General features: G+C 48.1%; 38 protein-coding genes. 26 read left to right on the top strand and 12 right to left on the bottom strand.

The window, feature by feature from the left end; all coding sequences use genetic code 11:
• Window positions 1–149: 149 nt before the first annotated feature.
• Genes XMD564_RS11065 through puuE form a run of 5 tightly spaced genes read right to left on the bottom strand, consistent with a single transcriptional unit; the run spans window position 150 to window position 4,294 of the window.
• Entirely contained in the window at window positions 150–1,328 is a 1,179-nt protein-coding gene (locus XMD564_RS11065) for a urate hydroxylase PuuD (protein WP_173508341.1), read from the bottom strand.
• Between the two features lie 8 nt (window positions 1,329–1,336).
• Window positions 1,337–1,855: an ureidoglycolate lyase gene (locus XMD564_RS11060; RefSeq protein ID WP_173483639.1), complete on the bottom strand. Its 519-nt coding sequence runs from the start codon at window positions 1,853–1,855 to the stop codon at window positions 1,337–1,339.
• Between the two features lie 12 nt (window positions 1,856–1,867).
• Window positions 1,868–2,854 carry an allantoicase gene (alc, locus tag XMD564_RS11055; RefSeq protein WP_173483640.1) on the bottom strand — a complete coding sequence of 329 codons (987 nt, stop codon included), beginning with the start codon at window positions 2,852–2,854 and terminating at the stop codon, window positions 1,868–1,870.
• A gap of 10 nt (window positions 2,855–2,864) precedes the next feature.
• Window positions 2,865–3,386 (bottom strand): 2-oxo-4-hydroxy-4-carboxy-5-ureidoimidazoline decarboxylase, encoded by a 522-nt coding sequence (gene uraD, locus XMD564_RS11050; protein WP_217363908.1) that lies wholly within the window; start codon window positions 3,384–3,386, stop codon window positions 2,865–2,867.
• Complete coding sequence (puuE, locus tag XMD564_RS11045) at window positions 3,386–4,294, bottom strand: allantoinase PuuE (protein WP_173508340.1); 909 nt, start codon at window positions 4,292–4,294, stop codon at window positions 3,386–3,388. Before puuE ends, uraD begins: the two co-directional genes overlap by 1 nt.
• Window positions 4,295–4,488: 194 nt before the next feature.
• Between puuE and uraH the strand changes: the two genes are divergently transcribed.
• The 3 genes from uraH (at window position 4,489) to XMD564_RS11030 (ending at window position 7,103) form a co-directional block, all read left to right on the top strand.
• Window positions 4,489–4,845, top strand: a complete 357-nt coding sequence (gene uraH, locus XMD564_RS11040; RefSeq protein WP_173481079.1) for a hydroxyisourate hydrolase — start codon at window positions 4,489–4,491, stop codon at window positions 4,843–4,845.
• A 15-nt stretch (window positions 4,846–4,860) separates the two neighbouring features.
• A complete protein-coding gene (locus XMD564_RS11445; protein WP_173495520.1) occupies window positions 4,861–5,583 on the top strand; it encodes a GntR family transcriptional regulator in 723 nt (240 codons plus the stop codon).
• 164 nt (window positions 5,584–5,747) lie between these two features.
• Window positions 5,748–7,103: a uracil-xanthine permease family protein gene (locus XMD564_RS11030; RefSeq protein WP_173495519.1), complete on the top strand. Its 1,356-nt coding sequence runs from the start codon at window positions 5,748–5,750 to the stop codon at window positions 7,101–7,103.
• Window positions 7,104–7,139: 36 nt separating this feature from the next.
• Here the strand turns inward: XMD564_RS11030 and XMD564_RS11025 are convergent, their stop codons facing one another.
• Window positions 7,140–7,490, bottom strand: coding sequence for a hypothetical protein (locus XMD564_RS11025; RefSeq protein WP_173489183.1), 351 nt, complete (start codon window positions 7,488–7,490; stop codon window positions 7,140–7,142).
• Window positions 7,491–7,795: 305 nt separating this feature from the next.
• Here XMD564_RS11025 and urtA point away from each other — a divergent pair, with 305 nt between their 5' ends.
• The 13 genes from urtA (at window position 7,796) to ureG (ending at window position 18,799) form a co-directional block, all read left to right on the top strand.
• On the top strand, window positions 7,796–9,079 hold the full coding sequence (gene urtA, locus XMD564_RS11020) for an urea ABC transporter substrate-binding protein (protein WP_173483644.1): 1,284 nt from the start codon (window positions 7,796–7,798) through the stop codon (window positions 9,077–9,079).
• A 69-nt stretch (window positions 9,080–9,148) separates the two neighbouring features.
• Window positions 9,149–10,762, top strand: coding sequence for an urea ABC transporter permease subunit UrtB (gene urtB, locus XMD564_RS11015; RefSeq protein ID WP_254445629.1), 1,614 nt, complete (start codon window positions 9,149–9,151; stop codon window positions 10,760–10,762).
• A 4-nt stretch (window positions 10,763–10,766) separates the two neighbouring features.
• Complete coding sequence (gene urtC, locus XMD564_RS11010; RefSeq protein ID WP_173484045.1) at window positions 10,767–11,849, top strand: urea ABC transporter permease subunit UrtC; 1,083 nt, start codon at window positions 10,767–10,769, stop codon at window positions 11,847–11,849.
• On the top strand, window positions 11,849–12,685 hold the full coding sequence (gene urtD, locus XMD564_RS11005) for an urea ABC transporter ATP-binding protein UrtD (protein WP_173483646.1): 837 nt from the start codon (window positions 11,849–11,851) through the stop codon (window positions 12,683–12,685). Before urtC ends, urtD begins: the two co-directional genes overlap by 1 nt.
• A 4-nt stretch (window positions 12,686–12,689) precedes the next feature.
• Window positions 12,690–13,385, top strand: coding sequence for an urea ABC transporter ATP-binding subunit UrtE (gene urtE / locus XMD564_RS11000; RefSeq protein ID WP_173508339.1), 696 nt, complete (start codon window positions 12,690–12,692; stop codon window positions 13,383–13,385).
• An 8-nt stretch (window positions 13,386–13,393) separates the two neighbouring features.
• Entirely contained in the window at window positions 13,394–14,218 is an 825-nt protein-coding gene (locus XMD564_RS10995) for an urease accessory protein UreD (protein ID WP_173508338.1), read from the top strand.
• A gap of 214 nt (window positions 14,219–14,432) precedes the next feature.
• Window positions 14,433–14,735 (top strand): urease subunit gamma, encoded by a 303-nt coding sequence (ureA, locus tag XMD564_RS10990; protein WP_173483649.1) that lies wholly within the window; start codon window positions 14,433–14,435, stop codon window positions 14,733–14,735.
• An 11-nt stretch (window positions 14,736–14,746) separates the two neighbouring features.
• Window positions 14,747–15,055, top strand: a complete 309-nt coding sequence (locus XMD564_RS10985; RefSeq protein WP_173484040.1) for an urease subunit beta — start codon at window positions 14,747–14,749, stop codon at window positions 15,053–15,055.
• Window positions 15,056–15,064: 9 nt separating this feature from the next.
• Window positions 15,065–16,768 carry an urease subunit alpha gene (gene ureC / locus XMD564_RS10980; RefSeq protein ID WP_173508337.1) on the top strand — a complete coding sequence of 568 codons (1,704 nt, stop codon included), beginning with the start codon at window positions 15,065–15,067 and terminating at the stop codon, window positions 16,766–16,768.
• A gap of 16 nt (window positions 16,769–16,784) precedes the next feature.
• Window positions 16,785–17,273, top strand: coding sequence for an urease accessory protein UreE (gene ureE / locus XMD564_RS10975; protein ID WP_173508336.1), 489 nt, complete (start codon window positions 16,785–16,787; stop codon window positions 17,271–17,273).
• 38 nt (window positions 17,274–17,311) lie between these two features.
• Window positions 17,312–17,524: a hypothetical protein gene (locus XMD564_RS10970; protein WP_173484038.1), complete on the top strand. Its 213-nt coding sequence runs from the start codon at window positions 17,312–17,314 to the stop codon at window positions 17,522–17,524.
• Window positions 17,514–18,173, top strand: a complete 660-nt coding sequence (locus XMD564_RS10965) for an urease accessory UreF family protein (protein WP_173508335.1) — start codon at window positions 17,514–17,516, stop codon at window positions 18,171–18,173. The genes XMD564_RS10970 and XMD564_RS10965 overlap by 11 nt, the downstream gene beginning before the upstream one ends.
• Before the next feature lie 8 nt (window positions 18,174–18,181).
• Complete coding sequence (gene ureG, locus XMD564_RS10960) at window positions 18,182–18,799, top strand: urease accessory protein UreG (RefSeq protein ID WP_173495512.1); 618 nt, start codon at window positions 18,182–18,184, stop codon at window positions 18,797–18,799.
• Between the two features lie 104 nt (window positions 18,800–18,903).
• Here ureG and XMD564_RS10955 read toward each other — a convergent pair whose 3' ends face one another.
• A complete protein-coding gene (locus XMD564_RS10955; protein ID WP_173508334.1) occupies window positions 18,904–21,141 on the bottom strand; it encodes an ATP-dependent DNA helicase in 2,238 nt (745 codons plus the stop codon).
• Complete coding sequence (locus XMD564_RS10950) at window positions 21,138–22,799, bottom strand: VRR-NUC domain-containing protein (protein ID WP_173508333.1); 1,662 nt, start codon at window positions 22,797–22,799, stop codon at window positions 21,138–21,140. Before XMD564_RS10950 ends, XMD564_RS10955 begins: the two co-directional genes overlap by 4 nt.
• A gap of 130 nt (window positions 22,800–22,929) precedes the next feature.
• Between XMD564_RS10950 and XMD564_RS10945 the strand changes: the two genes are divergently transcribed.
• From XMD564_RS10945 to XMD564_RS10925, 5 genes are all read left to right on the top strand, one after another.
• Window positions 22,930–26,457, top strand: coding sequence for a response regulator (locus XMD564_RS10945; protein WP_173508332.1), 3,528 nt, complete (start codon window positions 22,930–22,932; stop codon window positions 26,455–26,457).
• 84 nt (window positions 26,458–26,541) lie between these two features.
• On the top strand, window positions 26,542–27,156 hold the full coding sequence (locus XMD564_RS10940; RefSeq protein ID WP_254445628.1) for a YitT family protein: 615 nt from the start codon (window positions 26,542–26,544) through the stop codon (window positions 27,154–27,156).
• Window positions 27,157–27,164: 8 nt separating this feature from the next.
• Entirely contained in the window at window positions 27,165–27,455 is a 291-nt protein-coding gene (locus XMD564_RS10935; RefSeq protein ID WP_173508331.1) for a hypothetical protein, read from the top strand.
• 147 nt (window positions 27,456–27,602) lie between these two features.
• Window positions 27,603–29,426 (top strand): phosphogluconate dehydratase, encoded by a 1,824-nt coding sequence (gene edd / locus XMD564_RS10930; RefSeq protein WP_173508330.1) that lies wholly within the window; start codon window positions 27,603–27,605, stop codon window positions 29,424–29,426.
• A 14-nt stretch (window positions 29,427–29,440) separates the two neighbouring features.
• Window positions 29,441–30,076, top strand: a complete 636-nt coding sequence (locus tag XMD564_RS10925) for a bifunctional 4-hydroxy-2-oxoglutarate aldolase/2-dehydro-3-deoxy-phosphogluconate aldolase (protein ID WP_173481071.1) — start codon at window positions 29,441–29,443, stop codon at window positions 30,074–30,076.
• 816 nt (window positions 30,077–30,892) lie between these two features.
• Here XMD564_RS10925 and XMD564_RS10920 read toward each other — a convergent pair.
• Window positions 30,893–31,738 (bottom strand): D-hexose-6-phosphate mutarotase, encoded by an 846-nt coding sequence (locus XMD564_RS10920; RefSeq protein ID WP_173508329.1) that lies wholly within the window; start codon window positions 31,736–31,738, stop codon window positions 30,893–30,895.
• A gap of 224 nt (window positions 31,739–31,962) precedes the next feature.
• Between XMD564_RS10920 and zwf the strand changes: the two genes are divergently transcribed.
• Window positions 31,963–33,432 (top strand): glucose-6-phosphate dehydrogenase, encoded by a 1,470-nt coding sequence (gene zwf / locus XMD564_RS10915; RefSeq protein ID WP_173489200.1) that lies wholly within the window; start codon window positions 31,963–31,965, stop codon window positions 33,430–33,432.
• An 18-nt stretch (window positions 33,433–33,450) separates the two neighbouring features.
• A complete protein-coding gene (gene pgl, locus XMD564_RS10910) occupies window positions 33,451–34,137 on the top strand; it encodes a 6-phosphogluconolactonase (RefSeq protein WP_217364303.1) in 687 nt (228 codons plus the stop codon).
• A gap of 164 nt (window positions 34,138–34,301) precedes the next feature.
• On the opposite strand, the gene XMD564_RS10905 is transcribed toward pgl, so the two are convergent.
• Window positions 34,302–35,282, bottom strand: a complete 981-nt coding sequence (locus XMD564_RS10905; RefSeq protein WP_173508327.1) for a glutathione S-transferase family protein — start codon at window positions 35,280–35,282, stop codon at window positions 34,302–34,304.
• A gap of 198 nt (window positions 35,283–35,480) precedes the next feature.
• On the opposite strand from XMD564_RS10905, the gene tpiA reads away from it, so the two are divergent.
• Window positions 35,481–36,236 carry a triose-phosphate isomerase gene (gene tpiA, locus XMD564_RS10900; protein WP_173481066.1) on the top strand — a complete coding sequence of 252 codons (756 nt, stop codon included), beginning with the start codon at window positions 35,481–35,483 and terminating at the stop codon, window positions 36,234–36,236.
• Window positions 36,237–36,342: 106 nt separating this feature from the next.
• Window positions 36,343–37,254 (top strand): MBL fold metallo-hydrolase, encoded by a 912-nt coding sequence (locus XMD564_RS10895; RefSeq protein WP_173508326.1) that lies wholly within the window; start codon window positions 36,343–36,345, stop codon window positions 37,252–37,254.
• 4 nt (window positions 37,255–37,258) lie between these two features.
• On the opposite strand, the gene XMD564_RS10890 is transcribed toward XMD564_RS10895, so the two are convergent.
• Window positions 37,259–38,953 carry a ShlB/FhaC/HecB family hemolysin secretion/activation protein gene (locus XMD564_RS10890; protein ID WP_173508325.1) on the bottom strand — a complete coding sequence of 565 codons (1,695 nt, stop codon included), beginning with the start codon at window positions 38,951–38,953 and terminating at the stop codon, window positions 37,259–37,261.
• A complete protein-coding gene (locus XMD564_RS10885) occupies window positions 38,934–39,719 on the bottom strand; it encodes an amidohydrolase family protein (protein ID WP_173484029.1) in 786 nt (261 codons plus the stop codon). The genes XMD564_RS10890 and XMD564_RS10885 overlap by 20 nt, the downstream gene beginning before the upstream one ends.
• A 229-nt stretch (window positions 39,720–39,948) precedes the next feature.
• Here XMD564_RS10885 and XMD564_RS10880 point away from each other — a divergent pair, with 229 nt between their 5' ends.
• Window positions 39,949–40,557, top strand: coding sequence for a biliverdin-producing heme oxygenase (locus tag XMD564_RS10880; protein ID WP_173506087.1), 609 nt, complete (start codon window positions 39,949–39,951; stop codon window positions 40,555–40,557).
• The last annotated feature ends 172 nt before the right edge of the window (window positions 40,558–40,729 follow it).

The raw sequence follows: 40,729 nt of genomic DNA, 5'->3' as shown, positions 1-40,729 counted from the left end.
GAAGTATGCAGAATCCATTGGGGCTAGAAGAAAGAGATCTTCATCAAAAGCCGGATATATGACTGCAGCTCACCTTAACCATTGGTACTTTTATCTTGCATAACGCGGGACGGACCATATATGACCTTCGGTCTGACCCCATTGTTCGACTATTTATCTAAAGCGTTAAACCACTGCCCGAGCATGACGCGCTCTTCCGGTAGCATGCCCGTTAGGTTGCCTAAAGGCATCGCCTGAGTCGCGACAGACTGTGCATGAATGCGTGCAGCGCTCATTAGAACATCCTCTTCTGTCTCCAGAATGACACCGGCAGGGGGAGCAGTGAACATCTCACTGGTTGGGTTCTTAGCGTGACAGCTAGTGCAGCGCTCATAGACGATCTGAGTCGCTTGCGCCAGGGTGACGTTGTTACTGCTTAGGGTAGCTTCCATACCTCGATTAGGGTGCGTCACATAAGCAAGGCAGATCATACCCAGAGCCGCGAAGGGGAGTGTCCATGCAAATTTTTGACTCTCGTGGCGGGTATTGAAGTAGTGGCGAACACCGACACTCAACAACGCAATCGCAAATAGGATGGCCCAGTTCCACTCATGTCCATAAGTGCTTGGGTAGTGGTTGCTGATCATAATGAACAGCACTGGCAGCGTCAGGTAGTTGTTGTGGCGAGAGCGAAGTAGGGCACGAGCGGGCTGTGTTGGATCAGGTTCGCGACCCTCTTTAATTGCTGCAACCAGATCACGCTGTCCCGGCATGATGACGCGGAATACGTTACCCACCATCATGGTGCCGGTAATGGCGCCGATGTGAATGTAGGCAGCGCGACCACTGAACACCTGCGTAAAGGCCCAGGCCGCAATAATCAGCAGCATCAGTAGAACCAATCCAAGCAGTGCCGGTTGTTTACCTAAGGGTGATTCACACAAGAAATCATAAATAAACCAACCTGCGATCAGTGACGCGATACTGATCGCAATGCCTTCCCATGCAGTTAGGCCTGAGCCAGGGGCGAGTAGGTAGAGTTCGGCATTTAGGTAGTAGACAACTGCCAACAAGGTAAAACCAGAGAGGAAGGTGGTGTACGCTTCCCATTTAAACCAGTGTAGGTTTTCCGGCATCTGTGGCGGGGCAAGTTTGTACTTCTCTAGATGGTAGATACCACCACCGTGGATGGCCCATAGATCGCCCGATAGACCCTCTCTAGGACTCTTACGGTTTAGGTTGTTCTCCAACCAGACAAAGTAGAAAGAGGCACCAATCCACGCGATACCAACGATCATGTGTATCCAGCGGACCAGTAGGTTGAGCCATTCTGTGTAGTGCGGATCCATATCGACCTCTAAGCGTTTAAATGATTGATATCTGCATCAAGAAGAGTGATCTCTCCGTCAGCAAAAAAGTGTTCGTCGCAGTTATTACCTTCGCCTTTGCGGTCAACGATCAGAAAATCACTGCCGTTCTCTAGCGCTAGGATAGGGTGATGCCACACCCCTTTACCGTAGTTCAGACCCTGACGCCCGTTGCTAATAAAAGCGCGAATATCGTTTGGGTTAGGCTGATCTGCAGGTGGCGCGACGACGATCAGAAAGCGTTGGCGCTCCATCGGGATGAAGGCTTGACTCCCCTGAGGGTGGCGCTCAAGCATCTTGATTTCGAGCGGGTAACTTAAGGTATCTGCCTTGAAGATACTGATAATGGCTTGGTCCTCTTGGCGATTCAGTTCAACCGTTGCCAATTGATGAAACCGCTGAGTTGAGCCATTGTTAATAGGAAAGTGATCAGAGCCTTCCGTCTCGATTACTTGGCCAAAAGGTTCAAAAGCCTCTTTTGTTAACGGTTCAATGGTCAGAGATCTCATCATTCACTCCTATTAAAGGGTTGGTTTACCAAAGACTCTTAAGCGCGACACACCACCATCTGGGTGGATGTTGAGCTTAACGTGAGTAATCGGTCCAAACTCAGGATCTACAGAAAATTTGTGAATCGAGTCGGCGCTTAGCTTCTGGTTAGGTAAGAGTGTTTTCCAAAATAGGCTCTGAGTGGCGATCTGTTCAGGTGAACCGCCACGAACATAGGCCGCTTGAATGTCACAGCTGTCAGGGAAGTTGCCTTTAAAGTGAGCAGTATCGATCTCGATCTCCTCTGCAACCCCTGGACTACCTAATGCCAGAATGACCCAGTCATAGCCTGGTGAGCGGCGGCGTGCTGTCTCCCAGCCATCACCCATATTAACGCCACGGCCAGGATTGGTTAGGTTGCCCATTTTCCCGAAATGCTCATCACTACAGGATAGGGCACAACCGCCATTCAGTGCCGAGACTAGATCGATGCTTTGTGAGTTGTCGACCGAATCCCAGTCGATAAACGGACGTCCATAGACTCGGAAACGCGCAATGCCACCGTCTGGGTAGATGTTTAGGCGAACGTGAGACCAAGGCTGATCGTTGTTCACTTCAAATAGGTGTTCGCTATCGCCCTGAAGATCGACCGATGGAAGCAGTGTGTACCACTTAGTTTTATCATCTGGATCCTGATCTGGCGAGTAACAGACATCGACAGAAGCTGACGGAGGAAAGTTTCCGGTAAAGAAGTTTGTGTTGATCTCTAGGGCTTGAATCATGCCCGGTGCACCAAGACGAATAACGGCGTAGTCATAGCCTTCAAAACGCTTGCGGCGTGATTCCCAGCCATCCATCCACTTACCAGCATCATCGTAAACACCCTCTTTCCAGACAGGGGGTTCAGGATTTAGCATGCGATTCACTTCAGCAAACCAGTCGTCAGTAACAAAGGTCGCTTTGGCTCCTAAGCGAGCATCTGCAAGGTTAACTAGGCGTTTCAGTTTCTGTTCGTTCATCTATACAACCTCACAAATCAGCCAGACGGAATGCGGCAATTTTATTAATTTCAGCTAAAGCTCGAGCAAACTCTTGCTCTGGCGTGTTATTGATACGCTCCTCAAAGCCAGAGAGGATTGCGTGTTTGTTGCTCCCTTTAACGGCCATGATAAATGGAAATTGGAATTTGGCTTTGTAGGCATCATTGAGCTCGGTAAATCGAGCAAACTCCTCGTCGGTCAGCGTATCGATACCCGCGCTGGCCTGTTCTGACGTCGATTCAGCCGTTAGTTTGCCTGCTCGTGCCGCTTTGCCGGCTAAGTCAGGGTGGGCAACAATGACACCGAGCTGCTCCTCATGGCTAGCACTTAAGAAACAGTCGGCCATTAAGTGGTGAAGCGCATCAATGAGATCGTGCTCTGCTGTGATCCCTTGATCAAATGCTTGTTCAGCAATCCAAGCGGAGTGCTCATAGATGCCACCAAATTTGGTGACGAATTCCTGTTTTGTTAGCTCGCTAGGTGAGCCAAATGCAAAGGTGACACTCATCATTAAGCCTCAGGTTTGTGGTGTTGATGCCAGTGGCGGGCAATATCGATGCGACGTGCGTACCAGACCTTGTCATGACTTTGTACGTAATCCAAGAAACGTTGCAGTGCAGCAATGCGTCCAGGGCGACCCAGTAGACGACAGTGCATGCCGATCGATAGCATTTTAGGGGATGTCTCACCCTCTGCGTAGAGGACATCAAAGGCGTCTTTTAAGTATTGGAAAAAGTGTTCTCCGGTATTAAAGCCTTGCACCTGCGCAAAACGCATATCGTTGGTATCCAGTGTGTAGGGGACAACGAGATGTTTCCCTTTCGGTCCATCGACCCAGTAGGGCAGGTCATCAGCGTAGGAGTCGGAGTCGTAAAGGAATCCACCTTCCTCCATGACTAACTGACGAGTGTTGGGGCTATCTCGACCGGTGTACCAACCCAGTGGGCGTTGTCCGGTTACTCGCTCGATGATCTCAATGGCTTCCTGCATCTCTTGACGCTCTTGCTCCATCGGCATCTCTTGGTAGGTAATCCATTTTAGAGCGTGTGAACAGATCTCATATCCAGCATCAACGAACGCTTTGGTGACATCAGGGTGGCGTTCCAATGCAGTCGCAACACCAAAAATGGTCAGAGGGATATCCCGTTTTTGGAAGGTATCTAATAAGCGCCATACACCGGCGCGACTTCCGTACTCATAGATCGACTCCATACTCATATGGCGTTGACCTGGGAAGGGGACAGCGGAAGGCATTTCCGAAAGAAAGGCTTCAGACTCTGAGTCGCCATGAAGAATGCAGCGCTCGCCTCCCTCTTCGTAGTTGAGTACAAATGAGAGAGCAATGCGCGATTCATTCGGCCAAGCTGCGTGTGGTGGATTCTTTCCGTAACCGACCAGATCGCGAGGGTAGTTGTTCATACCTAAAACTCCAATATTGATGAGCAGATTGTATACAATTTGTCAGTCAGGTAAATAGCGTAAAAGCATTAAACAGGCTCTAATCATGCAGATAATGCCAATTATCCGATAGACTTTAGTCGAATATTGCTCTATTTGTTAGATTTTATGTATACAAATCGGTATACATAATTAATCAATATTGAGGATTTCATATGAACGGTTATCTAACAACTCATGTTTTAGACACTGCCAACGGTTGTCCTGGTGAAGGGATTGAGCTAACCCTTTTTAAGGTTGAAGAGGGGCAATTAATCGAAGTGGTTTCTGCAGTGACGAATGACGACGGTCGTGTTGATTCTCCAATTCTTCCTAAGGGGGAGTGTGTCAAAGGGGTCTATGAGTTGCACTTCATGGCGGGTGATTACTTTAGACGTCGCGGCACTGAGCTCGCTGAGCCTGCTTTTTTGGATCAGGTTGTTATCCGTTTCGGTATTGCTGACGAAGAAGCGCACTACCATGTACCACTTCTGATTTCGCCCTACAGTTACTCAACTTACCGCGGTAGCTAAGTAAGAGTTTTCACAGTGGTTGAGCCTAAATCCACACGTCAAAAATCTAAGACTCAAGATCAGCATATCTACGAGGAGATTTTTGACGCTATTTTAGAGCAACGGCTCTGGCCAGGTACTCGCCTGAAAGAGGAGTCCTTGGGTGAAATCTTTGGTGTATCTAGAACCATTATACGACGCACGCTCAGTCGATTAGCGCACGAGCGTGTTGCGGTTTTTGAACCCAACCGCGGTGCCTTTGTTGCTGAACCCGATGTCTCGGATGCTCGTCAGATTCTTGATGCTCGTCGTCTTATGGAGTTAGCCATTGTTGAGAGGGTGGCAGAACGTGCCTCTTCGATCAAAGGCGAGTTTAAGAAACTCTATGATCTGATCGAGCAGGAGCATAAAAGCAGTGCGGCAGCCGACAAGGGCACGGCCATTCGTTTGTCGGGTGAATTCCATTTAGAGTTAGCACGCCTCTCTGGCAATAAACCCCTGGAGGGGTTTCTTCACTCCCTGGTACCGCAAACCTCATTAATCATCGCCCTCTATCAGGCCAAAGAGGGGAGTCGTTGTGCCATTGATGAGCACAGTCGTCTACTGGATGCGCTGAAGCTAGGTGATGCCGAGGAGGCGAAGCGTTTAATGGGTGAGCATCTAGATCATATTGAAGAGCGTTTGGCTCTGGATGAGTCACCGGGTAACCGAAATTTGGCTAAGGTGTTTGGGCGCCGAGCTGAAAAAGCTGGCGCATAACGGTGCGTCAAGTTAAATTGGATGCACATAAAAGGTGCAACAGCTTAAGTTTCTGACCTATTGGTTAATGATTTATTCATTTATATCAATGGGTTAGTGAAGTTGGCATTTGATGTACTAACAAAAATAAGAAGGCTGCATTGAGCAGTTGTTTGGAGGCAATAATGAGCAATGAAAAGATTTCGGCAGCGCAGATGCGCGACCCGAATTACACCCCACCGATGCATCTAGCAATTCCGCTAGGCATTCAACACGTACTGGCGATGTTTATCGCAAACGTAACCCCAGCGATCATCGTTGCGGGTGCAGCGGGATTTGGCTTTGGTTCAAATTCACCTGACTTCCCTAACATGATCTACATGATGCAGATGTGTATGCTCCTTGCGGGTGTTACAACACTGCTTCAGACAATTGGTGCAGGCCCTGTGGGTGCACGTCTTCCGATTGTGCAAGGTACCAGTTTCGCATTCATTCCTATTCTTATCCCATTGGTAGCGGGTAAGGGTGTAGAAGCGATGGCTATGGTGACCGGTGGTGTCCTAGTCGGTGGTCTATTCCAAGCAGCGCTAGCGCCATTTATTGGTCGCCTTCGTTTTGCTTTGCCTCCATTGGTAACTGGTCTGATCGTGCTGATGATCGGTTTGTCACTTCTTAAAGTGGGTATTCAGTACGCGGCAGGTGGCGTTCCGGCGATTGGTAAGCCTGAGTTTGGTTCGTTAGAGAACTGGACTGTTGCTGGTACCGTTATTGTGGTGACCCTAGGTCTGAAATTCTACGGTAAAGGCATGATCAGCTCAGCGGCTATATTGATCGGTCTGATTGCAGGTTACGTTCTGGCCTACTTTATGGGTATGGTTAACTTCGGTAACGTCGGCCGTGCTGCAAGCTTTGCGCTGCCACAGCTCTTCCCATTCGGAATCGAGTTCGGCGCAGGTGCCATCATAGGTATTGCACTTATGTCATTCATCTCTGCGATTGAGACAGTGGGTGACGTATCGGGTATCACCAAAGGTGGTGCGGATCGTGAAGCAACTGATACTGAGATCAAAGGCGCAACTTATGCAGACGGTCTAGGTACAGCGCTATCTGCTCTAGCTGGTGCACTGCCAAATACATCTTTCTCGCAAAACGTTGGTCTGATCGCAATGACGCGTATGATGAGTCGTCACGTGGCAACCATTGGTGCGATCTTCCTGATCGTTTGTGGTCTGATCCCTAAAGTGGGTGCTCTCATCTCTACTGTGCCAATCGAAGTATTGGGTGGTGGTGTTATCGTGATGTTCGGCATGGTTGCCTCTTCAGGTATGAAGATGCTGGCTGATGTGGATTGGAACAGCCGTAACATGGTGATCTTTGCAGTATCACTATCACTTGGCCTGGGTCTAATGCAGGTTCCAGAAGCGCTTCAGCACCTAGACGGTACAGTTAAGGCGCTTTTAACAACAGGTCTACTACCAGCAGCAGTCTGCGCCATCGTACTCAACCTGTTTATGCCTCATCCTAAGAAGGAAGAGGAGTAAGTTTTTAACTTACCTTTCTAATCGATCAAAGGCCCCTTATGGGGCCTTTTCAGTTGGAGCCTTATCACAGATGAGGCGATTTTTATCAGCACGCATCGCGGCCTTTTCAAGACCGCTCCAACGGTTCGCACGCTGAATTGATGTTGGAGCCTCATCGAAGATGAGGCGATTTATATCGGTAAAAATCGCGGCCTTTTCAAGACCGCTCCAACGGTTCGCACGCTGAATTGATGTTGGAGCCTTATCGAAGATGAGGCGATTTATATCGCTAAAAATCGCGGCCTTTTTAAGACCGCTCCAACGGTTCGCGTGCCGAGTTGATGTTGGAGCCTTATCGTAGATGAGGCGATCGTTTCTGACTGCGGATGACAGGCTGAAGCCAGTCACGGCAGCTCCGTAGTTGAGTTCTCGCCTGTCAGCCGCTATATGGCTAATCTCACAACCCTAAACAAGTGCACCAAAATACCCTTAAAAAATTTACTTTTGCGATCTTTTGGTGCGCAATTCTGTCATAAATGTCACTTAATGGTGCGCTGTAAAATCTCTTCATATGCGTCAAATAGAATAATATTAATTGTTTATATTATTGTTTTTAAACATAAATAAAATTAATTTACGGACTATTTCAAAAACTGGCACGCACTCTGCAATAAGAAAAACATCTAGGTTACTAATCAAAGGAGAAGACCCTGATGTCTAAATCAACTATGTTTAAATCTGCTGCGCTAGCCTTAGCTGTTTCTGCAACGAATCTTGCAATGGCGGCTGATACGATCAAAGTGGGCGTGCTTCACTCACTGTCGGGCACAATGGCGATCAGTGAGACAACACTGAAAGACACCATGCTGATGCTGATCGAAGAGCAGAACAAGAAGGGCGGTTTGCTAGGTAAACAACTTGAGCCTGTGGTTGTCGACCCAGCGTCTAACTGGCCACTGTTTGCTGAGAAAGCACGTGAGCTAGTTGAGAAAGAGAAGGTGGACGCGATCTTCGGTTGTTGGACATCAGTGTCGCGTAAATCGGTTCTTCCGGTTATTGAAGAGCTAGACAGCCTCATGTTCTACCCAGTTCAGTATGAAGGTGAAGAGTCGTCTAAAAACGTCTTCTACACAGGTGCTGCGCCAAACCAGCAGGCGATTCCAGCGGTTGATTACCTAATGAACGAGTTGGGTGTTGAGCGTTGGGTGCTAGCCGGTACTGACTATGTCTACCCACGTACAACTAACAAAATCTTGGATGCTTACCTAAAAGCGGCGGGTGTTGCTGAAGAGGACATCATGGTGAACTACACGCCATTCGGTCACTCTGATTGGCAGTCGATTGTATCGGACATTAAAAAGTTCGGTTCAGCGGGTAAGAAGACTGCGGTTGTCTCTACCATTAACGGCGATGCCAACGTACCTTTCTACAAAGAGCTAGGTTCACAGGGCATCAGCTCTGAAGATATTCCAGTGGTTGCTTTCTCTGTCGGTGAAGAGGAGCTATCTGGTATGGATACTGGACCGCTTGTAGGTCACCTAGCTGCTTGGAACTACTTCATGAGCGTTGATAGTGAAGTGAACGATGAATTTATCGAGAACTGGCACTCATTCATTGGTAACGAAGATCGTGTAACCAATGACCCAATGGAAGCGCACTACATCGGCTTCAACATGTGGGCTAAAGCGGTTGAAAAAGCTGGTACAACGGATCCATCGGCTGTCCAAGATGCTCTCATCGGTGTCTCTGTACCAAACCTTACAGGTGGCCTATCCACTATGATGCCAAACCACCACATCTCTAAACCGGTTCTGATCGGTGAGATCCAAGATGATGGTCAATTTGAAGTGGTCTCTTCAACTTCAGGTTTGGTGGTTGGTGATGCATGGTCTGATTTCCTAGAGGGTTCTAAAGACCTTATCTCAGACTGGCGCCAGCCACTCTCTTGCGGGAACTACAACGTGAAAACCGCAACCTGTTCTGGTCAGAACTTCTAATCTTTCTTAACAAGAAAAGACCAGGCGGCAGATACTGCCGCCTTTTTTCCACCTGTAAGGAATCTCATTATGATGCGATCTGTTAGAAAATCGCTTCTAAGCTCTCTGATGCTGATCATCTCGCTGCTTGCTCTGCCAGTTCTAGCAGGCGAGGCTGAGTTTAATCAGTACGAAGAGAAGCTGACAAAAGCTAAGTTTACTGAAAAATCACGCATTATTAGCGACTGGATGGCTACCGATTCAGGCGAGGCCCTATCCTTAGTTCAACTGATGCTCGACAGCCAACTCTACTACCACAAAAAAGAGAAGCAGCTCTATCGAGTTGAGAAGGCTGAAAAGGGGGCTGAGGCAATCAGGCTGCGTGATGGCAGTTTGGTTGTGATCGACAATAAGCGTCACTTTAAACGTGTCAGTATCAATAACACTTTGCGCTCTGAATTTGGTGCGCTGCTTTCAACCGCGGCTCTGCTTGCAGAGAGTCCAGCGGATCGACGCAGTGCTGCCCTGGATTTGATTGGAACCGCAACTCCAGAGGTGGTGGGTCAATTGCGTGAGCTCATCAAGTCTGAATCCGATCCCTCTGTTCTAGAGGCCTTTAATATCGTGCTAGCTGTGGCTGACCTAAACGGTGATAACACAACACGAGCAGCGAAAGCCATTACAACACTTGCGGATACCCTTGAGCCCGCGGCTCTGGCGGCACTGACACAGTTTGTTGAGCGCTCCAGTGATGAGGTGCTTGTTGCGGCTGCTAATAAGGCTATACAGACTCACCAAGATCAGGCCTCTTTCTACTCGGGTGTTGAGACTGTCTACTTTGGACTCAGTTTGGGGTCGGTATTGGTACTTGCTGGAATTGGCTTGGCCATCACCTTTGGTGTGATGGGGGTTATTAATATGGCCCATGGTGAGCTGATCATGATCGGCGCCTACACGACCTATGTCGTGCAACTATTGATGCCTAACTCGATTGAGTACTCCCTATTTGTCGCCATTCCAGCAGCGTTTGTTGTCTCTGGTCTGGTAGGTATTGCGATTGAACGAGGTGTGATTCGCTTCTTATACGGTCGACCGCTGGAAACGCTGTTGGCGACCTTCGGTATCTCACTGGTATTACAACAAGCTGTGCGCTCGATCTTCTCACCACTGAACCGTAGTGTTGAAACACCCTCATGGATGGCCGGTTCTATTGAGATCAATCCACTTCTCTCGCTGACTGAGAGTCGTCTTTACATCATCTTCTTCTGTCTGTTTGTCTTTGTTGCTCTGTCGCTAGTCATGAAGCGAACCCGCTTGGGTCTTCAGGTGCGAGCGGTATCACAGAATCGTGCGATGGCTCGTGCTATGGGCGTTCGCTCTGAGTGGGTTGATGCGATGACCTTTGGTTTGGGGTCGGGTGTTGCCGGTGTGGCCGGTGTAGCGCTTTCACAGCTGACCAATGTGGGGCCCAATTTAGGCCAGGCCTACATCATCGACTCCTTTATGGTGGTGGTCTTTGGTGGTGTAGGGAACCTCTGGGGAACGCTAGTGGCAGGCTTGAGCTTAGGACTGGCAAACAAGGTCATGGAGCCTTGGGCGGGTGCAGTGTTAGCGAAAATTCTAGTGCTTGTGTTCATCATCCTCTTTATCCAAAAACGTCCACGTGGCTTGTTCCCACAACGCGGTCGAGCAGCGGAGGGTTAATTCGATGTTTCTATTACAGATTCTTAAAAATGATAAGGGTGGACGTTGGCTTATTGGCCTCTTGATCGCTCTGATTGTTGCGGTTCCGGTGCTGAACAGTCTGCCAGCGGATTCGGCTCTTCATGTGCCGACCTATACCATTTCTTTACTGGGTAAATACCTGACGCTGGCGCTTCTAGCGGTGGCTGTCGATCTGGTTTGGGGCTATTTGGGCATCCTTACTCTAGGGCATGCGGCATTCTTTGCGCTGGGCGGCTACGCAATGGGTATGTACCTAATGCGTCAAATTGGTGATCGAGGTGTCTATGGGAATCCCGATCTGCCGGACTTTATGGTCTTCCTAAACTGGCAGGAGCTTCCCTGGTTCTGGAGCGGTTTTGATCAGTTCTGGTTCGCAGCCTTAATGGTCCTATTGGTACCAGGGTTGCTGGCTTATGTCTTTGGCGCTCTGGCTTTTCGTTCACGCGTTTCAGGGGTCTACCTGTCGATCATCACTCAAGCGTTAACCTACGCATTAATGTTGGCGTTTTATCGTAACGAGATGGGGTTTGGTGGTAACAACGGCCTGACCGACTTTAAAGACATTATCGGATTCAGTCTGTCTGATGATGCAACCAAGATCGGGCTCTTTATTGCCAGTGCTGTGGCTTTAATGGTCGGATACTTGATCAGTCGTGCGTTAACTGAAAGCCGCGCGGGCAGAGCCTGTGTCGCAGTGCGAGATTCTGAATCGCGTGCTCGCTTTATGGGTTACCGAGTGGAGAACATAAAACTCTGGGTATTTACGATCTCGGCCATGATTGCCGGCGTCGCTGGTGCACTCTACGTGCCTCAAGTGGGCATCATCAACCCGAATGAATTTTCGCCTCTGAACTCCATTGAGGTCGTGGTCTGGGTTGCGGTGGGTGGTCGTGCCTCGCTCTATGGCGCGGTGATCGGTGCGCTATTGATTAACTATGCAAAATCTTACTTTACCGTCGAGCTACCCGATGTTTGGCTGTTCGCTCTGGGTGGTCTGTTTGTACTAGTCACGCTCTTTTTACCCAAAGGGGTGGTGGGACTGATTCGTAAAAAGGAGAGCGTCTAATGTCTGGATTCTCACTGCAAGAGTTTATGCGTCGTGATCAGGTGTTCGATATTGTGAATGCCGCACAGAGTGAGCGACTCAATGTCGATAAACAGATTCTTCTCTATCTGGAAGGGTTATCGGTTAGCTTTGATGGCTTTAAGGCGATTAATGATCTCAATCTCTACATACGAGATGGGGAGTTACGCTGCATCATCGGGCCAAATGGTGCTGGCAAAACGACGATGATGGATATTATTACCGGTAAAACAAAACCCGATACAGGTACCGCCTATTTTGGTCAAACGATTGACCTGCTCAACATGGATGAACCGGCCATTGCTGAGGCAGGAATAGGGCGCAAGTTCCAGAAACCGACGGTGTTTGAGAACCTATCGGTGTTTGCCAACCTGGAGTTGGCGATGGCACAAAATCGAGATTTCATCTCGCTTTACACTGCCAAGCTAAGCTCAGAACAGTCTGACCGAATAGCCGATGTGCAGCAGCTTATCGGTTTGGCGGAACAGAGTTTTAAACTGGCAGGCGCTCTGTCCCACGGACAGAAGCAGTGGTTAGAGATCGGCATGCTGTTAATGCAGCGGCCACGACTTCTTCTGGTGGACGAGCCCGTCGCCGGTATGACTCACCAAGAGATGGACAAGACCGCAGAGCTGCTGATCTCGTTGGCCGGTAAACACTCAGTGGTGGTGGTTGAACACGATATGGAGTTCGTTCGAAACCTAGCCGAGGGTGGTCGCACCGTGAGCGTACTGCATCAGGGTTCGGTGTTAGCCGAAGGTACCATGGATCAAGTTCAGAATGATGACCGCGTGAAGCAGGTCTACCTTGGAGAGTAGTGGGATGCTTGAACTTAACAAAGTGAATCAGTTTTACGGTGAAAGCCACACCCTTTGGGATCTTGATCTTGCTGTTCAAGAGGGTGAGTGCAGTGTCTTAATGGGGCGCAATGGTGTTGGCAAAACGACTCTGTTGGACTGTGTAATGGGGCACAACAAGATCAAACAGGGTGAGATTCGTTTCATGGGCGAGGATATCTCCAAGCTTAGCGTTGAAAAGCGCCCCAACATTGGTATTGGTTATGTACCACAGGGTCGTCAAATTTTTCCGTTGATGACCGTTGAAGAGAATCTTCAGATCGGATTGTCTGTATTGCCACGCGGCGCACGCAAAATACCGGACTATATTTTTGATCTATTCCCCGTTTTAAAAGAGATGTTGGCTCGTCGTGGTGGGGATTTGAGTGGTGGACAACAGCAACAGTTAGCCATTGCTCGAGCACTCGTGGTCAATCCTAAATTGTTGATCCTGGATGAGCCTACTGAGGGTATTCAGCCCAATATTGTCCAGCAGATCGGGGATATTATTCGACAATTGAACCAAGAGCTTGGGCTGACCGTTCTGCTCGTTGAGCAGAAGCTCCCTTTTGCTCGCAAAGTCGGAGATGTCTTCACACTGCTAGATCGTGGGCGCAATGTTGCTGCTGGCTCAATGGATCAACTTGATGATACATTGGTTTCAAAGTATCTAACGGTTTAAGGGATATTGTGAACGCACTGACTGGCCGCCAAGGGTGGCATGCTGAACTGACGCTTGGTTATCAACTGCGCGGTGATAAGACGCGCTTGGTGGACTCCAAACGGGAGGGACCATTGGCGGTACAGCGCGCCTTTTATCCTGAAGGCGAGGTATGCCACACCTACCTGCTACATCCCCCCGGAGGTGTGGTGGCCGGTGATGACCTGAATATCGATTTGCAGGTCTCCAAGGATGCTAAGGTTCTACTGACAACACCAGGGGCGACTAAGTTTTATCGCTCTATCGGTCCAGTTGCAGAGGTCTCTCAGCGCTTAACGGTCGCTCATGGCGGCTCTTTAGAGTGGATGCCACTGGAGAATATATTCTTCCCAGGCACCCTTTCCCATATTGTCACCGAAGTGCATTTAGAGACGGGCGCTCATTTTATCGGCTGGGAGATCAACTGCTTTGGTCGTCCCTCTAATGAAGAGCGTTTTGAAACCGGGCAGTTAAGTTCAGAGATGCGAATCTATCGTGACGGCGAACCTGTGCTGTTCGATCGATTTGCAACCGATGGGACTTCCCTTATCGACAGTTCGATCGGTTTAAAAGGGGTGTCAGGTTATGCGTCGATGGTCGCGACCGTTGATGATCAGGATCTGCTAGAGCAGGTTCAACAGCTGCTGTCAGATGATCCGCTTTCAGGCGCGACCTTGATGGATGGTCTACTGGTCGTTCGCACCATTTCAGAGCAGAGCCAAGAGGTTATTTCCCTCTTTTCTAGCGTTTGGCGTCTCATTCGGCCTCTATCTCTTGGAAAAGTGGCTGAAGTGCCTCGTATTTGGGCAACCTGAGCCAAGTTAATTCTAAAACGCACTCAAAGAGTGCGTTTTTTTTGCCAAAAATTCAGCTGGGTTATTCTGTTTGTTGTCGATTTTTTGAATTTTTCAAGATGATGTCTGCTATTTGTTCGATTTTATTCGATTTTTAGGCTTTTTATAAAAACTGGTCTCTATTTTGCTAAGTCTAGTTTATTAACTCTCATGAACACCGCTTAAGGGAACTATCATGGAACTGACACCCAGAGAGAAAGACAAACTACTGATATTCACCGCAGCGCTGCTCGCTGAACGTCGTAAAGATCGTGGTTTGAAATTGAACTATCCCGAAGCGGTTGCGCTCATCAGTGCAGCAGTGATGGAAGGGGCACGCGATGGTCGCACGGTTGCTGAATTGATGGACTATGGCCGCACCTTGCTGACTCGTGAAGAGGTTATGGAGGGGGTGCCTGAGATGATCCATGACGTTCAGGTTGAAGCGACCTTCCCTGACGGAACCAAATTGGTCACCGTCCATGAACCGATTGTTTAAGAGGTGGCTTAATGATTCCAGGTGAATACAAAGTTGATGCGGGCAGTATCAATCTTAATGAGGGTCGAGAGACCATCAAAGTCAGCGTCGCGAACACCGGTGATCGTCCGGTTCAGATTGGCTCTCACTACCACTTCTATGAGGTCAATGAAGCCCTCATTTTTGACCGTGAAAAAGCACGGGGTTTTAGACTAAACATCGCCGCGGGAACAGCGGTCCGTTTTGAACCAGGTCAATCGCGCGAGGTCGAGTTGGTGGCACTGACTGGTGACCGCGTTGTTTATGGATTTCAAGCCAAAGTCAGTGGCCAATTGGATTAGGAGATCAGAATGTCTGTTATTGATCGCACCGCGTATGCAGAAATGTTTGGTCCAACCACAGGCGACCGTGTTCGCTTAGCGGATACCGAGCTCTGGTTAGAGGTCGAGAAGGATTACACGACCTACGGTGAGGAGGTTAAGTTTGGTGGCGGCAAGGTTATCCGTGATGGTATGGGCCAGAGCCAAGCCTGCCGTGTTGATACACCGGATCTGGTCATTACCAATGCATTGATTCTTGATCACTGGGGGATAGTAAAAGCCGATGTTGCTGTTCGCGATGGTCGTATCTTTGCGATTGGTAAAGCCGGTAATCCTGATATCCAACCTAATGTTGATATTGTCGTTGGTCCCAGCACAGAAGTGATTGCCGGTGAAGGCAGTATTCTAACGGCTGGCGGGATTGATGCTCACATTCACTTTATCTGTCCGCAGCAGGTCGATGAAGCGCTCTGCTCAGGTGTCACCACGATGATCGGTGGGGGTACAGGTCCAGCCACCGGTACTAATGCAACCACCTGTACACCGGGTGCATGGAACATTGCTCGAATGCTGGAAGCAGTAGACTCTTTACCAATGAACTTCGGGTTCTTAGGTAAGGGTAACGCCAGTCTTCCCGAGCCGTTAATCGAGCAGGTTGAAGCGGGTGCTATCGGGCTTAAATTGCATGAAGATTGGGGCACTACGCCCGCTTCAATCGATAACTGCCTGAGCGTTGCAGAGAAATACGATGTTCAGGTTGCGATTCATACTGACACATTAAATGAATCAGGCTTTGTCGAAGCGACACTGGATGCGATCGGTGACCGAGTCATTCACACCTACCACACAGAGGGAGCGGGTGGTGGTCACGCACCAGATATCATCAAGGCTGCAGGGCTTAAAAATGTGCTGCCTTCGTCGACCAATCCAACACGTCCATACACCATTAATACGGTGGATGAGCACCTCGACATGCTAATGGTTTGTCACCATCTAGATCCAAGTATTGCTGAGGATGTCGCCTTTGCAGAGTCACGTATTCGTCGTGAAACCATCGCCGCAGAGGATATCCTTCACGATCTTGGCGCTTTTTCGATGATCTCATCAGATTCACAAGCGATGGGTCGAGTTGGGGAAGTTGTCATTCGTACCTGGCAGACTGCGCATAAGATGAAAGTACAGAGAGGCCCTTTAGAGGCGGACTCTGAGCGCAACGATAACCATCGTTTGAAACGCTACATTGCTAAATACACTATTAACCCGGCCATCGCCCACGGGATTTCACACGAAGTGGGGTCAATTGAGGTCGGTAAACTGGCCGATCTGGTGTTGTGGAAACCAGCCTTCTTTGGCACTAAACCGAGTCTGGTGTTGAAGGCGGGTATGATCGCGACGGCCCCTATGGGCGATCCTAATGCATCCATTCCAACGCCTCAGCCTGTTCACTATCGTCCAATGTTTGCCAGCATTGGTAAAGCGGTTCAAAGCACGTCAATGACCTTCCTATCTCAAGCAGCTGTTGCTGCTGGAGTGGCTGAAGAGCTTGGTCTGCAGTCTATGATCGGCGTGGTGAAAGGGTGTAGAACCGCCACCAAAGATCAGATGGTTCATAACGATTGGCAGCCCGATATTCAGGTGGATCCTCAAACCTATGAGGTCACTGCAGATGGCATGACGTTGACCTGTGAGCCGGCTGAAATATTGCCGATGGCGCAGCGCTATTTCCTATTTTAAGTAAGACAGTAACGAGATGATTAAACTGAATAAAAAGTTGGAGTCCCATTCAGCTGAAACCGATCTGACCCTTGAGTTGACCATTGATCAGCGCATACGCAGCCGTCTGAGAGTAACGCTCTCTAATGGTACAGAGGCCGGTTTGGATCTACCACGCGGGGAGATACTTCGTGGGGGCGAACAGTTAACGAATGATGACGGGGTGGTTGTGACAGTGCAGGCCGCGGCTGAACCTCTGTCAGTGGTTAGAACCAGTGACCCACTTCTAAGATCACGTATCTGTTATCACCTGGGTAACCGGCACGTGCCGCTTGAGATCAATGATGAGTATGTCAGCTACCAACATGACCATGTGTTGGACGACATGGTGGTTGGATTGGGTGGTGCAGTGACCTGTGAGTCACTGCCGTTTGAACCTGAGGCTGGCGCTTATGGTGGTTCTAGTCATGGACACTCGCACAGTCATTCACACAGTCATTCAGATGATCATCAACATTCACATTAATTCTTTATAGATTAAGTATTTAACAGGAACCTAATACAATGAACATTAAATTATTGTCGCTTCTTATGATCGCCCCAACTGCTGCCTTTGCTCATACGGGTGATCACTCTAATTTGGCTTCAGCTTTGGGGCATGCCTTCTCCTCAGTTGAGCATGCAGCACTCTCTTTGGCCGTTGTTGGCTCCATCGCAGCAACACTGGCCCTAGCGACCCGTATTAAAACCAAAGCACAGGCGCAACGTGCTAAGTGATCTTCGTCTTTTTCAGCTGATCAGTCCGTCACTGCCGGTCGGTGCATTCACCTACTCGCAAGGGTTGGAGTTGGCGGTTGAAGCGGGCTGGGTAGACTCTCAAGAGCGATTTGAAGCCTGGTTAACAGGACAGTTAAATCACTCCCTAACGACACTTGAGCTACCGATGCTGGATCGTATGCTTAACGCATTAGATGAAGCCGATGCACAGGCATTTAACCAACTGACAAAAGAGTTGATCGCTTGGCGCGAAACCAAAGAGCTTCGTCTTGAAGAGAAGCAGCGTGGGGCCGCGTTAGCGCGCCTGCTTCCCCAGTTGGATGTAAACCTAGAAGGTCTCTTGTTGGAGGCCTGTCAGCGAACGCAGTTAGCAGGGATCGCGATTGCCGCGCATCAATGGCAAATCCCTCGGGATAAACTGTTTGCCGGTTATCTGTGGAGCTGGCTAGAGAATGCCGTTATGGCTGGCGTTAAGCTGATTCCACTCGGTCAGACGCAAGGCCAGCAGACGCTACAACGAATGGCCTCTTCATTAGAGCAGTCAGTTGAACAATCGAAAAGGGTATTAAACCCCAGTAGCGTGACGCCAGCATTAGCGATTGCAAGCAGTCGACACGAAACACAATACACACGATTATTTAGATCTTAGGAGCAGTCATGAGTGACTATAAATCCCCACTTCGAATTGGCGTAGGTGGTCCAGTAGGTTCCGGTAAAACAGCACTACTCGAGGCGTTGTGTAAAGCGATGCGAGATCACTACAACCTTGCCGTTGTGACCAACGATATCTACACCCAAGAGGATGCAAAGATTTTGACTCGCGCTGAAGCGTTAGAGCCTGATCGCATCATTGGTGTAGAAACGGGTGGTTGCCCGCATACTGCCATTCGTGAAGATGCCTCAATGAATCTAGCGGCAGTTGAAGAGCTGGCGCAACGACATAAAACACTGGACCTTGTCTTTGTTGAGTCTGGCGGTGATAACCTCAGTGCGACCTTCAGCCCAGAGTTGGCGGATCTTACGATCTACGTCATCGATGTGGCAGAGGGCGAAAAGATCCCTCGTAAAGGTGGACCGGGTATCACTAAATCGGATCTGTTGGTGATCAACAAGATCGATTTGGCCCCTTACGTCGGTGCAGATCTCTCGGTGATGGAGTCGGATACCAATCGAATGCGCCCCGAGAAACCTTGGGTCTTTACCAATCTAAAAGAGGGTAAAGGGCTGCAAGATATCATCGACTTCATCGTGCATCAGGGGATGTTGGATAGTTAATTGAAGCGGCGGATGACAGGCTGAAGGCCAGTCACCCTAACCAGTGCATCGCGGCCTTTTTAAGACCGCTCCAACGGTTTGTTCGCTGAGTTGATGTTGGAGCCTTATCGTAGATGAGGCGATGGCCACCAGCTCGGTAGCATTGCCTGTATCTCAGGCGATGCAAACCGAGGATCAATCAGCGTCAGCGTTCCTCGATCCTCAGCCGTGCGTATCAAACGCCCACAGGCTTGAATTACCTTTTGCAAACCTGGGTAAAGGTAGGTGTACTCATACCCCTTGCCGAATCGTTCATCAAAACTGTTTCGCATCAGATCATGGAACTCATTAAAGGGTGGTAGGCCCAAGGTGGCAACCGTTACGCCAATCAGTCGATCTCCTGGAAGATCGACCCCTTCCGAAAAAAGACCACCCAGTACTGCCAAACCTAGCTTTCGACTGTTCGGCGTGAAAGCATCTAAAAAGTCCTGTCGCTCGGCATTGGACATAGCTTGGCTTTGCGGGTGCAGATCAATGTCTGGATCCATCTCAGCAATAGCCTTTTCAATTTCGTTTAGATAACTAAAGCTAGAGGCGAAGAAGAGGTGGTTGCCCGGATTTTGGTGATACAGCTCCATTAGTAACTCTGCGATAGGTTGTATCGAACGCTCTCTAAATTGATAACGAGTATCGATATCTCTGCGAAGGGTTAATCGGATCTGGTCAGGTTCAAAGGGTGAGGGCAGCGACCCTGATACGGGTTCATTTAGGCCAAGCAGTTGTTGGTAGTAGTCAAACGGTTTTAGCGTGGCAGAGAAGAGCGTCAAGCTGTGAAGAGATTGCCAGCGCTCAACCAGGAATAGTGATGGATCCATATTGAGTATGGCCAACTCGCCTCTACCTCTAAGGCGTTTCTCTACTCGGGCAATGGAGTGTTCACCAAATTGTTCAGCCAACTTTAAATAGGCCGAAGAGGCAAAGAGTAAATTTTGCAGTTCCAGGCTTGATGGATCGGTGGCCAGCTCTTCACCGATGACTGAGCAGAGATTCTGCAGTGCATTCTCTAGTTTGTCTGGTAGGTAGTTAATAAACTCTTGTTCACCTGTTCGATCACTAAACAGCTGTTGCCAGGCGCGTTGCACAGAATCCAAGGCGCGTTGTAAATCCTGATTGTTAGTGTCAAAACGATAATCACTCTGGCGAAGTTCCAGCGAGTAGAAGTCGCGACAGCGGCTGATCAAATTGTGAGACTCATCCACCAGTGCTGAGACCTTTCGCTCATCTTGAACAAGGTAGCCATACAAAATAGCACTAGGTGCTAGAAATTGATTGATATCAGCCACCACAATATCGGCCCAGCGCGCCAATTCTTGCCCTAAAAAGTAGGGGCAGAGGGAGTGCTGCTTAGCAAGCCTTTGCAGTGCTGTCTGATCAAAGGTCTGTTGTTGTTTTGTAAACGCTTCATGACGAGCAGCCGGTAGGCGATCAAAAAAGCCTTTTGCCAGTGGGCAGCTATCGCCTTGACAGAGCTTGTCTGGCTCGATGCAGCCCGCCTCTTTGGAGGTCATCTCAATGAGCGTGAGTGGAATGGGTGAGTCGCTTTGAATTAACTCAAAGGCATCCAGTGCCACTCTACGGGCTGTATTTCGGGTTGTCAGATAGTAGAGGCTGTCCAACGACTCGGTCTGAAGCGCCTTAATCGCTGGAAACAGGGTGCCCAAGGTTTTTCCTGATCCAGTGGGCGCCTCTATAAGCAGTTGTTTGGCTCTGTTGTTCGCTTTGTAGACGGCTTCAGCCAGCTCCCGTTGCCCCTTTCTGAAATTTGGAAAAGGGAAAGCGAGCGACGCAATATGGCTTTGCCGAGCCGCTCGGTGTTGATCGAGAGTGCTCTGCCAGGTTTGATAGTGAGTCACTCGTTGTTTGAGCTCTTCGATCAGCTCCGCAGCATCCACAGTAAAGTCGAAGTGTGTAACTTCGTCGGAAGCGATCTCCAGGTAGCTCAATCTCAAGTGAATCTCTTGCAATGATTCACTCATGCATAGCATGGCACCATAGCTGCGAAGTTGTGCCAGATGAAGCTGTCGCTGTCCCGTTGACTGGCGTTCAAGATCCCCGCGGTGTGTCTTTATCTCTTCAACACGATTCTGGCTAGGGTCCCAACCATCGGCTCTGCCTTTTAGGTGGAAATCTTCGATATCCACAGCCACAGGGAACTCTGGGATATAGCTCTTAGGACGACGCATTTGCAGTCGTTTATGCCCCTGTATCCCCTCCAGCGCTGTGGGAGCCGGCGTATATCTTAGATCGATATCACCAGATCGATCGCAAAACTCACACAAGGTGCGAACCGAGAGGGCTCTCATTCGGGGTGACTCCAATCGATCCAGTAGACGGAGCAGGGGATATCATGACGGACAAAAAAATCCAGCCAGAGTTTTTGGTTGTCCTGAAGGCGATCGCCAGGCCCCTTCACTTCGATCAGTTCATAACTCTCGTCGTCACTATTAAATTGAATCAGATCAGGGAAACCACTGCGATGCGTTCTAATGTCCATCAAAAGTCGTTCAAAAATCCTTTTTAAATGATCTGCAGGGATAAAATTTAATGCCCGCTCAACAAGTTCCTCTGTCAGTACAGACCAATGGATGAAGCTGTTTGTTATACCCTGCTTCTCTCTGAATCGTTGCCGAATGGTTTCACGATACTGGCCCGTTTCGATTTGAGTCATCGCCTCGGCAATGAGAGGGGTGCGTCTCTCTTTGAAGTGACTTCGGTAGAGGTCGGCTGGGCGCGATTGGAAGGGGTTAAAAAAAGCGCCGGGAACCGGGGCATAGATCACATCCCAGAAGAGCAGGCCAAAGAGTCCATTGATTAAGTGGTTTTCGACGTAATCGCCGTGCGAGTTTTCGTTCGTTAAGTGCTCTGCAACCTGTCGTTCAACGGATACCCCCTCTATTTGATCCAGGGTTAACCTCTGTTGAGGCGGGGCTAGGAGTGGTGATGCACTGTATTCAACACCCAATTTTTTACTGCTACGTTTTAACAGACGCTGGTAGGCAAGTTGAGTTAACGGAGTAGGGTTGTCCTGTTGTAATAGCAGTGTCCGCTCATGACACTCTTCCAGTTTCCCTAAGCGCTCTAATAGGCGGAGTTCGCGTATGTGAGCATCTTGAATGCTCAGTTGCTGATAGACCCTTAGAGCCTGTGTTTGATCCTCACGCTCCAACTCTCTCGCCAATAGATAGAGCACGCGATCTTTGCGACCTGCCAGCCAAGTGCTTATCGGTTCGATTCTTTGTGTGGCTAGGATTCTCTCTTCAATCGATAAGAGACAATCGCCGGTCAACAGATGCTCTAAATCGATGTATTGATCAAGGTCCTCTCTGCGATGAAACGCTCGACTCTCTAGGCTAAGTTCAACGGGCTCATAGTTGAAGTAACCTAGCTCCGTAACGACAAATTCACTCCAGCTTTGATGTAGGTTTCCAAAAAACATCAACTTGAGACGCTGAAATAGTGGGTCACACAAAAGATGGAGAGTATCACCAAGCACGGGTAGATGCTGGTGAAGGGGAAGGGGGGCAGTGTTACTCATTTGCAGTGAGTCATACAGGGTCTGTTTTGAACTGCTTTTACTTAAGGGTTTTGAGCTCAGTTGGTTGTGCAACATTAACAACTCTTGCCGATTAAGCAGTTTGAAACACTCTTGAACGGATAGCGGTTGGTTGAGTGCTATCAGTTTGGCACTGACTAATGAATCAATTAATGCTTCAGTTGGCTCCGTGATCTCTTGGTAGTGATCGATGTGGCGCATCAAAAAATTAGATTGGCTGCGCATCACCATTCTTATTAACAAGGCCTGCGCTGGCTCACACAATGACTGAAACTGAGACAGCCGATCTAACTCTTCATCTGTCAGAAGATCCTGATAAACCTTAACGACCCAGTCGATCAGTGTCTGTGCATTTTGTAGGTAATAGAGAGGGTTGGTTAACTCGGCTGTAGTGATTGAATGGGTCATCTTAATGAGCTTATCTCTAAACCGAAAAGGCTACAAAGTAGAAAGAAAAAAACCAAAACATTGGTTTCATTATGCCAGAAATGGACTACTCTTAAATGAGGATAAATCCCTTTTCTAGCGGAAGTTATAAATGCAGTTCTCTCTTGGTAGCAATTTATTCATCAATGCCTTTTTAAGACTATTAATCGTGCTATTAGTCCCAATAGGGCTATACAGCTACACGATTATTGAGACTGAGACAGCGCGTTATGACAGTGAGCGTCAAGTCACTGATGACCTGCTTGAATCCGTTGGGGTCGTTATCCAAGAGGATCTTGATTTTCTATCACAAGATTTAGAGACCTTGATCAACTCCAAAGAGATCATAGAGTACACCAATAACCCCAGCGAAGAGGCCAGGCAAGGTGTTGAGAACTACTTAGCCCTTCTGTCAACGGTCAGTCGACGTTACGATCAGGTTCGAATCCTTTCCCATCTTGGGTATGAAACCGTTCGAGTGAACTACTCTTCAGGCGAGGCTGTCATCACTCCCACTGAATTTCTGCAAGACAAATCAAACCGTTACTATTTTTCCGAAGCGTTAAGCCTAGGTCCGAATGAGAGTTATGCATCACAGCTTGACCTGAATGTTGAGAATGGTCAGATAGAACAGCCCCATAAACCGATGATTCGTTTAAGTCATAAACTGATAAACGATGCTGGCGATCTGATAGGTGTGCTAATACTGAACTATTTAGCAGAGAACATTCTGCATGAGATGGATGTTGCAGCAACGCTCCCAGGGACTATTGAGCTGGTTGATGATGAGGGCTACTGGATCTTTGATGAGACAGGTCAATTTAATTGGAGTCGCCAACTCGGCGGGCAAAGCAGTTTTGCCGATACTCACCAGGCGATCTGGTACTCACTCAAAGCCACTAGCGATAACCAGGTCAATAAAATAGAGGAAGCCTCGGTGTTAAGGCTTCAATACCCTCGTTCTATCGGAAGTCTTGTCGTTGAATCGCCCAGATCACTTTATCTTATCTCCGAGTTTGAGCCCCTCAACCTTCCGAAGCTGGTACAAATGGAGTTGCTTCAACCCATTCCCATTGGCGTTGGACTAACCTTGGCGTTATTAAGCCTGTTATGGAGCCGTGCGGCCGTTAAAGAGTTGATTGCAGAAAATACTTTAAAAAAAGAGTCTGCGATACGTGAAAAGATCATCAGTAACTCACTGATCCCGACCATTTTGATCACCGATAAAGGTCTGATTGTTGAGTTTAACCAGGCGGCCGAAAAACTCTTTGGCTATAGACACTCAGAGGTGCTCAATCAAAACGTCAAAATGCTGATGCCGGATCCAATGAGGTCACATCACGATGGCTATTTAGACAGCTATAAAAGAACCGGCGTTAAACATGTAGTCGAAAGCTCGCGAAAAAGTTTTGCACTGACGAAAGAGGGTCAGACCTTCCCAGTCGAAATTGCCGTGACTCAGATCTGGATTGGTGAGAAACCCTATTTTGTCGGTAACCTGCGTGATTTGACGACAGAGTATGAACTGGAAAGCCAAGCTCAAGTCTATCGAGAAGAGCTAGAGCAAGCGGTAGAACAGCGCACAATGGAATTGGCTGCAACGAACGAAGAGCTGATCAGTCGTTCACAAGAGGCGGAAAGGCTTGCCGCGGTTAAAAGTGAATTTTTAACCAATATGAGTCACGAAATTCGTACCCCCCTGAACTCAATCATTGCCATGTCACAGATGCTGCAGCGCAAAGGCAGTGAGTTAGACGCTGAACACATTGGTGCTCGTTTAATGGCTGCAGGAAAATCCCTACTTGCCGTGATTAATGACATTTTGGACTACTCAAAACTGGGCGTTCATAAGCTGGATATATCGCCCAGTCCCTTTGATTTAGAAAAATTGGTTAACAACTTGTCGGCGATCATGCACAGCGCTGCACTGAATAAACCGCAGGTTGAGTTGGTGATCAACAATGCCACCCATCTGGAAAATCAGGTAGTGGGTGATGAAGTTCGCATTCAACAGGTCTTAGTGAATCTTATCGGCAATGCGATTAAGTTTACTGAGTCGGGCTACGTCAAATTAGAGATCATTACGCTCAGTAAAACGGCCGATTCTGTTGAGCTGCTTTTCTCGGTCAAAGACAGTGGTATTGGCATCGCTGAAGAGAATTTAAATCTGATATTTGAAGCCTTCGAACAAGGTGAATCAAGTACCCATTCAAAATTTGGGGGGAGTGGTTTAGGACTCTCAATCAGTCAATCACTCCTTAACTTGATGGGATCTACACTGAAAGTTGAGAGTCAGCAGGGTAAGGGCAGTACTTTCTCATTTATGCTAACCATGCCTTTGGGTGATGCGTCCGTTAGACACCAGAGCAGCTCATTGGATGTATTAATTGCAGACGATCATGAGGTGGCGCGTGAAGCGATTCGATCCATTGTCGACTCGATTGGTTGGCGCTCTGAAGTGGTCAATGGTGGCGCTATGGTCATTGATAAAGTGATCAAGGGATCAGAAATTAAAGATATCATCCTGTTAGATTGGGATATGCCTGATGTGGATGGATTAACGGTTGCGAAGCAGTTGAAAACTCATTTGCCTAGCGATAAAACGCCGATCATCGTCATGGTGACTGCTTACGGAATGAAACAAGTTAAAAGCTCATCTGACAGTCAATACGTGGATCTTATTCTCGAAAAACCGATCACAGCATCAGATCTGTACGATGCCTATCAAAAAACAATTCAACCGAACGCAATTCAATACAAAGATCATGCGGCCCACTCATTGCAGGACATCCGACTGTTGGTGGTAGATGATAATGAGTTTAACCGTGAGGTGGCAGTTCTCTCGTTTGAATCAGAAGGGGCGAGTGTTATTACCCTAAATGATGGGCAAGAGGCGGTAAATTGGCTGAAAAGTCATGCGACTGAGGTCGATCTTATCTTAATGGATGTGCAGATGCCCATCATGGATGGTTATCAAGCAACAGAGACGATACGCAAAGAGTTAAAACTGGATATTCCAATTGTGGCTTTGACTGCGGGCGCTTTTGAACAGCATAAGCAGGCAGCACTGGAGTCCGGAATGAACGACTTTATCGCCAAACCTTTTGATATTGATAGGTCGATCGAAGTCATCAATAAATGGGTATCAACTGTAACCAAGGTCGATGAGCTTTCAATAGAGGATTTTGAGCTTCGACTAAAAAATCACTCGACTCCAGACCGTAATGATGTCCTCCAGCAAAGTACTGATAACGCAGACTTCAGACAAGAGGCTGTAAACATCTCTACAGAACAATCAAACAATGCTGAAGAGTTTGATTCCGAATTTTTCAATCGAGAGCAGGCACTCTCATACTGGAAAACAGAGGCCAAACTGAAAAGCTATTTGGTTAGGTTTAAATCGGAATATCAATCGGTTGATGAACAGCTTAAAACACTGGACCCTGTTGCAGCTGAACAGTTAGCACACAAGTTAAAAGGGGCGTCAGCGGTGTTGGGTTTACCAGCACTCAGTCACAAGGCTAAAGCGTTGATGGATGTCTACAACTCAACAAGTCTTGGAGATGTTGATCTATTAATCGACGAACTTAAGACGATACTCGATGAAACTTGGCGTTTCATTGATCAGTATACCGAGTAACTCTCAACCCATTCCTAAGGTACAATCGTCGCTACGAATTAAACGATCCGGTGGCGATTGTGCCTTAGTTATAGGGATGAAACCTTGGAAAAACTCAAATTAGAACCGACCAAGCACACACTGTTTGAAGATCTGCAAGCCATAGTGACGGGTACCCTTGCTGTAGCCATGGGTGTTCTTTTTCTTAAAGAGGCGGGCTTATTAACAGGGGGAACCACGGGGTTAGCGATCTTAATTCACTACTCAACCGGTTTTAATTTTGGGTTGACCCTGTTCCTGACGAACTTGCCATTTTACTTGTTGGCTATCGCTCAGATGGGGTGGGCTTTCACCTTAAAAACCATGCTCTCTGTTGCACTGGTCTCTTTACTGACAGAACTGATTCCAAACTGGTTGGTCATAGAGGGAATCGATCCTCTGTTTGCCAGTATCGGTGGTGGCCTCCTTATTGGGATTGGTCTTCTAATTGTCTTCAGACATCAAGCGAGTTTGGGTGGATTGAATGTTCTCGTGCTCTTCATTCAAGAACGCTACGGTATTCGTGCTGGCAAATTACAGATGGTGCTGGATTCACTGATCGTGATTGCTGGTTTGTGGTTAGTCACCCCATGGCTTTTGGCCGTCTCTGTACTCGGCGCCATCGTATTGAATTTCGTTCTGACCACCAATCATAAACCGGGCCGCTATACAGGTTTCTAGGAGTCATAATGAATCGTCGTTGTCCTGTCTGCCAAACGTCCCTTAGAGGGCCTGAGTACTCACGAAAGCGCCAATCCTACCTTACGGCGTTCGACTGCCCATCCTGCGAAACCCCATTGAAGCTGGCCAATGATGTTTACTTATGGGTGTTGCTTGCGTTTCAGGTTCTGCCAATCTCCATTTTGTCAGAACAACTCACTGAAACTCGCCTAGCAGAGACCTTAATGACCGGCTCAGGTCTATTGACGCTGGTAGGCGTTATAGGCGTCGTTGTTCGTTTTCGTTACGTGAAAGCCTAAAATCATAGGGTATTTAGAGCCGCATCTGCGGCTCTTTTTATTTTTATTACGTAATTTATTTAATTTTTTCTTGTTAGATAGATAGTTCCACTCTAAAATGTAATTAAATTACATATAAGAACGCCTTTAGGTGCAGAGGAGTGGGAAGTGGTACATCCTAAGTTAGCTGAAGTTACTGAACGTATAGTTGAAAGGAGCCGTGCTTCACGTGCTGACTACGTCGCTCGTATGGAGGCCGCAAAAAGCTCTAAAGTAACTCGCTCTACACTCGCTTGTGGCAACCTTGCTCATGGCTTTGCCGCCTGTGGTGAGCAAGATAAAAACACCCTAAAGATGATGGAGAGTGCCAACGTCGGCATTATCTCTGCTTACAACGACATGGTTTCGGCGCATCAGCCTTTCCAGCACTTTCCTGAACTGATTAAACAAGCGGTCAATGGCATGGGTGGCGTTGCGCAGGTGGCGGGTGCTGTACCTGCTATGTGTGATGGCGTGACTCAGGGTCAAGATGGCATGGAGTTGAGTCTATTCAGTCGCGATACCATCGCCATGGCTACGGCGGTTGGTTTATCACACAACATGTTTGATGCTGCTCTTTGCTTAGGGGTGTGTGACAAGATTGTTCCGGGTCTGTTGATTGGTGCGCTTAGCTTTGGCCATCTACCTGTTATTTTTGTACCTGCAGGCCCAATGCCAAGTGGTTTGCCTAACAAAGAGAAAGCGCGTATTCGTCAGGAGTATGCAGAGGGTAAGGTAGGTCGAGATGCACTATTGCAGTGTGAATCAGACTCATACCACAGTGCAGGCACCTGTACGTTCTATGGTACAGCGAACTCAAACCAGCTATTGATGGAGGCGATGGGTCTTCATCTGCCGGGTTCATCATTCATCAACCCTTACACACCGCTCCGTGACGAACTGACGAAAGCCGCTGCTGAACAGGTCTGTCGTATCACCTCTTTGGGTTCTGATTATCGTCCGCTCTATCAGGTGATTGATGAGAAGGCGATTGTAAACGGTATTGTGGCACTACTGGCTACCGGTGGATCTACCAACCACACCATGCACATCATTGCGATGGCGCGTGCAGCCGGTGTCATTGTGAACTGGGACGATATGTCTGATCTCTCTGATGTAGTGCCTCTATTGACCCGCATCTATCCAAACGGCTCTGCTGATATCAACCACTTCCAAGCGGCCGGTGGCATGTCTCTTCTATTCCGTGAGCTGCTAAGTGCAGGTCTGTTGCACGAGGATGTGCTGACAGTGACGGGTAATGGCCTGAAAGACTACACCCAAGAGCCTTTCCTTGAAGAGGGTAAGTTGGTGTGGCGAGCAGGCCCTGAAGCCTCTTTGGATGCAGAGGTTATCTCAACTGCAAAAACGCCGTTCTCCAATAACGGTGGGGTTAAAGTGATGCGCGGTAATCTTGGTCGCTCCGTGATTAAGGTTTCGGCAGTACCGACAGAGAATTACGTCGTGGAAGCGCCTGCTGTGGTGCTTCACGAACAGGATGATCTTAAAGCCCTCTATGAAGCGGGTGAGCTCAATAAAGATTGTGTAGTGGTTGTCCGCTTCCAGGGGCCTGCAGCTATCGGTATGCCTGAACTGCACAAGCTGACGCCCTTCTTAGGGTCGCTGCAAGACAAAGGGTACAAGGTTGCACTGGTGACAGATGGCCGCATGTCGGGTGCATCTGGCAAGATTCCAGCGGCGATTCACCTAACACCAGAAGCTCTGCACGGTGGTGCGATTGCTAAGATCCAAGACGGTGACATGATTCGTCTTGATGCGCATACCGGAGAGCTGACGCTGCTGGTTGATGAGGCTGAATTGGCAACACGTGAATGCGCGATACAGGATCTATCGCCCCACCAGTTCGGTATGGGACGTGAGATGTTTGCAGGCATGCGTTCTCTAGTATCAGGTGCGGAAGAGGGTGCCTCAATCTTCTTCGGAACTAAACAGTAAAAGGATTTCGAATAATGAGCATTAACGTTGATGCGTTGTTAACTACCTCTCCGGTCATGCCCGTTCTTGTCATTGAGCGCGTGGAAGATGCTGTGCCCTTGGCAGAAGCATTAAAAGCGGGTGGTTTAAAGGTTCTTGAAGTGACTTTGCGCACCGATTCAGCGATTGAAGTGATCAAAGAGATTGCTGACAAAGTCGACGATGTCATTGTCGGTGCGGGCACGGTGACTAAACCGGAAGAGTTTCAACAGGTTCAAGAAGCTGGCGGCATGTTTGCCATTAGCCCTGGTGCAACTGATGCTCTGTTTAAGGCGGGCTTGGAATCTGATATGCCCTACCTACCAGCAATCAGCTCGGTTGCCGAGATGATGCGTGGTATGGAATTTGGTTTTGAGGCGTTCAAGTTCTTCCCAGCGGAAGCTGCGGGCGGACCTAAGATGCTTAAAGCGATTTCGGGTCCATTCCCACAGGTTCGTTTCTGCCCAACGGGTGGCATTAATGAAAACAACTTTACCGATTACTTGAGCCTGCCCAGCGTTAACGTGGTTGGCGGTTCATGGGTAGTACCAACCGATCTGATCGATGCAAAAGATTGGGACGGTATTACCAAACTAGCTTCAGACGCAGTGGCTAAGGCCTCTGCACTGTAGACCTCCTGTTTCCTAAAGGTCGTGGAAACTGAGTGCATCTGCACTCCTTTCGCCGCCCCATCCCGGGCGGCTTTTTTATGTCCAGGACGGACGGTATCCTGCGAGCGCAGGACGCGCAGGAGCAGGGCATGTCCAGGACGGACGGTATCCTGCGGTTCCACGGATGGAAAGGAGCAGGCGTTGGAGCCTTATCGTAGATGAGGCGATTTTTCGAAAATCATCGCGGCCTTTGCAAGACCGCTCCAACATTTCGCATTGAGCTGTTGGAGCCTTATCGAAGATGAGGCGATTTTCCTCGCGGCCTTTTCAAGACCGCTCCAACATTTCGCATTGAGTTGTTGGAGCCTTATCGAAGATGAGGCGATTTTCCTCGCGGCCTTTGCAAGACCGCTCCGACATTTCGCATTGAGCTGTTGGAGCCTTATCGAAGATGAGGCGATTTTCCTCGCGGCCTTTGCAAGACCGCTCCGACATTTCGCATTGAGCTGTTGGAGCCTTATCGAAGATGAGGCGATTTTCCTCGCGGCCTTTTCAAGACCGCTCCAACATTTCGCATTGAGCTGTTGGAGCCTTATCGAAGATGAGGCGATTTTCCTCGCGGCCTTTGCAAGACCGCTCCGACATTTCGCATTGAGCTGTTGGAGCCTTATCGAAGATGAGGCGATCTAAGGTGACAGGCCTTCAGCCTGTCATCCGCGGGTCAACTTTATAGTCTATCTGGAAAACGCGGAAAGAGTGGATGTCAGGCTAAAGCCAGACACCAGTTCCGTTAGCAACTATCTTATGAAGAGCATCGCGGCCTTTGCAATACCGCTCCTACGCTGCGTAAATCCCTTGCCTTAGGGTAAAACTTTCACCCGGCTCGATGCGGACCTTATCTTCCATCGCATTGGCCGCTTCAATACATAAAAAGCCACGGTAGTTCTCGGCGCCTATATCCGCCATATTGTTAGCCGTCTCTTTTCCTGGGTTCCAAACCACTGTGGTACCGCTGTTCTGTTTGTAGATTCGCGTTTCTTGGTTCTTGTCAGTCAAGATCAGGCAATTTGAATCGTCAAAATAGACTCTATCTGTTGGCTCTTTTAGATCGACAGAATCTCGATCTTCCGTTGCACGTGCGAAACCTTTTAGCTTATCGGCATAGTCCACGCCCTTCAGACCAGCAATGCAGGCGTTATTTAGATCAGAGATGGGGAGATAGGTATGCAGTGCCTGCGTGATCTCTATCGGTTGATTGCCAAGGTTGGTTGTAATCAGTTCAACACTGAGTTTGTCGGTCAAAGTGACCTTTATCGCTAGGCTGCAGTCGTATGGGAATAGGGGATTCGCAACGCTGTTCTCAAGTCCAAGCGTGACAGAGGCAAACTCCTCGTGATCTTGAGCATCAACCAGAGTCCAGATTGACGTGCGCGCAAAGCCGTGGGCTGGTTTACTCTCATCGCTTAGGTGTGCACCAAACCAAGGCCAACAGACTGGGATGCCACCGCGTATCGACTTGCCCGCCTCTAAGTTGGCTTTAGGGCTCATCCAGAGTCGCTCCTCGCCATTGGATTGATAGCTTAGTATGTGCCCTCCTGAAAGGGAGATGATGGCAAGGTCACTCTTGAAAGTCAGTTGAACAGCGTCTAGCTGCTCTTTGAAACGGGTAATATCGATGCTCATATTGGATTACGTATAAAAATTACAAAAAAGTTAACAGTCTGTTAAGTGTATCAGTTTCAAGGAAAATAGTAGGTTTTACTGCTCTAATCACCAAAATGAAAGGGGTATAGTGCATTTAAATATAAAATTAGCTCATCACTTTTGTAGATCATTTGCTACAAAATGTACTAAAATTACATAAATTTTTTACATTTACTCTTTCCACCTCCAAAGGAGTGTAGCTCATGAACGATGCAATGCATCAAGCCTGTGATTTTGTTCTGTTCGGTGCCAAGGGTGACCTGGCAATGCGTAAGCTATTTCCTGCGCTATTCCAGCTCGACAAAGCGAAGCTACTGAACCCTGAGTCTAAGATCATCGGCGTTGCACGTGCGGATTGGGACCAGGCTGCCTTTGTTGAAGCGGTGGAAGCGACACTGGTTCGATTTTTAGCGCCTGGTGAGATGAGCTCTGAAGAGTGGCAACGTTTCTCAGCGCGTCTTGATTACGTTCAGGTCGATATGACCTCCGCCGATGATTTCAAGAAGATCAAAGCTAAACTTGATGACAGTCGAATCATGGTTAACTACCTTGCAACACCGCCTGCTGTGTTTGGTGACATCTGTAAAAACCTCAGCAGTGCAGAGTTAATCAATGAGACGACGCGTATCGTATTGGAAAAGCCGATTGGTCACGATTTGGCGAGCTCTAAGGTGATCAACGATACGGTTGCTCAATACTTTAATGAGAACCGTATCTACCGCATTGACCACTACCTAGGTAAAGATACGGTTCAAAACCTTATTGCCCTGCGCTTTGCCAACAACCTGTTTGGTTCACAGTGGAACAACTCGGCAATCGATCACGTTCAGATTACGGTTTCTGAAACCGTTGGTCTTGAAGGGCGTTGGAGTTACTACGACAAAGTGGGGCAGATGCGTGATATGGTTCAAAACCACCTGTTGCAACTTCTCTGTATGGTCGCAATGAACCCGCCGAGCAAACTGGATGCAGACTCGATTCGCGATGAGAAAGTCAGAATTCTGAAAGCCCTTCACCCAATTAATTCTTCCAATGTCAATAAACGTGCCGTTCGTGGTCAGTACACAGCCGGGTCTATCGGTGGTCAAGCGGTGGTTGGCTATGGTGAAGAGGAGGGCAGTGCTGCGACTAAGTCCAACACTGAAACCTTTGTCTCTCTACGAGTCAATGTCGATAACTGGCGTTGGGCCGGCGTACCCTTCTACCTGCGTACCGGTAAACGTATGCCGCAAAAGATGACCGAGATCGTGGTGGTTTATAAAAATAACCCACACTTTATTTTTGATCCTAAGCAGCGTGACATCGTCAACAATCGTCTGGTTATTCGTCTTCAGCCAGATGAGGGGATTCGTCTTCACGTGGTCACTAAACAGCTGGGCATGCACCAAGGCATGGATCTACAAAACCGTGCGCTCAACCTGGACTTCAGCGAAAGTGATCCTAACCAACGAACTCCGGATGCTTACGAGCGTCTGCTTCTAGAATCGATGGTCGGTGATCAGTCACTGTTCGTTCGTCGTGATGAGATTGAAGCCTCTTGGACTTGGTGTGACGAGTTGATTCAGGCATGGAAAGATGTCGGTGACGAAGTGAAACCTTACAACGCCGGTACCTGGGGACCTATTGGTTCAATCGCTCTGATCGAGCGTGATGGTCGTTCTTGGCACGAGTGAGGTTTAATGATGTCCAATATGTTTCAATTTGATACACGAGAGTCACTTGAATGTCGTTTAACGGAAGAGATAGTCGCGCTATTAAAAGCCGGAATTGAAGAGCGTGGCCGTGCGACACTGGTGGTGTCGGGTGGTCGGACACCGGCGGCACTATTCCAATCGCTCTCTGTACAAGAACTCGATTGGTCTAAGGTTTGGATTACCCTGGCTGATGAGCGTTGGGTTCCTGATACGCATGAGGACAGTAACGCTCGTTCTGTGAAAACACACTTGCTACAGAATCGAGCGGCGGATGCGCATTTTATTCCTCACTTTAATGACGCTGAGTATCCCTGTTCTGGTCAAACCAAGCTAGAAGAGGTTCTGAGTGAACTTCCAAAAGAGTTTGATGCCGTGATTTTAGGCATGGGCGAGGATGGTCATACCGCATCATTCTTTCCCAATGCACCAGAGCTAACGGCAGCGTTAAACCCTTATGGTTTTAAAGCCTGTATGGGTGTGACTCCGCCCGTCGCTCCCCATTTGCGTATGACATTGACCTTGCAAAGGTTGTTGCACGCTAAACGTATCTTTATTCACCTTTGTGGCGATTCAAAACTGCCGGTACTTGAGCAAGCGATGGGTGAGGGCGACACCGAAGAGATGCCTGTGCGCGCTGTTCTACGCCAAAGCAAAACCCCTGTCGATATCTACTGGGCTCCCTAACCCGACAGCATGTTGGAGCGGTCTTGAAAGGCCGCGATGCTCTTTAAAATCGCCTCATCTGCGATAAGGCTCCAACATGGTTAGCTGCTTGCTGTTGGAGCGGTCTTGAAAAGGCCGCGATGCACTTCAAACCAATCGCCTCATCTAAGATAAGGCTCCAACAATTACAAAAACTCGCGTCCGTGGGGTGCCATCAGATCAAACTCTGGACCGTAGGAAATGATGCCATGCGGGTTGATGGTCGGATGGCTACGGTAGTAGTGGTGCCTGATATGATCAAGGTCACAGGTTTCTGCAACGCCGGGCTGTTGGTAGATGTCACGCAGGTAGTTTGACAAGGCCGGGTACTCTGCGATTCGTTTACGGTCACACTTAAAGTGTTGAACATATACTGGGTCAAAGCGAATCAAAGTCGTGAAGAGTCTGATATCAGCCTCGGTTAACTGATGACCCACTAAGTAACGACGAGTGGTTAGCCTCTCTTCCAGTCTGTCCAGATGCTTAAAGAGATTCACCACCGCTTCATCGTAAGCTTCTTGAGTCGTTGCAAAGCCTGCTTTATAGACACCATTGTTAACGGGTTCGTAGATGAACTCATTCCACTGATCAATCTCCGCTTGGAGCGATTCAGGGTAGAGATCCAGATCATTTGCGCCAATCTCGTTAAAACCTGAGTTGAGCATACGAATAATTTCTGAGGACTCATTGCTAACAATGGTCTGATTCTGTTTATCCCAAAGTACTGGAACTGTTACCCGACCGGTGTACTCTGGATCGCACTGGGTATAGATCTGGTGCATAAACTGCTTCTGATTGACACGATCACTGGTTGCAGCTGGAAAGTCTGAATCAAAAGTCCAGCCTTGCTCAAGCATCAAGGGGTGCACCACATCAAATGAGATCTGGTCTTGTAGACCCTTGAGTGCTCTGACGATTAGAGTTCGGTGTGCCCAGGGGCAGGCTAATGAGACATAGAGGTGGTATCGACCCGGTTCAGCTTTAAAACCTGCATCACCCGTTGGGCCTTCGGCACCATCAGGGGTAACCCAGTTTCGATATTGCGCCTCTGTTCGAATAAATTTTCCATTGGATGATTTAGTGTCATACCACTGATCATACCACTGACCGTCGATTAGAAGTCCCATTGAGTGATTGCCTGTTTAATCATTAATCTTATTAAGCACTACGACAAAGAGCTCCAACCTGTTTAATGGGCCGCAAAGAAACTCTTAATTATAAGAAAGATAGATTGATATAAAATGCTCTTCTAGGCAACTAATGGTTGATCCGGCTCTCTAGGCTTATTAAGCTGTCTTTTTTGTTTGGATCTAAGGAGTTACGTGATGAGACGCCCCCTAATTATGGGTAACTGGAAAATGAATGGATCGTTGATGACCAACGAATCTCTATTGACTGGTTTGGCCGATCAGGTCGCTTCTCTAAAAGGTGTTGATATCGCGGTCTGTCCATCCTTCATTTATATTCCTCAAGCACTGGAGTTAACCGCCGACACCGCCATAAAAGTGGGTGCGCAAAACCTAAGTGATCAAGAGAAAGGCGCTTTCACCGGTGAAGTGAGTGGTGAAATGATCCGTGATCTTGGCTGTGCTTATGTACTGACGGGGCACTCTGAGCGTCGCTCTCTCTATGGTGAAACCAGTCAATTGGTGGCAGAAAAAACGCTTAAAGCACTAGAGCTCGGCCTTGTACCGGTTCTCTGTATCGGTGAAACACTGGAAGAGCGTCAATCGGGTCAAATGAATGCTGTATTAGAAGAGCAGGTCAATGCGGTTGTCGATCTATGTGGTGCAGACACTTTTGCACAAATTGTGATTGCCTATGAGCCAGTCTGGGCGATTGGTACCGGCGAAACTGCGACACCACAACAAGCTCAGGATGCTCATGCCTTTGTTCGCAGTTTGATAGCCAAACACAACACTGATATCGCTGATCGCGTGACCATTCTTTACGGTGGTAGCATGAACGACAAAAATGCTGCAGAGCTACTTGCTATGGCTGACGTTGACGGTGGATTGGTCGGTGGTGCATCCCTTAAAGCTGACAGCTTCGCGACGATCTGTCGAGCCGCTGCAAACTGATCACATAAACCCTTATCAGGGTCTGGCCTTCAGCCTGACCCTCACTCCATGGGAAATCGCCTCATCTACGATAAGGCCCCAACCACTCAATCCAATGGGTTCCTAAATGATTAAACCACTCCTCGCTATTTTAACCTTAGCAATAACATCTCTGGTTCAAGCTGATGAGTTACAGGTCATAGAGGTGGCTCCAAATACCTATTCTATTGTGGGGCCGCTGACCGATCGATCTCCCGAAAATTTCGGAAACAATGCCACCTTTGGTTTTGTTGTCTCTGATCAGGGGGTTCTGTTGATTGACTCAGGTGGTAGCTGGAGAGGGGCTGAGACAATCGAAGCTGCGATCAAAACAGTCACCGATCAACCGGTCATCAAAGTGATTAATACCGGTGGCCAAGATCACCGCTGGTTTGGCAATGACTATTTTGCGCAACAGGGCGCTGAATTGATCAGTAGCACTGCGACCCAAACCGATCAGAGAGCTCGTGAAGCTCAGCAGGTCATGCGAATTACTAACTTGATTGGTGATGCCTATCAAGGCACAAAACCTCTCTTCGCCAATACGCTTTTAGACTCAGAGAGTACCCTCACACTGGGTGATCGATCGGTTCAATTTATTCCGGTCGGTCATACTCATACTCCGGGTGAAAACTTTGTCTGGTTACCTGAAATATCCGTACTCTATACAGGCGATACGGTGTTTGTTGATCGGATGCTTGGTGTGGCCTCCCAATCACAACATCTAACCTGGATAGAGGCGTTTGAGGTGATTGAGTCGTTAAATCCTAAGGTAATTGTTCCGGGCCATGGAGCACCAACAACCTTGGAAAAAGCTAAGGCTGATACCCTTGATTACCTCAGGTTTCTGCGCGAAAAAGTGGGTGAGTTGATTGAAGAGGGCGGCGATATGCAGAGTGTGTCATCCATTGACCAGAGTGCTTTCAGTTATTTGAACGTCTACGAAGAGATCCATGGCCGCAATGCACAGCGTGTCTTTGAAGAGATGGAGTGGGAGTGACGCTTTAAAACTCCCATTTCAAATTCAGTAGTGTAGTGACATCACCCTGTTCAGTGTTCACCCCTTGAGTATTCGATAGTGCTTGAGCGATAGATAAGTCGAATTGAAGTGACTCATGGACTCTATAGCTAGAGTTAAAGCCCCAATCGTAGGCAGATATTCGGTTATGGGACTCCAATGGGCTACCATTGATGTCGGTATTGTTGCTGCGTCTCTCCAGTTTTGCCCAGTCGATAAAACCACCAAATCGCCATTGATCGTTCAGCCGTTTAATAATATCTACACGAACCAGCGCGCCTTGATCGACAATCAACTCGTCAGCACTGAAACCCCGAAGTCCCTGAGACCCGCCTGCAATTAATCGTTGACTGTCATCTAAGTTGTTAGGGCTCATTTGGCCTTGTAAATGGGTCAATACTTGCCAGTTATCGGCTAACCGTTTTCGATAGGTTAAGAATCCACTGAATGTTTTGAATGCACCCGCAGTATTAGCATTTGCTAGGTCATGACCGCGGTTGGGTGAGCCCTCAAGGTCAGTGTTACCCAAGGTGGTTTGAAGTCGATACGTGAGCCTATCTTTGTGTAAGGCGCGGTTTCCATCGAGCGTCAGTCTCAATGTGTTTACTTCGTAATCGCTGTCTGTCAGTGAAGAGTTGTTGATTATTGAGCTCTCCTCAAGCAAGCGTTGTTCTGCGATGCCTGATAGGAATAGATTGCTGCCAAGGGTTCTAATCAGTGGGTGACGAACGCCTAAAGAGTAGGAGATTGATTGATGTCGTTTGCTGTCTGTATCGGCCGAAAGCCTTCCTGCTTGCAGGTCTAACGTCGTTCCTCGAAGCCCAATGGGCCCTCGATACGCCATACTAAGAAATTGAGACTGGGCACTCTTAATGGCGTTCAGGTAGCCAGCACCACCCCGTTGAAATGGGCTAGATAGCATCGATGTTAAAACGGCTTGCTCTTCACCCGTTCCATTCAGACCCTGGTTGTTTAGATCAATGGATCCAGAGAATCTGTCACTGTTCTCTATCCAGAGTTCTAGCGCCTGATCCCCGTCATCGTTTGCTTGCAGTCCGCCTGATATGCTGATGCCATGCATATCTATGGTCAGTAACTGCTGACGCTCTCGTTCAGAGAGTATCAGTGGTGCCCCCTCAGATCCTGGAAGCGAGGCGACTGCTTCGACACGCTCAAGTGAGACATTAAAATGATCTTCAAAACCATGATCTAGTATTGCCCCGACAAAATTTGACTCGTGTATCTCAAAAACAATCGTTCCGTTTTTAGCATCCTGTGGAGGGATGCGCGCCATAGCCGCAATGTCATGTTGACGATAGGTGTCGGTGATCAGATCCGTCAGCTCAAGCAGTTGCTTAGGGGTGAACGCTCTCTCCTCAAAGGGCGAGAATGCTTGATGCAGATACTTGATATCGATGCTGCTTACGCCGGTAAACTCAAACCCTTTGACGTACAAGCTGGGATCACCTGAGGTAGCATCTGGCAACTTAAAACGACGACGATCTACCTCACCGACAGAGGGTAGGTAGATGGTTGGAAATTGACTCTGAAATTTATTCAACATGACACCGGTGGTGACATCGGCGAATAATGCTTGCGAAGATAAAGAGCAACTTAGTCCCAGTGTGATAAGAGGTATCAGTGAGTGATAACGCGGTTGTCTAATCTGAAATGGAAACATCAAATAGCCTCTCCGCATTTTCGTAAGCAATTTTTTTAGCCACCTCTGAAGGCAGTGTACTTAACCAATCTCGTGTATCCAGAGTGTAAAGCGGCATCTTCTGCCACTGATCCAGGTTGAATGTATCAGCTCCTAAGGTGAATCGATTAGGGTTAGCCAGTAGAGCCTTTTCCCACTCAGGGTTGAAGCCTCCCCAGGTAACAATCTCTGGTCTAAAGGATAGATCAGCCCAGAGGTTTGGGTATTGATCAAATAGTCCAGCCAGATCACTAGGGGCTTCAAACCCAGCGTGTGCCCAGAGTACCTTAGCCTCGGGCCACTGCAGAAAGATCTGTTGCATCGCCTGACGATCGCCATGTAGGTGCAACACTAAGTTGTACTCTTTGGCTAAAGCCACTAACCGTTTTGACACGGGTGTCTGCATCTCATCGCCAAACGCATGAAACTCACCAATGGCGAAGTAATGGTTCTGTTTGAGCTGTGTCTCTAAATATTCAGTGACCGACTCATCATGCATCCAGGTTCTTAATTCACCACTTTTTCGAAAGGGGCGAAGTGCTGGCAGCACAAGATCAGGCGCCAAGCTCTTTAATCGTTGAGTGTTGTCATCACCGCTGCTTGAAACAAGGGCCTTCTGGATATCGTACTGACGAAGAAGAGAGACGACTCTCCGATCATCAAATTCATCCTGTGTTTTATCGTTGTGGTGAACGTGCGTATCGAAAATAGGAATATTAGAAGCCCAGCTAGTTAGGCTTAAAGTCATCAGTAAGGGTGCAAAGAGAGATTTCATTTCAGCATTTACGTCGATAGTTGTTAGCCAGATTGTTCTATTAAAAAATCAATCCGCATGTGAAAACTTGGCATCGAATTTGCTTATAAACAACAAAAACCTGGCTTTGCAAATTTTTGATCTATGGTTAAGTCAGACAATAAAAATAGTTTCGAGCAGTACAGGAACTTTAAGTAACATATAAAACAGAAGGACTTTAGCAATGCTCCATGTTAATGCGTCAGAATGTTTGAAACAGTCTACGAATGCATCTCACAGATCCTTAGATGCTCACCCTATCCTTAGATCTTTAGTGCGACCTACTCTGAATGAGCGAGAATATACTCTCGCTCTAGTTGCACTGGAACATTGGATTAAAAAACATCTACCTCTCTTTTTGAATCATTCCAATGAAGCGTTAAAACAGCGTGTTTCTGAGCGTTACTCTTGGTTAATTCAAGATCTTAAGTCTCTGAATGCGTTGGATTGCATTATTGAATCTGAACCTTTTGAAACTCATCACAACTCTCTATCTGAGGTGCTAGGCGCGATTTATGTCTTTGAAGGCGCTTCATTAGGGGGGAGGGTGTTAGCACCGCTCATAGAGCGGAGTTTGAATAGACATGATGTGACCCACTTTTATAACGGGTACAGAGATAACACCTTCGCGCTTTGGAAAGCGACGCAATATGAACTCGATTCTCAGCTCATTGAACCCCAGCAAATTGAGACGGCAGTTGAATCAGCTAAAAAACTATTTTTAAGCATGAGTGACTCTCTAGATATTGTCAGTCACTCATATTTTAAATTGGATGAGGTGGCAAATGGCTAGTCAAAAAAAGACCGTTAAAGTCGAGCCTGAAATTGCTACAGAATTTGACCTATCCCCCAAAAACTAGACCATGACCTCGATGAGATTTCCATTTAACCTAAAGGGATGGAGATCTCGATATGAAGAAGCGTTACACCGAAGAACAGATCATTAAGGCGATCAAAGAGCATGA

The sequence above is a fragment of the Marinobacterium sp. xm-d-564 genome (assembly GCF_013283345.1).
GTDB lineage: Bacteria > Pseudomonadota > Gammaproteobacteria > Pseudomonadales > Balneatricaceae > Marinobacterium_E.
Note: the sequence above shows the minus strand (reverse complement) of the source record. Positions and strands in the feature narration are given on the sequence as shown.

Bases quoted from the DNA above. Each gene is read 5' to 3' on its own strand.
- XMD564_RS10955 (WP_173508334.1), bottom strand. From the start codon at position 21,141: ATGAGAGCCCTCTCGGTTCGCACCTTGTGTGAGTTTTGCGATCGATCT.
- XMD564_RS10945 (WP_173508332.1), top strand. From the start codon at position 22,930: ATGCAGTTCTCTCTTGGTAGCAATTTATTCATCAATGCCTTTTTAAGA.
- urtD (WP_173483646.1), top strand. From the start codon at position 11,849: ATGTCTGGATTCTCACTGCAAGAGTTTATGCGTCGTGATCAGGTGTTC.
- XMD564_RS10890 (WP_173508325.1), bottom strand. From the start codon at position 38,953: ATGTTTCCATTTCAGATTAGACAACCGCGTTATCACTCACTGATACCT.
- XMD564_RS10985 (WP_173484040.1), top strand. From the start codon at position 14,747: ATGATTCCAGGTGAATACAAAGTTGATGCGGGCAGTATCAATCTTAAT.
- urtB (WP_254445629.1), top strand. From the start codon at position 9,149: ATGATGCGATCTGTTAGAAAATCGCTTCTAAGCTCTCTGATGCTGATC.
- ureE (WP_173508336.1), top strand. From the start codon at position 16,785: ATGATTAAACTGAATAAAAAGTTGGAGTCCCATTCAGCTGAAACCGAT.
- urtC (WP_173484045.1), top strand. From the start codon at position 10,767: ATGTTTCTATTACAGATTCTTAAAAATGATAAGGGTGGACGTTGGCTT.
- uraH (WP_173481079.1), top strand. From the start codon at position 4,489: ATGAACGGTTATCTAACAACTCATGTTTTAGACACTGCCAACGGTTGT.
- XMD564_RS11030 (WP_173495519.1), top strand. From the start codon at position 5,748: ATGAGCAATGAAAAGATTTCGGCAGCGCAGATGCGCGACCCGAATTAC.
- ureC (WP_173508337.1), top strand. From the start codon at position 15,065: ATGTCTGTTATTGATCGCACCGCGTATGCAGAAATGTTTGGTCCAACC.
- XMD564_RS10925 (WP_173481071.1), top strand. From the start codon at position 29,441: ATGAGCATTAACGTTGATGCGTTGTTAACTACCTCTCCGGTCATGCCC.
- XMD564_RS10935 (WP_173508331.1), top strand. From the start codon at position 27,165: ATGAATCGTCGTTGTCCTGTCTGCCAAACGTCCCTTAGAGGGCCTGAG.
- ureG (WP_173495512.1), top strand. From the start codon at position 18,182: ATGAGTGACTATAAATCCCCACTTCGAATTGGCGTAGGTGGTCCAGTA.
- XMD564_RS10885 (WP_173484029.1), bottom strand. From the start codon at position 39,719: ATGACTTTAAGCCTAACTAGCTGGGCTTCTAATATTCCTATTTTCGAT.
- uraD (WP_217363908.1), bottom strand. From the start codon at position 3,386: ATGATGAGTGTCACCTTTGCATTTGGCTCACCTAGCGAGCTAACAAAA.
- XMD564_RS10920 (WP_173508329.1), bottom strand. From the start codon at position 31,738: ATGAGCATCGATATTACCCGTTTCAAAGAGCAGCTAGACGCTGTTCAA.
- puuE (WP_173508340.1), bottom strand. From the start codon at position 4,294: ATGAACAACTACCCTCGCGATCTGGTCGGTTACGGAAAGAATCCACCA.
- XMD564_RS10950 (WP_173508333.1), bottom strand. From the start codon at position 22,799: ATGACCCATTCAATCACTACAGCCGAGTTAACCAACCCTCTCTATTAC.
- urtE (WP_173508339.1), top strand. From the start codon at position 12,690: ATGCTTGAACTTAACAAAGTGAATCAGTTTTACGGTGAAAGCCACACC.
- tpiA (WP_173481066.1), top strand. From the start codon at position 35,481: ATGAGACGCCCCCTAATTATGGGTAACTGGAAAATGAATGGATCGTTG.
- alc (WP_173483640.1), bottom strand. From the start codon at position 2,854: ATGAACGAACAGAAACTGAAACGCCTAGTTAACCTTGCAGATGCTCGC.
- XMD564_RS10970 (WP_173484038.1), top strand. From the start codon at position 17,312: ATGAACATTAAATTATTGTCGCTTCTTATGATCGCCCCAACTGCTGCC.
- XMD564_RS10895 (WP_173508326.1), top strand. From the start codon at position 36,343: ATGATTAAACCACTCCTCGCTATTTTAACCTTAGCAATAACATCTCTG.
- urtA (WP_173483644.1), top strand. From the start codon at position 7,796: ATGTCTAAATCAACTATGTTTAAATCTGCTGCGCTAGCCTTAGCTGTT.
- XMD564_RS11060 (WP_173483639.1), bottom strand. From the start codon at position 1,855: ATGAGATCTCTGACCATTGAACCGTTAACAAAAGAGGCTTTTGAACCT.
- zwf (WP_173489200.1), top strand. From the start codon at position 31,963: ATGAACGATGCAATGCATCAAGCCTGTGATTTTGTTCTGTTCGGTGCC.
- pgl (WP_217364303.1), top strand. From the start codon at position 33,451: ATGTTTCAATTTGATACACGAGAGTCACTTGAATGTCGTTTAACGGAA.
- XMD564_RS10905 (WP_173508327.1), bottom strand. From the start codon at position 35,282: ATGGGACTTCTAATCGACGGTCAGTGGTATGATCAGTGGTATGACACT.
- ureA (WP_173483649.1), top strand. From the start codon at position 14,433: ATGGAACTGACACCCAGAGAGAAAGACAAACTACTGATATTCACCGCA.
- XMD564_RS11065 (WP_173508341.1), bottom strand. From the start codon at position 1,328: ATGGATCCGCACTACACAGAATGGCTCAACCTACTGGTCCGCTGGATA.
- XMD564_RS10880 (WP_173506087.1), top strand. From the start codon at position 39,949: ATGCTCCATGTTAATGCGTCAGAATGTTTGAAACAGTCTACGAATGCA.